The organism is Kitasatospora sp. NPDC101801, from assembly GCF_044766665.1.
In the GTDB taxonomy this organism is placed as follows: domain Bacteria; phylum Actinomycetota; class Actinomycetes; order Streptomycetales; family Streptomycetaceae; genus Kitasatospora.
The window spans coordinates 56,923-113,470 of the sequence record NZ_JBIWML010000003.1; the positions used below are offsets into that span (position 1 = coordinate 56,923).

A 56,548-nucleotide genomic window follows, 5' to 3' on the forward strand; every position below is an offset into this window, starting at 1 on the left:
AGGTCCCGCCCGATCCGCTCATCGCGAGTCCCCCTGCGGTTGGGTGACCGGCCACCCTGGTGGCCTCCGGAACCCGAGGTCCTCAGAGCGGCCGCCCGGCCATGACGACAACGCCCGGCCCGGTGTGCTCGTCCGCAGGGAGCCGGAGTTCGGCGACCGGGTGCAGCCCGGCCTGCTCGATCAGCTCCACGAGCTGCTCCGGCCGCCACTTGTGGGTGGTCCACCGGACCGGTACTCCCCCGTAGGCCTCGGTACGCACCACGTCCTCGTCGCCGACGTGCGTGGCGGCGATGAAGTGCCCACCCGGCTTCAGCGCCTGCGCGAAGTGGGCGAGGACCTGGGGAAGGACGTCGCGGGGAAGGTTGAACAGCGACCACCACCCGAGCACGCCGCCGAGGGAGGCTTCCCCGAGGTCGAGCTCGGTGGCGGAGGCGACGCTGAAGCGGCAGTGCGGATGAAGCCGGCGGGCGTTCTCGATCATGCGAGGAGAGAGGTCCACCCCGGATACGTCGAGCCCGCGCCCGGCGAGGTAGCCGGTCACCGTGCCGGGACCGCAGCCGACATCGAGAACGGGCCCGAGGCCGCCCACGGTGTCGGCGAAGGCGTCGATCGACGCCTTCAGCCAGGGGTGGCGACGGATGTCACCGATGCCCGTCGTCGCCACCATGTGGGCGTAGTTGTCGGCCACTTGGTCATAGGACTCCCGAACGACGTCGAGGTCGGCCGGGCGGTCGATACGGTGTGCGCGCATCAGCCAACCATAGGACGGTGGCGCTGTGCGGTCCGGGGTCCTGGCCCGACCGGCCGGCTACGCGTTCGGTAGTCGGTGGTGCCGATCCGCCGCGGCCCGTAAGACCGACCGGCCCATGGTGGGCGGATGAAGCAACACCCGCCGCGTCAGCGTCGGCGCGGCCACGTGTCCGGCTCGATCGGGAGCGGCGCGTCCACCCCCACATCCGGCCGGCCCCCTGCGCACCGGCTGATCCGCCCCTTCGTCCGCCGTTCGCTCCGCTCCGGCCCGAACTCCTCGCCGGGCGATTTCGAACCAGCACACGGAAATCCCGACGCGCACTGCTCCGGGGTGCTACCGTGGCCGGAGGCGGAACGTGGACGCCTTGCCTGGCAACTCGGCAAGTGCAGCAGTGGCCCACCGTCCGGTCGGCCCTCGAAGCCCGGCACAACGCCTGGAACACACGGGGCCAGGCCCCGGATGCCACGCTGTCCCACCGGCACTCATCGCAGCGCCACCGCGTACCGACCGACGTCGAGCGCACCCCGGCACGTCCGGCGAGCCTCAGGCCCGGACACGGCCCCATCTCGGCCGGCCTCCTCAGGACACGCCGCACACGCGCCGTCTCCCATGACGGCAGCCGTACCCACACGCACCACACCACATCGGAGTACCTCCTGTGACCACAGCAACCGAATCCTCAACCACCCCCCGCACCACCACACGTCCCGCCGGCCTGGCGCCCACCGCCCGGACCCGCCCCGCCGCACCGGCGCAGCGGACCCGCAGCCGGGTGAAGCCACCCGTCGCGGACGGCGATCTCGTCACCGTCGCCGGTGTCCTGGACATCCGCGACGGCCACGCCGTACTGCGCACCTCCGGATACCTGCCCGGCCCCACTGACCTGCACGTCTCAGCCGCCCAGGTCCAGGCCCACGACCTGCGGGTCGGCGACGTGCTGACGGGTGGTACCCGCCCCCAGTCCGGACCCGACCGCCGCCGGACCCTGGCCCGCATCGACACCGTCAACAGCCACCCGGCCGACACGCCCCGACTCCGGCCCCGGTTCGGCGATCTGACGCCGCTGTACCCGCAACAGCAGCTGCACCTGGCGACCGACCCGAAGGAGCTGACCGGCCGGACCATCGACCTCGTCGCACCCATCGGCAAGGGCCAGCGCGGACTGCTCGTCGCTCCGCCGAAGACCGGCAAGACAATGGTCATGCAGGCGATCGCCGCAGCGATCACCCGCAACCACCCCGAGGCGCACCTGATGGTCGTACTGATCGACGAGCGCCCCGAGGAGGTCACCGACATGCGGCGCTCGGTCGACGGCGAGGTCATCTCCTCCACCTTCGACCGGCCGGCCCGCGAGCACATCGCCCTCGCCGAACTCGCCATCGAGCGCGCGAAGCGCCTGGTCGAACTCGGCCACGACGTCGTCGTCCTGCTCGACTCGATCACCCGGCTCGCCCGCGCCTACAACGCGGCCGCCCCCACGAACGGCCGAACCCTCAGCGGTGGCGTCGACGCCGCCGCGATCCACCACCCGAAGAAGCTGTTCGGCGCGGCCCGCAACGTCGAGAACGGCGGCTCGCTGACCATCCTGGCGACCGCCCTCGTCGACACCGGCTCCCGGATGGACGACCTGGTGTTCGAGGAGTTCAAGAGCACCGGGAACATGGAACTGCGCCTGGACCGCCGCCTCGCCGACAAGCGCATCTTCCCGGCCGTCGACGTCCGCGCCTCGGGCACCCGCCGCGAGGAACTCCTCCTCGGCCCCGCCCGCACCTCCGCCACCTGGACGCTGCGCCGGGTGTTGGGCGGTCTGGACACCCAGCAGGCCACCGAACTGCTCATCGACCGCCTGAAGCGGACCGACAGCAACTCCGACCTGCTGCGCCAGGTCCTCACCAACTCCCCCCTCAGCACGGCGTGAGGGGAAGCCGAGCGGCCGCAGGAGGTCAGACCGCTCGGACGACCACCACCACGTCCTCGCTCGCCGCCGTGAGCGGGCCCCGTGCCCAATCGCCGTACCAGTTCTCGACCTTGAAGCCCGCCGCACCGAGGAAGGCGTCGATCCCGGCCACCTCCAGGAAGCGCAGGCTCGCCCGGTCGGTGCGCAGCGGCTCGCCCTCGCGGGTCGCCGTGGTCTCGGTGAGGGTCACCACGCCGTCGACGACGGACTCGACCTGGTAGCTCATCCGCAACGGGCGGCCGGTGTGGTCGACGACCTCGAAGGGGTCCGACGAGTTCCAGTCCTCCCACGCTCGCGCCTGCGGGTTGCGGGTGCCGAACACGAACCGCCCACCGTCGGTCAGCGCCGCGCGGATCGCGGCCGGCGACGCGCGCAGCTCGTCGTCGGTGACGAACACCTGGAAGGCGTTGCCCGCCATGACCGCGAGCTCGAACTCCGCCGTCCAAGGCGCGTCCGCAGCCTTGCCCTCGACCCACTCGACGTCGTTGCGCCGGCGGGCCCGGGCGAGCGACGCGATGTCCGGGTCCAGCCCGCACAGCCGGCCGGTATGGCCGCCCTCGCGCGCACGGCGCAGCAGGACGCCGGTTCCGCAGCCGACGTCCAGGACGGACGAGGCGCCCATCACGAAGGGCAGGTAGAAGTCGTCGCTCGGCCCCCAGGGGTTGAGGCGGTCGTAGAGCTCGGCGGCATCGGCATCGGAGTCCACCCGCAGCATTGTGCGGCGCCGGCACCGTACGGCGCCATCAATTTGGCCGCCCGCACACGGGCCCGGCTCGCGGTCACCACCGGTCCGACGGGCGCCGCGACGTACGGAACTGACCTGACGTCAGTCCTCGGGTGTCGCTTGAACCTCTCGGCTCCGGCCGTGCACCGCGCCGGTGTCGGCATGATCGGCCGCACCCCGACCGGGTTCGACGGGGCCCTGACGCCCCCAGCCCGGGGAACGGACCTCCAGGCTGACGTCCGGGCTGTGCACCTCCGCGCCGCAGGTGCGGCAGGTCCAGGCCGCGTCCAACGGGTGGGCGGGGTGCTCGGGGTGGTCCGGGTGGTGCTGCAGTACGACCGGCGGCTCGGCCGACAGCCAGCGGTCGCCCCAGGCGAGCAGCGCCTGGGTGAGCGGGGCGAGGTCCCGGCCGGCCTCGGTCAGGTGGTACTCGTAGCGCAGCGGGTGCTCGCTGTAGGCGCGGCGTTCGACCACGCCCGCTTCCTCCAGGGCCCGCAGCCGGGCGGTGAGCCGGTCACGCGGCGCGCCGGTGTTGCGGACGATCCGGTCGAATCGGTGGTTGCCGTAGAAGAGCTCGCGCACGGCGAGCAGCGCCCACTTCTCACCGAGGACCTGGAGTGCGGCGGCGATGGAACAGGGGCGGCCCGGCAGAGCGGCAGCAGCGGAACGGGTGGCTGTCGGCAGGGCGTCGGTGTGCGGGGTCACCACACCAGCCTGCCATAGCGGGTTGCGTATTCAAACCCACTACCGCTAGCGTTCCCGGCCATGCAGAGAGTTGGAATATCAAACCCACCGGTTGCGCCGACCGGTTCGAGCCGCCCCCACCGCCGGGCCGCGTTCCTGGTGGTCGCCGCCGCGGTCTTCGTCTCGAACCTCGACCTGTTCATCGTCAACGTCGCCCTCCCGGCGATGCAGCAGCACTTCCACGGCGCCGGCCTGGCCACCCTGTCCTGGGTACTGAACGGCTACGCCATCGTCTTCGCCGCCCTGCTGGTGCCCGCCGGACGGCTGGCTGACCGGATAAGCCACCGCACGGTGTTCCTCGCCGGACTGGGCGTCTTCACCGCCGCCTCCGCACTCTGCGCACTCGCCCCGGCCGTCGGCTGGCTCGACGCGGCCCGGGTGCTCCAGGCGGCGGGCGCGGCCGCGCTGATGCCGACCTCACTGGCGCTGCTCCTGGACGCCACTCCCCCGGCCGAGCGCCCCGGCGCCATCCGCGCCTGGGCCTCGATCGGCGGGATCGCCGCCGGGCTCGGACCGGTTCTCGGCGGACTGCTGGTCGAAGCCGACTGGCGCTGGGTGTTCATCGTCAACGTCCCGATCGGCATCGCCGCCTTCGCCGTGGGAGCGCGCGTACTGCCCAGGCTGCGCGGCACGGAGAACGGACCGCTGCCGGACCTGTTCGGCGCGGGACTGCTCACCGCCGCCATCGCCACCCTCACCGTGGCCCTGGTCAAGGGCGACGACTGGGGCTGGGGCTCGCCCCGAGTCCTGGGCAGCCTGCTCGCGGGCGCCCTGCTGACCGGCTGGTTCCTACGCCGCTCGGCGCACCACCGCGCCCCCATCGTCGAACTTCCGCTGCTGCGGGTGCCCAGCTTCGCCGCCGCCAACACCGCAGCGCTGCTGTTCACCCTCGCCTTCGCCGGCATGCTGCTGACCTCGGTCCTGTGGTGCCAGCAGGTCTGGGAGTACTCGGCGCTGCGCACCGGACTCGCCATCGCCCCCGGGCCGCTGCTGGTGCCGCCGGTCGCACTGGGCAGCGCCGCACTGGTGCGCAGGCTCGGCCCCGGACGGACGGCCGCGCTCGGCACCCTGCTGTTCGCCGCCGGCATCGGCTGGTGGGCCGCCGCCATCGGGGTCGAGCCCGGCTACGCCGCAGAACTGCTGCCCGGGCTGCTGCTCACCGGCCTGGGCGTGGGACTGACGCTGCCCACCCTGATCGGGTCCGCCGCGGCGGCGCTGCCTCCCACACGCTTCGCCACCGGTTCGGCGATCACCACGATGGCCCGGCAGATCGGCGCAGTGGTGGGCGTCGCGCTGACCGTCAGCCTGATCGGCACCCCGCAGGGACCGCAGGCCGCGCTGGACGGCTTCCGGCGCGGCTGGACCGCGGTGATCGTGGCAGCACTGCTGGCCTGCGCGGCAGCCCTGGTGCTCGCCGCCGCCCAGCGCCGGGCCGCCGCGAAGTAGGCCCGCCCGCACCGCCCGTCGGACCGGCAGCACCCGTCCGGTCCCGGTCCGGCCGGTCACCGCCTGTTCGCACCAGGCGCGGAGACCGGCCGGCCCCGGGACCGTCAGTCTGCGGAGAGGGCAGGATTCGAACCTGCGCGGACCCCGAGAGGCCCTGCTCGACCGTCACCGGCCAGGCACCCGATCAGCCACTCCGGGCACCTCTCCCAACCCCAGGAGCGGTACCCGCCCCTTCGGCATGCCACCACTGTGCCCGCCGGCACTGACCCACCCCTGACACCCGCCTGACCCGGCCCGCGATGCACCGCGTTCCGACCTCGGGCCCATGGCCGAGCCGGCTGGCTTCGTCGGGACCGCCGTCCACTGGACGGCGGTCCCTCCCCCCATGCTCCTGATGCTCCTGGGCGAGGGCTGACACCACACCCGGGCCCGCCAGCGGACGGGCGTGGCGGGCAGCCGTGGCGGCCTGAGGGGTGGTCAGGCGCACTTCATGGTGCGGTTGGCCAGCGCCACCGAGGCGACCTTCTCCCCGGTCACCGTGAACTCGTACTGCCAGCCGGGCTTGCCCTCGACCGGCAGCTCGAACGTGCCGCCCTTGGCCGGCTTGAGGCCCTTGGCGTCGTACGCCTGCTTGAGCGCCTCCACGGTCGAGCCGACGCCGATGCCCTCGGCGGTGCGCGCGTCCGCCGGGGCGACCAGCTCACGCAGCCCGTCGACGCCGAAGGAGACCCGTCCGGCGGTCAGGAACGCGGCGTCGCGGGCCTCGCGGGCCGCCATCAGCTGGGCGAGGGCCATCGTCGCGTCGGCGATCGCCTTGGCACCGGCCGCAGAGTTCTTGGCCGACTCCAGTGCCGCTGCGGCGAACTCGGCGGATTCCTTCGCGGAGGCGCCCGGCCGCAGGGTCGGGGTGGCGGCAGGCTTCTCGAGCGCGTCCGCCTTGGCGTTGAGGTCCTTGTAGCCGGCCTCGGCAGCCGCTTCGGCAGCCATCCGGGCGGCGTCCGGCGCGGGGCCGCCCTTGTAGGTGAAGTCGGTGCAGCCGTCGAGCAGGGACACCGGTACCGACTCCAGTGCGCCGCTCGCCAGTGCCGCGTCCTTCGCCATCCCCGGGACCAGCCCGCGGTAGTCGGCCGCACCGAACGGCGTCGGTTTCGCGGCGGCCGCACCCGCACCCTTCGAGCCGCCGTCCTCGGCACAGGCCGAGACACCGGCGACGACCAGAGCCACCGTCAGACCGGCGCCCGCCAGGCGTCGCATTGCTGGGATCTTCCCCAAGTCGATCTCCCCCTTCGTTTCGAACCACACCGTAACCAGGCCAGGAGAGCGGTCCCACCGGATATCCGGTTCCGTCCCAGGTGAGCGGCGTGCACGGACTCGTCCGGTCGTCAACTCGGTTCCCGATGACCGGACTTGTCCCGCTGCCTCGAACGACCGCCCCGGACACCGGTGAGGGAGATCACATCCGGCACGGCCCCGTGGTCGCGCGGGACGGTGACCAGGACTCAGGCGGTGAGGCCCCCGGGGTCGCGGCTGTCGAGGTAGTCGACCAGCGCGGCCTCGCTCCGGCGCAACCGGTCCCGGTCGTCGGCGGCCAGCGACGCCAGGGCGTCGACGAGGACCCGCTTGCGATGAACGTGGACCATGGCACCCGAGTAGATCCGGCACCCCGAGCACCAGGCGAACCCGATGCACCGCTCGAAACTCGAGGACTCGGGTGGGTGGTAGCGGTACTGGTAGGTCCGGACCGGCTCGTGACACACGAGGCAGAACCACCGGTCACCCTCGCGGACGGTCCAGTCGTTTCCGCGCTTCCGCCAGGACTTCCGGCCCTGGGGTGCTCTTCAAGTCGTCATGCTGTCATTCTGCCCCGGGAGCGGCGTCAGGTGACACTCGATTACCTGCGGAGCCCCGACGCCGGTCCCGGCGCTCGCGACCGGCGCGCCCGCCCTCTGGTTCTGCCGGCTGCGGTGCGGCCACCGCGCGGAGGTCGGATGCTGATCCGGTGGCCGCCCGCCCAGGTTCGCCGGGTTGGCCGGTCTAACCTGGCTCCGTGACGGAGCAATTGAGCACGGTGGTGCTGATGTGCGGTCTTCCCGGGGCGGGCAAGACCACCTATGCGATGGACCTGGTGCGACGTGGTTTCGCCCGGTTGTCGATCGACGAAGTGGTCTGGCAACGACTCGGACAGCGTGACGCCGGCCTGGTGCTGGAGGCCGGGGCGTTCGACCGGCTCAAGGAAGTGATCCGCCGCGAGCAACGGCAGGAACTGGTCGAGCTGATGCGGGCCGGGCGAGACGTGGTGGTGGACTACAGCTTCTGGAGCCGCACCGCCCGCGACGACTACAAGGCGCTGATCGAAAGCCACGGGTGCCGCTGGGAACTGATCCACCTCAAGGCTGACCGGACGACGCTGGAGCGCCGCCTCGAAGCACGGAGCGGCGTGGCGGGCGCCAACGCCGTCACCGTGGACGAGACCCTGTTCAACCGCTACCTGGCCAACTTCGAGGAACCGGAGGGCGAGGGTGAGCAGGTCGTCATGCAGTCCTCGACTTGAGGATCCGCTCGTCGATCGGCCGACGGTCGCTGCCCGGCAGGGCGAGGTCGGCGCCCTATCCGACCCACCCGCCCCACCGCCGGACGGAACGCCGAACCCCACCACCCGCCTTCACGGGCAGTGGGGCCAGGCGCATCACACGTCGATCCCCGAGCGGGCCACCAAGCCGCGGTACAGCGACGGCCCCTGACCGTACGTCAGCTGCGGACCGCGGCCTTCCGCCGCCGGTCCACCACGGCTGCCGCGCCCAGCACGACCGCCGCCGCCACCAGCGACAGGTACATCTGGGTCCGCCCGTCGGCGTCCGTGAACATGTAGACCATCACGAACCCGATCAGCCCGATGGTCGCCCAGGTCAGGTAGGGGTACAGCCACATCCGGACCAGGAGCCGATCGGGCGACTCGCGCTCGATGATCTTCCGCATCCGCAGCTGCGAGAAGCAGATCACCAGCCAGACGAAGAGCGCGACCGCGCCCGAGGAGTTGATCAGGAACTTGAAGACGGTGTCCGGCGAGGTGTAGTTGAAGAACACCGCGAGGAAGCCGAAGACCACCGAGGACAGGATCGCCGTCCGGGGCACCCCGCGCGCGCTGACCCGGGCGAACGCCCGGGGTGCGTCGCCGCGTTGGCCGAGCGAGAACGCCATCCGAGAGGCCGTGTACAGGCCGGAGTTGAGGCAGGAGAGCACGGCCGTCAGCACGATCACGTCCATCACCCGGCCGGCGCCGGGGATGCCCACGTGCTCCAGCACCGCGACGTAGGGGCTGCCCTTCACCGAAGCGTCGTTCCACGGAAGCAGGGTGACCACGATCGCGATCGAGCCGAGGTAGAAGACACCGATCCGCCAGATCACGCTGTTGGTGGCCCGGCTGACGGCCTTCTCCGGGTCGGCGGACTCGCCCGCCGCGAGGGTGACGATCTCGCTGCCCATGAAGGCGAAGACCACGGTCAGCATGCCGGTGAACACCGCACCCACCCCGTGCGGCAGGAAGCCGCCGTTGCCGGTCAGGTTGGCCGTGCCGACCGCGTCGGTGCCGGGCAGCAGGCCGAACACGGCCAGGCCGCCGACCACGATGAAGGCGACGATCGCCACCACCTTGATGCCCGCGAACCAGAACTCGAACTCGCCGTACGAGGCGACCGAGAACAGGTTGGTCGCCGTCAGTACGGCCATCACCGCCAGGGCGAACGCCCACTGCGGTACCCCGGGCACCCAGCTGTTGAGGATCTTGGCACCTGCGGTGGCCTCCACCGCCAGCACCACGACCCAGAAGAACCAGTAGAGCCAGCCGATGGTGAATCCGGCCCACCGGCCGAGCGCCCGGTCCGCGTAGGCGGAGAACGACCCGCTCTGCGGGTCGGCGGCGGCCATCTCGCCGAGCATCCGCATGACCATCACGACCAGCACGCCGGCCAGTGCGTACGAGAGCAGGATGCCCGGGCCGGTGGAGGCGATCCCCGCGCCGGAGCCGACGAACAGGCCGGCCCCGATCACGCCGCCGATCGCGATCATGGACAGATGGCGGTTCTTGAGCCCGGCGTTCAGCCGGCCGCCGTCCGGTCCGCCGTCGCCCGGGGTCTCCGGGGGTGCGGCGGCCTGGGTGGTGTTCGCACTCATGGTTGGGTGCCTGTGCCTTTCCCGCGCGGCTGACCCCTTCGGCCTTTGCCGCCGAAGGGAGGGGGGACAGCTCCGCGCATTGCGAGGCAACCTAACTTCTCCGGCCGGACATCGGAACCAACCGTCGCAAAATGCCCCCGCAATCTCCACATCACAGCAGGTCAGGGGCGGTCCCCCGAATCCCGGCGAAGCTCAGATCTGACTCACCGTCAGGCCGGACGGGTGGCCGCAGACCCGAGCGGCAGCGCCGACCACCCCGGCCGGGAGCTCCGGTCGGGGTGGTCGGTCGGGCTACCTGGCCGGTGCCAGGGCGTAGCCCGTGGCCCGGGTGGTGAAGGTGCCCCGGCCCTGCGTACGGCTGCGCAACTGGGTCGCGTAGCCGAACAGTTCGGCCAGCGGTACGGTCGCGGTGACCACGGCCGTGCCGACCCGGGCGGTCGAGCCGGTGACCCGGCCACGTCGGGCGGCGAGGTCGCCGAGCACTCCGCCCACGGCGTCCTCGGGCACGGTGACCGTGACCTCGACCACCGGTTCGAGCAGCGCCGTCGTCCCGGTCCGGAGCGCCTCGCGGAGCGCGAGCCGGCCGGCCGTGCGGAACGCCGGCTCCGAGGAGTCCTTGGGGTGGGTGGCCCCGTCGGTCAGGGTGACCCGCAGGCCGGTGACCTGGTGGCCGGCCAGCGGGCCCTCGGCGAGCGCGTCCCGGCAGCCGGCCTCGACCGCCCGGACGAACTCGGCCGGTACCCGGCCACCGGTGACGGTCGAGCGGAACTCGAAGCCCAGCGGCCGCCCGGCCCCGCCCGCCACCGGCTCCAGCGGAGCCGTGTCGAGCACCACCTGGGCGAACTGCCCGGCCCCGCCGTCCTGTTTGGCGTGCCGGAAGACCAGACCGGTCACCCCTCGGAGCACCGTCTCGCGGTAGGCCACCTGCGGGCGGCCGACCTGGATCTCCAGACTGTGGGTGCGCCGGATCTTCTCCACCGCCACCTCCAGGTGCAGTTCGCCCATCCCGGACAGCACCGTCTGCCCGGTCTCGGGGTCGGTGCGGACCAGCAACGACGGGTCCTCCTCGGTCAGTCGGGCCAGCGCGGTGGCGAGCCGGTCGGTGTCGCCACCGGTCCGGGCCTCCACCGCCACCGAGACCACCGGTTCGGCGGTGCTCGGCGGTTCGAGGACCAACGGCGCCGTCGGCGCGCACAGCGTGCTGCCCGCCCGGACGCCCTTGAGCCCGATGACGGCCACGATGTCCCCGGCCACCGCCCGGTCCACGTCCGCGTGCCGGTCGGCCTGCACCCGCAGGATGCGCCCGATCCGTTCGGACCGGCCGGTGCCCGCGTCCAGCACCGTCGTCCCCTTCCCGATCGTCCCCGAGTAGACCCGCAGGTAGGACAGCCGCCCGGTGGCGGCCGCACTCACCTTGAACACCAGCCCGACGAACGGCACTTCGGGATCGGCCGACCGCTCCTGCACCGTGCCGTCCAGCGTGCCGCGCACCGGCGGTACGTCCAGCGGCGAGGGCAGGTAGGCCGTCACCGCGTGGAGCAGCGGTTCGATCCCCCGGTTCCGGTAGGCCGATCCGCACAGCACCACCACGGCCTCCCCGGTGCGGGTGAGGTCGCGCAGCGCGGCGGCCAGGGTCGGTGCGGAGACCGCCGTGGTCGCGCAGAACTCCTCCAGCGCGCCGGGGTGCAGCTCGGCCACCGCCTCCTCGAGGAGGTGGCGTCGGCGCTGCGCCTCCGCCAGCAGTTCCGCCGGTACGTCGGTCTCCCGACCGGCTTCCGCGCCGTCGTCCCAGAGCAGTGCCCGCATCGTCAACAGGTCGACCACGCCGGTGAACCGGTCCTCCGTGCCGACCGGCAGCTGCACCACCAGCGGGACCACGTGCAGCCGTTGCCGGATCGACTCGACGGCGGCGTCCAGGTCCGCCCCGACCCGGTCGAGCTTGTTCACGAAGGCGATCCGGGGCACCCCGTGCCGGTCGGCCTGCCGCCAGACCGACTCGCTCTGCGGCTCCACGCCGGCCACCGCGTCGAACACCGCGATCGCCCCGTCGAGCACCCGGAGCGAGCGCTCCACCTCGTCGGCGAAGTCGACGTGGCCGGGGGTGTCGATCAGGTTGATCCGGTGACCGTCCCAGGCGCAGCTGACGGCCGCCGCGAAGATGGTGATGCCCCGGTCCCGTTCCTGCGGGTCGAAGTCGGTGACGGTGGTGCCGTCGTGGACCTCGCCGCGCTTGTGGACGGCGCCGGTGAGGTAGAGGATCCGCTCGGTCACGGTGGTCTTGCCGGCGTCCACGTGGGCGAGGATGCCCAGGTTGCGGACGGTGGCGAGCGGGTCGGTGTGCTGCAGGTGCGGGTTGGTACGCACGGCCGTTGGCCTTTCGGGGTGATCCGGAGAAGGGCGGCGCGATCTGCGGACGACGGGCCCGGGCGACCCTCCTCATGAACCCCGGAAGTCCCGTGGGTACGGGGACGGGGGTGGAGGAGGAGCGGGTCAGACGGTCGTCGCAGCCTTCCGGTGCCGGGCGCGCAGCGGGCACCGGGCACCGCGAGACACCAGGATCACCTCGTACCGCGACGGCGGGACGACGACAGCGGTGCGGTAGCGCACGGCCGGTCTCCCCTCACTCGCCACGGTCCGCGCCGTCCGGTCGGACGGCGCTCGATGTGCGGCGAGTCTAGGGACCTCGGCCCGGCGAGCGCACGGGGTTATTCACCGTGCGGATCCGCCGGGGCGTCCGCGAGTTGGCGGACCAAGTGCTTGGCCCAGCTGAGCGGGTACCCCTGCTCCGGGGTCGGGATCTCGATCGAGGTGCGCAGCCTGCCGGCCCGTCGATCGGCCACGACGGAGAGGTTGCCCGGGGGCTCGTCGACCCGGATCTCCGCGTGCAGGCGTCCGTCCGAGCACAGTCCGTCGGCCGACGCGGCCCGTCGGACCCGGGGGTCCTCGCCCCGGCGGGCCCGCTGCACCGGCAGCACAGCGGATTAATGACCTGCGCCCGGGACAGAGCAGGGCGTACGGTCATGAACCCCCTGAAGGTGGAAGGAGATTCACCCAACATGGGCCTGTTCAAGGACGCACCGCCCCGAGAGCATCCGGACTACACCCACCTACGTTTCATGGCGGCCGGTTCACCGTCGTGGTGGAAGAGCAACCGCCACAAGCTCCTCGCCGTCGTCGGCCTCCTGGCCGGATTCTGGCTCGCCGACCACCACGACCCCGCCCCTGCCACCTGCCCCGCTCCCCCACCGGCCGCCACCACCCGCTGACCCCACCCCGCGCTCCGGCCGGACCTCGCCGGCCGGAGCGCGCGGGCACCGCCCGGATCTGGCGCTACAACGGGTCCGGTACCGGTTCGAGGAGCTGCGGGCCGTTGCTGCGGACGGAGTTGACCGCGGTGGACACCGCCCGGACGGCGAGTTCGGCGCCGCCGGGGGTGTGCAGCAGGTGGCGGGCCTCGGTGGGGTCGGTCAGCTCCGGGTCCAGCCAGGCGTCGAGGTCGGCGAGGTCGACGGTCAGTGGCATCCGGTCGTGCACCCGGCCCGCCGCGTCGGTGGCGTCGGTGGTGATGACGGTGGCGGTCGCCAGCCAGGCGGCCGGGTCGTCGTCCGGGACCGAGTGGTCGCGCCAGAACTCGTACAGCCCGGCCATCAGCATCGGCCCGTCCGAGGCCGGGTGCAGGTAGTACGGCTGCTTGAACGCCTTGCCGTCGGCGACGGCGGGTACCGGCACCCACTCGAAGTACCCGTCTGCGGGCAGGACGCAGCGGCGGGTGCCGAACGCCTTCCGGAACGCGGGCTTCGTGTGCACGGTCTCGGCCCGGGCGTTGATCAGCCGGGCGGCGCCCTTGGCGTCCTTCGACCAGGAGGGCACCAATCCCCAGCGCAGCACCCGGAGTTGTCGGGTCAGCTCACCGGTCTCCCGGTCGACCCGCTCCAGCACCGCCGGGACCGGATCGGTCGGGGCGACGTTCCAGCTCGGTGCCAGCTCCTCCGGCGGCGCGCCACCGGTCACCCTGAGCAGGTCGACCAGGTCCTGGGGCGTGGTGGTGGAGACATATCTTCCGCACATGGCACATCACCTTGCCACCATCCAACGCCGAAGCCGTCGCTTTCGCGACCGACACCCTGCCCGCGCCGCCCGCCGCCCGCCGCTCGCCGCCCGCCGCCCGGTGCGGTGCAGCCGTCAGTCCTGCGGGATGTGGGCGAGCATCCGCTCCATACCGCCGACCCAGTTCGCCCTGAGGGCCGCGATGGCGCCGGGCAGGTCCTCGTCGAGCAGCCGGCGGGCGATCTCGCAGTGCTCCTCGGACTCCCGGGCCACCGGCTCGTCCTCCGCGACCACCAGATTCTCGTAGCGGCGCATGCCGGCCTTGACGCCGGCCAGCAGGTCCAGCAGGCGTTCGTTCGGGCAGCCGCTGAGCAGCAGGCCGTGCCACTCGTCGTCCCTGCGGTCGACCACGGCGTGCGCGGCCACCGGGTCGGGGAAGCCCTGCGCCAGCCGGAGCAGGTCGGGCGCGATCCTCAGCAGGTGCACGGGGTCGGAGGACTCCAGCGCCAGCGACTCCAACGCCGCGACGATGGCGACCAGTTCGCGGAACTCCTTGCGGCTGACCGGCGCGAACCGGAAACCCCGGCCCTGACTGCTCTCCAGTACACCCTCGCCCGCGAGGGTGATCAGGGCCTCCCGCAGCGGCGTCCGGCTGACGCCCAACTCGGCTGCCAGCACTGCTTCGTTGACGTCCGTCCCAGCGGCGAACTCACCGCGGGTGAGCCGCTCCATCAGTTCGTCGCGGATCTGCTCGCGCAGCGGTCGGCGCTCGATCACCATCTGGGGCCTCTCCTTCGGAATCACGTCGACTGTGACAGCTGCGGCTCCGCCGAGGGGCGGGCAGTGCCGGGGTGCGTGGATCGGGGCCGAGAGCGGAGCATCAGTGACCGACGGACGACCGGCGAGGTACGCACCCCGGCACGATCCGAACGGGAAGCCCCAACCTCCGTTCTCAGCATAGCTCTTGACCGAATGCAGAGTACTGCACTAAGTATTCTGAATACAAAATGCCGATGGCACGGAGGGGTGGCGATTCCATGGGTCTGACCCGGGTGCCGGGCTTGCTGTACGGCGGCGACTACAACCCCGAGCAGTGGCCCGAGCAGGTCTGGCAGCAGGACGTCCGGCTGATGGCCGAGGCGGGGGTGAACATCGTGACGGTGGCCGTCTTCTCCTGGTCACGGCTCGAACCGGCGCCTGGCGTCTACGAGTTCGACTGGCTCGACCGAATCCTCGACCTGCTGCACGGGCACGGGATCGCCGTCGACCTCGCCACCGCGACGGCCACCCCACCGCCTTGGCTGGTCCGGCAGCACCCCGAGGTCCAGCCGGTCGACGCGAACGGGACCAGGCTGGAGTTCGGCTCCCGCCAGGGGTACTGCCCCTCCTCACCCGTGTTCCGGGACAGCACCGTGCGGCTGGCCCGGGCCATGGCGGAGCGGTACCGGGACCACCCCGCCCTGGTCATGTGGCACGTCGGCAACGAGTACGGCGACCACACGGTGGAGTGCTTCTGCGAGGAGTCGGCCCGGCACTTCCGGCGCTGGCTGGGTGACCGGTACGGCACCCTGGACAAACTCAACGCGGCCTGGGGGACGTCCTGTTGGGGCCAGCACTACACCGACTGGACGCAGCTCAGCCCGCCCCGGAAAGCCCCGGGCCCGGTCAACCCCACCCAGGTGCTGGACTGGCGCCGGTTCTGCAGCGACGCGCTGCTGGCCTGCTTCGAGGCCGAGCGCGAGGTGCTCAAGGAGGTCACCCCGGACCTCCCGGTGACCACCAACTTCATGAGCATCCTGCACCACCTGGACTACTGGAAGTGGGCCGCCGCCGAGGACTTCGTCAGCGACGACGCCTACCCCGACCCCGCCGACCCGGCGTCCTACCTGAAGGCCGCACTCAGCTACGACCTGATGCGCTCCCTGAAGCAACAGCCCTGGCTGCTGCTGGAGTCGGCGCCCGGCGCGGTGAGCTGGCGCGAGGTGAACGTCCCCAAGGAACCCGGCGCGATGCGGCTGCACGGTCTGCAGGCGCTCGCCCACGGCTCGGACGGGGTGATGTTCTTCCAGTGGCGGCAGGCCAGGTACGGCCCGGAGAAGTTCCACTCGGCGATGCTGCCGCACGGCGGGACGGACACCCGCCAGTGGCGCGAGACGCTCGCCCTCGGCGCCGACCTGCGCCGACTGGCCGAGGTCGCGGGCACCGGCACCCGGGCGGACGTCGCCCTGGTCCTGGACTGGGACAGCTGGTGGGGTCTCGAAGCACCCGAGTCGCTGCCCTCGAACCGGCTCCGGCTGCACCAGCTGCTGCTCTCCTGGTACGCCCCGCTGCACGCCCGCGGCCTCGCCGTCGACCTGACGCCGCCGGGCCGCGACCTCTCCGCCTACCGCGTGGTGATCGCGCCGAACCTCTACCTCTGCACCGCCGGACAGGCCGCCGGGCTGGCCGCCTTCCCGGGGCAGCTCGTGGTCGGCCCGTTCAGCGGCGTGGTGGACGCCGCCGACCAGGTCCACGACGGCGGTCCGCCGGGGCCGCTGCGCGGACAACTCGGCTTGCGGGTCGAGGAGTTCTGGCCGATCCCGGACGGCGTCGACCAGCAGTTGGTGACCGGTGACGGCACCGTCCTCACCACCCGGACCTGGAGCGAGTGGCTGACGGTCGACGACGCCGAGGTGCTGGCCCGCTACCGGGGCGGCCCGCTGGACGGCCGCCCGGCCGTCACCCGGCGCGGCCGCGCCACCTACCTCGGCTGCCTGCCCGAGGACCTCACGCCGGTGCTGGACGAGGTGCTCGCCGCCGCCGGCCTGACCGGGACCGACCTGCCCCCCGGCGTCGAGCTCTGCCGCCGCGGCGACCTGCTGTTCCTGCTCAACCACGGGACCGCGCCGGCCACTGTACAGCTGCCCACCACCGGGACCGACCTGCTGACCGGCCGTCACCTGCACGGCTCGGTCCACCTCGCACCGCGCGACGCCGTGGTCCTGAAGCCCTGACCCCCGGCCCCACCCCACTGCCCCACCGCCCCGACCCGGAGCACCGAGGAGTGCCGTGAACCATCCCTACATACCCAACGCGGGGCCCGAGACCAGGGCCGCGATGCTCGCCGAGATCGGCGCCCGGAGCGTCGACGAGTTCTACGCCGACATCCCCGCCGACCTCCGGCTGGACCGCCCGCTCGACCTGCCCGCGCCGTTCCCGGACGAGCAGGGCCTGGTCCGGCACCTGCACGGAATGCTGGCCCGGAACACCGCCACCACCGAGACGCTGAGCTTCCTCGGCCACGGCTGCTACCCGCACCACGTACCGGCCGTCTGCGACGAGGTGAACGGGCGGGGCGAGTTCCTCACCGCCTACGCGGGCGAGCCGTACGAGGACCACGGCCGGTTCCAGGCGCTCTTCGAGTACGTCTCGATGATGGGCGAGCTGCTGGAGATGGACGTCGTCAACGTGCCCACCTACGACGGCTTCCAGGCGGCGGGGACGGCGCTGCGGATGGCCGCCCGCTACACCGGGCGCCGCCGGGTGCTGGTCAGCGGCGCAGTCGCCGCCGACAAGCTGAGCAAGATCCGCGACTACCTCACGCCCGACATCGAGGTCCTGCTCGCCCCGGTGGCCGAGACCGGGGAAATCGGCGAGGTGGTCCTCGACGGGACCTTCGCCGCGCTCTACCTGGAGACCCCCACCGTCCACGGCGTGATCGAGACCCGGGGGGCCGAACTCGCCGAACTGGCCCACCGGGTGGGCGCCCTGCTGGTGGTCGGGACGGACCCGATCTCGCTCGGCGTGCTCGCGCCGCCCGCCGCCTACGGCGCCGACCTGGTGTGCGGGGACATCCAGTCGCTCGGCATGCACCAGCAGTACGGCGGCGGCCAGGCCGGCTTCATCGCGAGCCGGGACGAGGAGCGGCTGGTGGCGGAGTTCCCGTCCCGACTGTTCGGCATCGCCCCGACCGCCGTCCCGGGCGAGTACGGCTTCGGCGACGTCTCCTACGACCGCACCTCCTTCGCCCTGCGCGAGGAGGGCCGGGAGTGGGTCGGCACCGCCGCCGCCCTGTGGGGCATCACCGCCGGGGTCTACCTCGCGCTGATGGGCCCGCAGGGGATGCGGGAGATCGGCGAGACGATCCTGGCCCGGACCAGGTACGCGATGCGGGCCCTCGCCTCGGCCGGCGCCCTGGTGCGCCACCAGGAGGCTGTCCACTTCCGGGAGTTCGCGATCGAGGTGCCGGACGCCGACGCGCTACTGGCGGCCCTGCGGCTGCGCGACATCTTCGGCGGCGTCCGGCTCGGGCCCCGGGAGGTCCTGGTCTGCGTCACCGAGCGGCACTCGATCGCCGACCTCGACACCCTCGCGGCGGCCGTCAAGGACGCCCTCTCGGCCACCGGAGGCACCCAGTGAGTTCGCACGGAGAGCCGTTCGCCACCCTGCCGGTCGCGCCCAAGCCCGCGCTGCGCCGCTTCCACCAGGCCCGCTGGGACGAGGAGATCATCTTCGAGCTCTCCCGGCCGGGGCGGCGCGGCATCGGCGTCCCCGCCCCGGACGCCCCGCTGGTCGAACTGCCGGCCGGGGTGGGCCGGTCCACTCCCCCTGCGCTGCCCGAGCTGTCGCAGAACCAGGTGGTCCGGCACTACTTCCGGCTCTCCCAGGAGACCCTCGGCGCGGACTTCAACATCGACGTCGGCCAGGGCACCTGCACCATGAAGTACAGCCCCAAGGTGAACGACACCTTCGTCCGCGACCCGCGGATCGCCGAGCTGCACCCGCTCCAGCCGGAGGACTCCGTGCAGGGCGTGCTGGAGATCTACTGGCGGCTGGAGCAGATCCTCAAGGAGATCTCCGGGATGGCCCGGGTCTCCCTCCAGCCCGGCGCGGGCTCGGCCGCGATCTACGCCAACCTCGCGATGATCCGGGCCTACCACGCCTCCCGGGGCGACGGCGGGCAGCGCGACCAGGTGATCACCACGATCTTCTCGCACCCCTCCAACGCGGCCTGCGCGAAGGTGGCCGGGTACGAGGTGATCACCCTGCTGCCGGACGCCGACGGCTGTCCGGACGCCGAGGCGCTCCGCGCGGCGGTCGGGCCGCGCACCGCCGCTCTGCTGATCACCAACCCGGAGGACACCGGGATCTTCAACCCGAGGATCCGGGAGTTCGTCGAACTGGTCCACGCCGCAGGCGGGTTGGCCTGCTACGACCAGGCCAACGCGAACGGCGTCCTCGGCATCACCCGGGCCCGTGACGCCGGGTTCGACCTGTGCCACTTCAACCTGCACAAGACCTTCTCCACGCCGCACGCCTGCGGCGGCCCGGCGGCCGGTGCGTGCGGCGTCTCCGAGGCCCTGGTCCCGTTCCTGCCGGGCCCGGTGGTGGACCGCGCCGGGGAGTCGTACACGCTGGGCTCGCCCGCCCGGTCGGTCGGGAAGATCCGGCCGTTCCTCGGCGTCACGCCCAACGTGGTCCGGGCCTACGCCTGGGTGATGGCGCTCGGCGCGGAGGGTCTGCGCGAGGTCGCGGAGACCGCCGTGCTGAACAACAACTACCTGATGCACAAGGTGGTGCGGATCCCCGGCGCCTCGGTGCCGTGGGCGGACCGGCGACGGGTCGAGCAGGTCCGCTACTCCTGGCAGGAGCTGACCGAGCAGACCGGGGTGCACTCGGAGGAGATCGGTGTCCGGGCCGCCGACTTCGGGGTGCACTACTGGACCAGCCACCACCCCTACCTGGTGCCCGAGCCGTTCACCCTGGAGCCGACCGAGTCGTACTCCCGCGAGGACCTGGACGAGTACGCCGCGATCCTCGCCCGGGTCGCCGACGAGGCCAGGAAGGACCCCGAGTTCGTCCGGAACGCGCCCTACCGGCAGACCGTCCACCGGATCGACCCGAGCTCCCTGGACGACCCGGCGCAGTGGTCCCCCACCTGGCGGGCCTACTGCCGGAAGCACCGGCCGTGATCGTCGGACTGGTCGTCAACCCGGTTGCGGGGCTGGGCGGTCCGGTCGCACTCAAGGGCAGCGACGGCCCCGCCGTCCAGGCCAGGGCGCTCGCGCTCGGCTCGGTACCCCGGGCGGCCGACCGCGCCACGGCCGCGCTCCGGGCCCTGCACGCCCGCCGCCCCGGGTTCGAACTGCGCACCGTCGCAGGCGGGATGGGCGAACACAGCGCCCGCGCCGCCGGCGTCCCGTACCGGATCGTCCACCGCCCGGCGCTGCTCACCGGCCCGCTGGACACCCGGGCGGCGGTGCCGGCGCTCGCCGGGGTGGACCTGCTGCTGTTCGTCGGCGGGGACGGGACGGCGCGGGACGTGCTGGACGCCGGCCCGACCGGGGCGGTGCTCGGGGTGCCGGCCGGGGTGAAGGTCTACTCCGGGTGCTTCGCGATCAGCCCGTTCGCGGCCGGGGCGACGGCGGCCGGGTTCGACGGGACCACCCTGGACGCCGAGGTGGTCGACCTGGACGAGGACGCCCACCGGGCGGGCCGGGTCGGTGCCCGGCTGTACGGCACCCTGCGGGTGCCGGCGGCCAGGGCGCGGTTGAGCGGCCGCAAGACCGGGTCGTCCACAGCCGGGCCCGGGACGGTGGAGTCGATCGCGCGCGCGGTGGTGGCCGCCATGCGGCCGGGCACCGCCTACGCCCTGGGGCCGGGTGCCACCACCCTCGCGGTGGGGCGTGAACTCGGGCTGGAACTGACGCCGTTGGGGGTGGACGTGGTCCGGGACGGCGCCTTGCTCGCCTCGGACGTCACCGAGCAGACCTTGCTCACCCTTGCCATGTCACAGGTGACGCATGCCATTCTCTCGGTCATCGGCGGCCAGGGCTTCGTGATCGGCCGGGGGAACCAGCAGTTCAGCCCCCGGGTGCTGGCGCGGCTGGCCGGGATCACCGTGCTCGCCACCCAGCAGAAGCTGGCCGCGCTCGGCGGCCGTCCGCTGCTCGTCGACAGCGGGGACACCGCCACCGACGCGGCCCTCAGCGGGCCCGCCCGGGTGGTCACCGGGTACCGCGAATCAGTGATGTACCGCATCCAGTCAGCGAGCGAGGACACATGAACACCCTGCAGAACAAGGTCGCCATCGTCACCGGCGGAGCCTCCGGCATCGGCCGGGCCACCGCCCGGCTGTTCGCCGCCGAGGGCGCCGCCGTGGTGATCGCCGACCTGGCGGACGCGACCGGACTGGTCCACGAGATCGAGGCGGCCGGCGGCCGGGCCGTCGCGGTGCGGGCCGACGTCTCCTCGGAGACCGACTGCGAGCGGACCGTCCGGATCGCGGTCGGGATCTACGGCGGGCTGCACGTCCTGTTCAACAACGCCGGGATCATCCGCCGCAAGACTGCGCTCGAGATCGCCGTCGACGAGTGGGACCTGGTGATGGCGGTCAACGTCCGCTCGGTCTACCTGATGTGCCGCTTCGCCGTCCCGGCGATGACCGAGGGCGGCTCGATCGTCAACACCGGCTCGGGCTGGGGTCTCAAGGGCGGCGGCAACGCGCTGTCCTACTGCGCCTCCAAGGCCGCCGTGGTCAACATGACCCGCGCGCTGGCCATCGACCACGCCGCGGCCGGCATCCGGGTCAACTCGGTCAACCCCGGCGACACCATGACACCGATGCTGCGCGACGAGGCACGCCAACTCGCCGAGGACTGGGCGGTGTTCGAGAAGGACGCCGCCGACCGCCCGATGGGCCGGGCCGGCTCCCCGGAGGAGATCGCCGCCGCCGTGCTGTTCCTGGCCGGCGATGCCAGCAGCTTCGTCACCGGCTCCGCCCTGGTCGTCGACGGCGGCGGCCTCGCCTGACCCTGCTCCACCCACCCCCACCCCACCTCTCGGAGGCACCCGGTGTCCGGCTTCAAGAAGAGAACAGCCCTGCTCGCGCTCGCGCTCACCGTGTCCGCGTCCGCCTGCAGCGGGAGCAGCGGCGGCCTCGGCGGCAGCGAGGCCAAGGACGGCAAGGTCACCCTGCGCTGGTCCACCTGGGGATCGGCCGAGGACATGGCCGTCTTCAAGGCCTTCACCGACGAGTTCACCAAGAAGTACCCGAACATCACGCTGAAGCTCGAACCGGTCGCCTCCTACGAGGACTACCACCCCAAGCTGCTCACCCAGCTCACCTCGAAGACCGCCCCCGACGTCTTCTACGTCGGCGACGACTACATCGGCAAGCTGGTCGCCGACGGTGTACTCGCCCCGCTCGACCAGCAGTTGGCCGGGCCGGACAGCAAGAGCAAGCCCGCGGACTTCTTCGAGGGCATCTACGGCGGCGCCAAGAAGAGCGGCGTCACCTACGGCGTCCCCAACGACACCAACCCCGAGGTGCTCTGGTTCGACCGGAAGGCGCTGGCCGAGGCCGGGATCACCGAGGACCCGGCCGCGCTGAACGAGGCCGGCCGCTGGACCATGGCCACCTACCTGGAGATGAACGCCAGGCTGAAGGCCGCCGGCAAGTACGGCTCGATCTTCTGGAACTGGTACGGCGCCAACTACAGCATGGTGAACGGCTTCGGCGGCAAGGTCTGGGACGGCGGCAAGTACGTCGCCACCATCGATCCGAAGGCCCGTCAGGCGCTCCGGACGCTGGCCGACGGGTACCGGGACAGGACCTTCGCCTCCGCCGACCTGCTGCCCGAGGGCAACAGCGCGGGCACCCAGTTCATCAAGCACAAGGCGGGCTTCTACGCCGGCGGCCGCTGGGTCATCGAGAGCATCCGGAAGGGCGGCGAGCTCGCGAACTACGACATCGTGCCGTTCCCGTCCGAGTCCGGGCAGCCGATCCAGGGCGCGGTCGCCGCGTCCTACCTGACCGTCAACAAGGACACCAGGCACCCGAAGGAGGCGTTCACCTTCCTGACCGAGTTCGTCAGCAAGGAAGGCCAGCAGCTCCGGCTCAAGGGCGGCAGCGCGGTGCCCTCGGTCAAGGGCGCCGAGAACCTGGTGACGGACGGCGGCTACCCCGCCCACGCCCGGACCTTCCTGGACGTCCGGGACAAGGGCTTCGCCAACTACCCCGACGAGGTCGCCGTCCCCGGCCTGACCAAGGCCGTCAACGACCAGCTGATGAAGATCTGGGAGGGGAAGGTCGGCTTCGACGAGGGCATGACCCAGTTGCAGACCCTGGTCGACGGCATGAAGGGCAAGCAGAGTTGAGTGCCGTCGCCCAGGCACCGGCCACCGAGCGGTCCCGCCCCGCCGAGCGGATGCGCGAGCCGCGCTGGCGGCGGCGGGACCGCTGGTGGGGCGTGTTCTTCCTGGCTCCCCAACTGCTCGGCCTGCTGGTCTTCCTGGTCGGACCGCTCGGCTTCGCCGTGGTGCTCTCCTTCATGCGCTGGGACGGCCTCGGCGACGCCGACTGGGTGGGCTTCGCCAACTTCCGGACCCTGCTGACCGATCCGTCCTTCGGCCGGGCGGTCTGGAACACCGTCAAGATCGGCCTGATCACCGTGCCGGGCGGCCTGGTGCCGGCGCTGCTGCTGGCCCTCGCCCTGCACGGCGTCCGGGGCCGGACCGCCTACCGGGTGATCTACTTCCTGCCGGTGGTGACCAGCTCGGTCGCGGTCTCGGTGATCTGGCAGATGATCCTCGGCGGCGGCGCGGACGGCATCCTGAACGGCACGGTGCAGGACCTGTTCGGGGTCACCCTGCCGAGCTGGCTGGAGGATCCGACCTGGGTCGTCCCCGCCATCGCCGTGGTGACCGTCTGGTCCTCACTCGGCCTCAACGTGGTGATCTTCCTGGCCGGGCTGTCCACCATCCCGCCGAGCCTGCTCGAAGCCGCCCGGATCGACGGCGCCGGGCCCTGGCAGCTGCTCCGCTCGATCATCCTGCCGATGCTCTCCCCGACCGTCTTCTTCACCCTGGTGGTGTCGGTGATCAGCTCGTTCCAGGCGTTCGACCTGATCTACGTCCTGGTCAACCCCAACCACAACGAGGGCGCCCAGACCATCGTCTACAAGGTCTACCAGCAGGGTTTCCGGGAGTTCCGGTTCGGCCTGTCGAGCGCCGCCGCGCTGATCCTGCTGCTGCTGACGCTGGTCGTCACGGCGGTCCAGTTCAAGGCGCAGAAGCGCTTCGTCCACTACGAGTCGTGAGGCCCGGCATGACCCACCGGAGACAGATCCTGCTGCACGTCGGGCTCGGCCTCGGCGGCCTGATCATGCTGTTCCCGTTCGTCTGGATGCTGCTGACCTCCTTCAAGGGCGTCAGCCAGATGATCAACGAGCCGCTGGCCTGGCTGCCCGCCCCCTGGCGCTCGCAGAACTACCCCGACGTGCTCGGCAGCGTGCCGCTCGGGCAGGCGTACTGGAACAGCATGTACATCGCGGCGGTCACCGTCGCGGCCACCCTGTTCACCGGCTCGATGGCCGCGTACGCCTTCGCCCGGATCCCGTTCCGTGGCTCGGGGCCGCTGTTCGGGCTGTTCCTGGCCACCCAGATGGTGCCCGCCCAGGTCACCGTCGTGCCGCTGTACATCCTGCTGGCCAAGCTCCAACTCATCGACTCGCACCTGTCGTTGATCCTGCCGGCCATCGCCAATCCGTTCGCGGTCTTCCTGCTGCGCCAGTTCGTCCGGGCCGTCCCGGTCGAGCTGGAGGACGCGGCCCGGATCGACGGCGCCGGCCGCTGGACCATCTTCTGGCGGATCATCCTGCCGAACATCAGGCCGGGCCTGTGGACGCTGGGCATCATCGTCTTCCTGGCCAGCTGGAACAGCTACTTCTTCCCGCTGGTGTTCCTGAACACCCCGGACCTGTTCACCATCCCGCTGCTGCTGGACTCCTTCAACTCCCAACGCGGCGGCGTGGACTACGGGTTGACCGCCGCACTGTCCGCGATGACGGTGCTGCCGATGCTGATCGCCTTCCTGGTCGGGCAGCGCAAGATCCTCAACAGCATGGCCTCATCGGGCCTGGGAGGGCGCTGATGTCCACCGTGCAACTCGACCTGGTGGAGCGCCCGTTCACCGAGCGGGGCTCGCGCCTGCTGGTCACGGCGGCCCCGGACGGCCTCCGGGTCGCCCGGGCGGAGTACGAGACCCCGCTCGACGCGACCACCGAGCTCACCGCGCTGGCCGTCCGCGACCCCGACGGCCGCCCGGTACCCGTCGCCTCGGCGACGCCCTCGGAGGTGCGGTTCGCGAACGGCGCCTCGCTGATGTTCGCCGACCCGACCACGCTGGTGCTCTCCGGGCGGCGGGCCCACGCCTCCTGGCGACGGCCGGACGGGACGGCGCGGACCCTGGCCCTGACCGACTGTCACGTCCTGACCGGTCCGCCGGGTACCTGGTCGGAGCAGACCGTCCGGGCGGCCGCCGAGCACCGCTGGCAGCGGTGGTTCGCCCACTTGCCACCCGTCCGACCGGACTTGGCGGAGCGGGCCCGGATGGCCTGGTGGACGCTGGCGGTCAACCTGCTGCCGATCGCCGGCCGCGAGGGGCTGGTGCCGTCCAAGTACGGCTACCTGGGCGTCTGGAACTGGGACGCGCTCTTCCACGCCGTCGCCCTGCGGCACGCCTCACCCGCGCTGGCCCGCGACCAGATCATGCTGCTGCTGGACCACCAGCTCCCGGACGGCCAACTCCCGGACGTGGTGCACGAGCACGGGGTGCTGGCCGAGACCACCGACCTGCCCCGTTCCGACCTCGCCCGGCTGAGCGAGCACGTCGGCCGGGCGAACGGCGTGCTGCCCTCCGCAGAGCCGGTACCGGTCACCAAGCCGCCCCTGGCCGCCTGGGCGGTGTGGAAGATCCACCGGACCGACCCGGACCTCCCGTTCCTCGCCGCGGTCTACCCGAAGCTGGTCCGCGCGCACACCTGGTGGTTCACCGCCTCCGACCCGGACGGCGACGGCCTCCCGGAGTACCTGCACCCCTACTCCTCCGGCCTGGACGACAGCCCGGTCTGGGACCACGGCCCGCGCGCCGAGCCCCCAGACCTCAACTCCTACCTGATCCTCCAGGCCGACCGGCTGGCCGACATCGCGCACGCCTTGGGCCTCCCGGCCGACGCCGCCCGGTGGCGCGCCCGCGCCGCCGCCCACACCGAGCTGCTGCTCACCCGGCGGTGGGACGGCACCCGCTTCCGGACGCTGGTGGGCGGCGCGCCCGTCGACGTCCGCACGGTGCTGGACCTCATGCCGCTGCTGACCGGCCGGCTGCCCGCCGAAGTGGCCGGTGCCCTGGAGCGGGAGCTCCGCTCGGCCCGCTTCTGGGGCGAACACCCGGTGCCCACCGTGGCGTTCGACGATCCCGCTTTCGACCCGGACGCGATGTGGCGCGGCCCGGTCTGGCTGAACGTCAACTACCTCCTGATCGAGGGCCTGCGCCGCTCCGGCTTCACCGCCACCGCGGACGAGCTCCGGCTGCGCACCCTGGCGATGGTCCGCGACGCCGGAGGTCTCTACGAGTACTGGAACCCGCTGACCGGCGCCCGGGCGCCCCGCGCCACCTCCGGTTTCGGCTGGTCGGCCGCCCTGTTCGTCGATCTCGCGGCCGACCTGCCGGAGCCTGCGGACGATCGCCTGGACGCCGGGACGATCACCCCCTAGAGTCCTGATCTTGTTGCCGAGGACCGCCGGGGGAAGCTTTGAACATCAGCACGTCGTACCGGATGTCCTTCGAGGAACTGCTCCGGGCCACCCGGGTCGGCAACCGGCGGCGCCGGCGGCTGGCCCTGCTGGCTGTGGTCCTGCTGCCCACCGACGCGGTGCTGCTCTTCCCACTGGGGAACTACCCGGTCGGGCTGGTCGCCCTGGTCGCGGCCGGCATCCTGCTCTACCAGCTGACCCTGGGGACCCACCGGGCCGCCCGCAAGGCCATGGCCAAGATCACCGGCGCGGTCGAGGTGACGCTCACCGACGAGACGGTGACGATCCGTCGGCCGGGTGTGCACACCGAGATCGCCTGGCAGCAGTACCACCGGGTGCTCGACACCCCGGAGTTCCTCCTCTGCTACCTCAATCCGTTCACCTTCCACCCGGTGCTCAAGCGCGGCTTCGACACCGCGCAGCTCGACCGACTGGCCGCCTTCGTGGCGGACCTGACCGGCACCCCCGCCACGCCCATCCCGCCCGCGCTGTCGCGGTCCGTCCCCGTCCGGGAGCGCGCCGGGGGCCGCTGAGACGACGCCCGGGTGCCGACCCGCCGCGCCCGGCGCACCACGGCGGGACATGCGGGCAGGGCGGCCGGCTCGGCGAACACGTTGCACGCGACCGGGCCGAACGGCGGCCCACCTCGCCCCGGTCGGTGGCCCTCCCGCGCCCCCGCCGGTCCGGGGCCCTGACCCCCCTGACGGCGTATCGGGACCGGCCCCGGCCCGGCCCCGTCAGTACGGTTGCCACATGACCGAGAGCACCCGGCTGACCGCACTGATCGAGGGCCACGTCCAGGGCGTCGGCTTCCGCTGGTCCGTCAGCGCCCGGGCGGCCGGGATCGGCCCGCTGACCGGCTACGCCCGCAACCTCCCGGACGGCCGGGTCGAGGTGCTGGCCGAAGGCTCGCGGGCGGACTGCGCACGGCTGCTGGACTGGCTGCGCACGGGCGACACCCCGGGCCGCGTCGACACGGTGACGGAGCACTGGGGCCCCGCCACCGGTGACCATCCCGATTTCCGCATCCGCTGACTCCCCGACAGCGACGGGAACCCGGTTGCCAGGACGGTCCGCGTCGGGCACCATCCCCGTCATGACCACACGAAAGGGCGACCGGCCCTCCGCTCGGTGACCGGCTCGTGGTGGGGACGCGACGGCTCTGCCGGTGGCGGAAGTCCCACCCTTCTCGACCATGCCCGAACCCTGCGTGCCCAGCACGGCCCCGGCCCGTGGCCCTGGTCCGGCGACCCGCTTCCCGATGCCGACCCGGACGGCGCTCGCCCGGTCCTCGTCGGCGGCGGTGCGGACGCCCTGCTGCACCGCACCCCGGACCACGGCGCCGTCCCGCCCACCGGCGTCGAACTCGCCGAACGGCTCGAACTCCTGCTGTCCGCTCCGGTGCCCACCTCGGGGGACGAGATGGGACTCCTGCACGACCTCCTGGCCACCTGCCGGGCGATCGAGGTCGCCGACGCGCTGAGCACCGAGGTCCGCTGCCGGGCCCTGCCGTCCGAGGGCCTGCGACGACTGGGGCGGCAGTTGGCCGAGCACGGTACCCACCGGGAGCCGGTCAAGATCGGCCTGGTGCTCCTGGGACTGGGCGGGGACGCGCGCGACCGCGAGCTGCTGCTCCTGCTCGGCAGCCTCGACGAGCTCACCCTCTACGCCGCCGTCGCGCTCCGCCGCTCGCAGCCCGACGGGGATCTCGCCGTCCACGCCCTCGCCCGACGGGTGGCGGGGTGGGGGCGCATCCAGGCGGTGCGGTTGCTGCGCGGCACCACCGTCCCCGGCATCAGGGCCGGGCTGCTGCGCGAGGGCTTCCGCAACACCGTCATGAACGAGTACCTGGCCCATCTCGCGGCGACCACGGGCAATTTGCACGGCGCCCTTCGCCGTCCCCACGTCGACACCCCGCTGCTGGCGGGCGCCGGCGGCATGCTGGCCGCGATGGCGGCCACTCAGGGAGGTCCCGCACCCGGCCTGGCCGACTACCCGCACGCCGTCCCCGTCCTGCATCGCTACGCCGACCTGGTCCAGCTCCGGACCCCCACCCTCGCCATGCTGCGCAACCTGATCGACATCACCGTGTTCCTCCGCCACCCGCCCGAGGACCTGCCCTGGACGCCCGCCGACACCGGGCACCTGACGACATGTCACGAGCAGCTGCTCCGCGAGCCCCGGTGGCCGGCGCTCGTGCTGGACCACCTCGCCGATCCCCGGCGCCCCGACTTCCACCGGGCCCTCGGGCCGGCCGAGTTCCTGCGACTGAGTACCACACCCCAGCTCCTGGCACGTCTGGAAACCGGGCCCGCCCTGCTCGACCCGGTCTGGGCCCACGCGCTGCGCACCGGCCACCGCCGGCACGCCGCCCACATCCTCGACCTGGCCGGACGACGCCTGGCCGACACCCCCTCCCCCCGGAAGCCGCCGCCCACCTGCGCACCCACCGCCCACCCGAGCCGCCTCGCCGGCGGTGACACCCGTGCACGAGGTTCGCGCCATCCTCGCGCCGTGAGCGAGGTCACTGCGATCGGGGGATCCGGGCGTGGCGGAAGAGGATCTTCGGCGGGCCGACTGCACAGAGTGAAGATCCTTGGTTTTCCGATGGCCTTTCAGTGAAGACGGTGAAGATCTCACTGTTCGTCCCGAGGCGTGGGCACGGTCGGATGGCCTGTTTCAGCCACACCTCTTCGTACCCCCGCCGATCGGCAGTTCCCTAGGTCATCAAGGATTGACAGCATCGAAACAGCGGAGGGGATCATGAGATCCCCTCCGATTAACGTTTCAGTACGGGTTCATGAACGGCGCCCCAACATCACCGGGGCGCCCAAGGGGGGTACCACCATGTCCGAAGTCACCCATGCCTCGGAGCTGACCCGGCGGCGGATGCTGCAGGGAGCGGCCGTCGCGCTCACCGTTGCGGCCGGCACCGCCGTGCTCGGCGTCGTCGGCCCGGCCGGCGGTTCCGCGACGGCGGCCGATCCGGGCGCGTCCGACACCTTCGACGAGGTCTTCCACGGCCGTCGGATCCAGGGTCGGCCGGTCGCCGACGGGGGCGGCCACCACCACGGCACCACCGGGGCCGGCGGCACCGGGTACGCCGTGCACATCGACGGCGAGGAGCTGCACATGATGCGCAACGCCGACGGCACCTGGATCAGCGTCGTCAACCACTACCAGACCTTCCCGACACCGCGCGCGCTCGCCCGCGCCGCCGTCACCGACCTGCAGGGCGCCACGCTCGTCCCGGTCGCCGTCGCCTGAACCGGCTGACACCCGCTCACCTCACCACTCGTACAAGGGGGGACTCATGGCAGTCCGCAAGAACCAGGCCACTCTGACGGCCCAGGAGAAGCGCGCCTTCGTCAACGCCGTGCTCGCGCTCAAGCGCAACGGCGGCTACGACGCGTTCGTCAGCACGCACAACTCGTTCATCGTCAGCGACACCGACAGCGGCGAGCGGGTCGGCCACCGCTCGCCGTCCTTCCTGCCCTGGCACCGCAGGTTCCTGCTCCAGTTCGAGGGGGCGCTCCAGGCGATAGACCCGAGCGTCACCCTGCCCTACTGGGACTGGACCGCCGACCGGACCACCGGCGCCACCATCTGGGGCGCCGACTTCATGGGCGGCAACGGCCGCAGCAGCGACGGCCAGGTGACCACCGGCCCGTTCGCCTACTCCAGCGGCAACTGGACCCTCGGGATCCGGCCCGACAGCCGCAACTACCTGCGGCGCCAGCTCGGCGCCGGGGTCGCCCAACTGCCCACCCGCAGCGAGGCGGACGGCGTGCTGGCGATCGCCGAGTACGACGCCGCCCCGTGGAACAGCACCTCGGCGGGCTTCCGCAACAACCTGGAGGGCTGGCGCGGCGTCAACCTGCACAACCGGGTGCACGTCTGGGTCGGCGGCATGATGAGTACCGGCATGTCGCCCAACGACCCGGTCTTCTGGCTGCACCACTGCTTCATCGACAAGCTGTGGTCGGAGTGGCAGAAGCGCCACCCCTCGGTCGGCTACCTGCCGACCGCCGGCACCCCCAACGTGGTCGACCTCAACGAGACCATGAAGCCCTGGAACGACGTCACCCCGGCGGACATGCTCGACCACAGCGCCCGGTACACCTACGACACCGGCTTCTGATCCCCAGGCGGCCGTCCGACTGACTCCGGCGCAGGGCACCGTTCCACAAGAACTGAGGTGCCCTGCGCCGGAGTTCGTCCGGGCTAGGGGGCGGTGTGGTCATCGGGTGTCTCCCGCTCGTAGCTCGGTGGTGATCTGCCGACGGGCGGTGACGGCGGCTTCGGCCAGCACCGCGAGGGAGGCCAGCAGTGCCAGCCCGAGGGTCTGTTCGAGGATGGGTGCGGCGGTGAGCCGGAGTCCGGTGGGGACTTCGGCGCCGACCAGGGGGGAGAGGTCGACGGCCGGGCCGAGCAGCAGGATGCAGCCGACCGCGGTCAGGGCTCCGCCGAGGGCGGCGAACAGTGCCTGGGGCAGTGCCTCGGCGAGGATCAGTGCCAGGCCCTGCCGGGGTCGCAGGCCCATGGTGCGCAGGCGGGCCAGCATCGCGGCGCGTTCGGGCCCGGCCCGGTACAGCGTCAGCAGGACGCAGAGCAGGGCGAACAGCGCCGTGGCGCCGACCGTGACCCAGAACAGCCGCTCGGCCGAGTTCTGCAGCGGGTCGCTGCCGAGCCCCGTGACCGTCCCGGCGCTGGTCCGCACCAGGTGACGCGTCTCCTCGCCGACGGCGGGCTGGCCGAGGAACTCCTCGGCCAGCGCGCGCAGTCGGGCGTCGTCGACGGCCCCGGTGGCCAGCCACCTGTTGGGGCCGACGAGCCGGGGCAGGGCGGCGGTACCGGGGCCTGCGGGCAGCACGACGGCGCTGCCCGCCGCCCCGAACAGGGCAGGAGTGCCGTCCGCGCTGCCGACGGCACGGATCACGGCCGGCTCGCCGCCGTTGTCCAGCTGGATCCGGTACTCGCCCGGCGACAGATCGCTGGTGACCAGGGCGGGCAGCGGCGAGCCCGGGACCGCCGAGAGCAGGGTCGGGTCGAACCGGCCCCGCCCGGCGACCTCGGCCAGCTTCGCGTACTCGACCGGGTCGGCCATCACCACTCTGATCCGGATCGGGTTGTCGGACGTGCTCCACAGCTTGGCCTCGTTCTCGACCCAGACCGGCACGGAGGTCCGTACCCCCGGCAACCGCTCGGCGGCCGCGACGAGGGCCTCCGGCAGTGCGCCGGGCACGACGGTGCTGATCAACGCGTCGCCACCGATGGTGTACCGGGCGGCCACCATCCGGTTGGCACTGACGGAGCTCAGGACGGTGGAGCCGACCGCGCCGCAGGTCACCGCGAGCACCAGGGCGAGCAGGGGCAGCACCGAGGGCCGCGAGCGCGGGCCGCTGCCCCGGGCGGCCCTGGCCAGGCCGAGGAAGGCGATCGCGCCGGGCCTGGGCCGGGCCCGCCGGGCCAGCAGCCCGATCAGGACGGGCTGGAGCCGGGCCAGCAGCAGCGCACCGGTCAGCGCCATCAGCAGCGGAGCTGCCACCAGCAGCGGGTCCACCCCTTCGCCGAGCGGGGCCACCCCGCGTCGGACGACCTGGGTCGCAGCCGCCACGGTGGCGGCCAGCACGGCGAGTTCGCCCATCAGGCGAGGCCGTCCCGACCGGGTGCGGCCGGTCTCGCGGAGCAGCAGGGCGGTGCGGACCGGGAAGGCCAGCAGCGCGAGCAGCGCGACCGAACCGGCCGCGACGGCGGCGGCCGGCCAGCGCGGGGTGGGCAGCAGGGTGAAGGCGAGCAGTGCGCCGAGCCCGGCGGCGGGCAGCACCGTCAGCGCCCCCTCCCCGAGCAGTCGTCGGCAGATCCCGCCGGTCCCGGCGCCACGCGCCCGGAGCAGCCGCAGCTCCGCCGTCCGCCGTTCGGCGGTCAGCGCCGCCGCCAGGCAGAGCAGCACGGCGGCCACCCCGGCGGCGCCGGCCGGGCCGACCCCGGCGAGTGAGTCGATCGCGGACTGCCGCTTCCGGGCGGAGTCGATCTCGCTCCGCAGGCGGGAGGTGATCCGGGTCTTGGGTCGGCCGCTGTCGGTGATCATCCGGGCGCCGATCGGTCCTGCGGTGACCGAGGCGAGGGCGAAGGAGGTCTGCCGCAGCTGGTCCGCCCGCAGCACACCCACGTCCACCGGCAGCCGCCAGAAGTCCTCGTCCCCGTTGCCCCAGCCGGCCAGGCGGGACAGCACCTCCGGACCGACCAGCGCCGTGGCCGTCCAGAAGATCTCCCGTGAGTCGGTCACGCCTCTGCAGACCTTGGTGGCACACTCCTGACCGGCCCAGAACGGATCGGACGGGTCGTCAGCGGTGTACAGGCCGACCACCCGGGCCTGTTGGCCGTCGCCGCCGTCGAGCACCTGGCCGAGCCGGACGCCGATGGTCTTTCCGGCACCCACCGACACCGCGACCGGGATCGGCTCCCCCGGCGCTGCGGCACCCGGCCACTGACCGGCCGTCAGCCCGACGTGCTCCCGCGCCCGGTGTTGGTACAGCAGGGTGAGATGGGGTGAGATGCCGTCCGGTCGGTCCAGGCCGGGATTCTCCAGCGAACGCGACCTGACGCCCTGGCGGCCGTACACCGGACCACTCGGTGCGAGCGGGAGCACCGCGCCGACCGCGCCGGTGAGTTGGGCCCGGGTGGTGTCCAGCATCTCGGCCGGGTCACCGCTCGGAGCCGGGCCCGAGGTGACCCGTACGCTGGTGGGAATCGGGCCGAGGGTGCGCAGATACGTGTGGAGTGCGTCGTTCGCGCCCCGGTCCAGCGCCCGGGGCAGTGCGGCGGCCAGGAAGACCACGGTCAGCGCGAGGGCGGCGGTGAGCAGGGCGGCCAGCGGCGCGGTGCGCAGCCGGGTACGGACCCACGGGGCCGCGTCCCGGTCGCGTCCGCCGGCCAGGAGGGCGGACGGTAGCGGTAGTTGATCGCGCAGTCGACGCAGCACAGAGCCGGACATGTTCCCGTTCCCCCCGGTACCGGCAGCCGTGTACCGGACAGCGGACGACTCTGTCAGATTCGATCAAGATGGGGAAGGGCCTTGCGCGAACCATGTCCGAGGCGAACGGAATCGACCACCTTCTCCTCGGATCGCCCACGATCGACGAACCGCACCCGGCCGACCCGACGTGCCGTCAGGAAACCGGGACCGGGTCCCGCCAGATGTCCATCGGGACGGCGCGGACCGCGCGTCCGTCCGCGTCGAGGATCCGGCCCATCCGTTTCACGGTGCGCAGCGACACCCGGCGCTCGGCCACCCGCAGGTCGGGGAACCTGCGGGCGAGCGCGGTCTCCAGGCGCTGGACGCCGGCGAGCGAGCGTTCCCAGACGGCGAGGACGAGGTTGTGCGGGCCGGTGACGGAGACGCAGAGCCGGGCCTCGGGAAGTCTGGCCAGCTGGGGGCCGATCTCGTCCAGCCGGTCCGGGGGAAGGTCGGCCAGGAAGGTCGCCAACACCGGCCGGCCGGCGTCGCAGGCGGCGATCTCACAACGGAGGCGGATCGCGTCGGAGGCGGCCAGCCGATCGAGGCGGCGGCGCAGCGTGGACGGGCTGAGCCCGGTGGCGGCGGCCAGCTCGGTCTGGTCGAGTCTGCCGTCGACGCCCAGCCGGATGAGCAACTCGCGGTCTCCCTCCCGGACTTCGGCCGACGAATGGGCGAACGAGGGAGAGTCGTCGTGCAGTTCCAGACGCTGGGCCCGGTCGAGCGAGTCCAGCCGCCAGCGTTTGCCCTCGGCGTAGAACCCGGTCGCCAGATGGACACGTACGGCGGTGATCCCGGACATCCGGCCGAGCCGTTCGGTGCTGTACCGGGAGACCGTCGCCAGGTCGGTGAAGGCCACGGTGAGGACGAGATCGCAGCCCCCGGAGACGTGTTCGACACTCAGCACGTGCGGCTCCTGGGCCAGTTCGTCCGCGATCCTCCCGAGCCGGGCGGGAGCGCAGTCGAGGTCGAAGAAGGTCATGCACCCGCGATCCTCCGGGCCCGGCAGGCCGTAGGCGGTCACCCAGGCGATCCCGGACTCCGAGAGCCGGCGCCAGCGGCGGGCCGCGGTGACCGGGCTGATGCCAAGGGTCTGGCCGAGCAGCGACCAGGGCGCCCGGGGCTGCAGCTGCATCGCGTTCACCAGTGCGAGGTCCAGCTCGTCCACCGTCACCTCGGCGCCCGCCATCGGCCTCCTGTCGGTGTCGGTGGAATCGTTCATCAAAGGACCCTCTCGTGACGTGATCCTGCGAAATCGCGGGAGACTCACACCCCCGGAGCCAGAATCACCGAACAAGATCGCTCTGCGCAAGTTCCCGCAGCACGCGGGGTTCGACGGAGGTACCTGTGTCCCTGTACGACGACGCCCGAGCTCTGGCCCCGGACCTGGTCCGACTCCGCCACGACCTGCACCGCTTCCCGGAGTTGGGCCTTGCTCTCCCGCGCACCCAGGAGCGGGTGCTGCAGGCGCTCGACGGACTGCCGCTGGAGGTGAGCCTGGGCTCCGGGCTGAGTTCGGTCACGGCGGTGCTGCGCGGTGGCCGGCCGGGGCCGGTGGTGCTGCTGCGCGGCGACATGGACGGCCTGCCGGTGGTGGAGAAGTCGCCGGTGCCGTTCGCCGCGACCAACGGTGCCATGCACGCCTGTGGACACGACCTGCACACCGCCATGCTCGCGGGCGCCGCGCACCTGCTGGCCGGACGGCGGGAGCAGCTCCACGGCGACGTGGTCTTCATGTTCCAGCCCGGCGAGGAACGCGACGACGGCGCCGGTGCGATGCTGGCCGAGGGTGTGCTGGACGCGGCGGGCCGGCGCCCGGTCGCCGCCTACGCGCTGCATGTGGCCTCGGCCATGCCACACGGGGAGTTCAGCTCCCGGCGCGGACCGGTCCTGGCCGCCTCCGGCGCGCTGAACGTCACCGTCCACGGCGCCGGCGGTCACGGTTCGACGCCGTACCGGGCCAAGGACCCCGTTCCGGCCGCCTGCGAGATGGTCACCGCCCTGCAGACCATGGTGACCCGTCGCTTCGACGTGTTCGACCCGGTGGTGATCACTGTCGGACTCCTCCGGGCCGGCACCCAGCTCAACGTGATCCCCGAGACCGCCCACTTCGAGGCGACCGTGCGGACCTTCTCCACCCAGGCGCAGTCGAGGGTCGCCGACCTCGCGGTGGAGCTGGTCAAGGCCATCGCCGCCGCCCACGGCCTGCGGGCCGAGGCCGCGTACGTTCCCGGGTACCCGCTGACCGTGACCGACGGAGCCGAGACCGACTTCCTCGCCGACACCGTCCGGGAGGTCTTCGGCGAGGAGCGCTTCCAGCTGATGCCGAACCCGATCGCCGGGTCGGAGGACTTCTCCCGGGTCCTCGACGCCGTTCCGGGCTCGTTCGCGTGGCTCGGCGCCGCTCCGAAGGGAGTCGACACCGAGGACCTCCCGCTGAACCACTCTCCCTACGCGGAGTTCGACGACGCCGTGCTCCCCCAGGGCGCCGCGCTCTACGCCGAACTCGCCGCCCGCCGTCTGGCCGCCTGAACCCGTCCACCCCCGTCAGGAGATCGAGCACATGACCGACCCGCGTGAGGTGGTCGAGCGGCAGCTCACCGCCTACAACAACCACGACCTCGACGCCTTCGTCGCCACCTACGCCGAGGACGTCACGGTCCACCGGGCGGACGGCAACCGGCTGGAGGGCCGGCAAGCCCTGCGGGACCGGTACGCCGGACAGTTCGCAGTAGGCCGCTGCCGGGCCGAGATCGCGGGACGGTTCAGCGAAGGAAACCGGGTGGTCGACCACGAGATCGCCCACGGCCTGGCCGACCAGCCGGTCCGCCTCCTGGTGGTCTACCGGGTGCGCGACGGGCTGATCGACCGCGTCGACTTCCTCAACTGAACGACCCGGGCCGCCGCACGGGAAGGAGATCCCGGCACGGGGACGAGGCGGGAGACGGCGGCGGCCCGGCACCTCCGAATGAAACACTGGGAGGCATGCGATTCACTCTTGAGATCGACCTGACCGACCCGGCCGACGACCACGCCGCCGAGCTCGGCCGGATCCTGCGCTACTGGGCGGGCAATCTGAAGCACTACTCCCTGGAGCCCGGCACCGGCGAGGACGTCCACGACTCCGCCTACCGGAAGGTCGGCCGCTGGTCCGTCACCCCGCCGCCGGCTCAGTAGCGGTAGGACGCCGCCACCGCGCGGTGGTCGCTGCCGTCGGTGGGCAGCAGCCAGGAGTCGGCCGGGGTCAGCCGGCCCTTGCTGAGGATGTGGTCGATCCGCACCGCCGGGAAGTCGGCCGGCCAGGTGAAGCCGAAGCCGGACCCGACGGCCTGGTGGGCGGAGGTCATCTGCTCGGTGATCGGGTCGAAGGCGCGGTCCGCCAGACTGCCGTTCAGGTCACCCATCAGCAGCACCCGGTCCAGCGGCTCGGCCCGGAGCGCCGCGCTCACCGCGGCGATGCTGTCGTCCCGGAAGCCCGCGCCGAACCCGTTGCCGAAGGTGACCCGGACCGAGTCCAGGTGCCCGACGTAGACCGCGACCTGACCCTTCGGGGTGGTCACCACCGAGCGGAACACCGTGGCGGTGAACTCTCCGCCCGGGCCCTTCGCCATCGCACCGCCGGTGACCGGGTACTTCGACCAGAGCCCGTCGGAGCCGACCCCGTCCACCCGGTACGGGTATGCGGCGGCCAGGCCCCGTTCGTACTCGGGCCGCAGGCTCGGCTCCAGCTCCTCCAGCGCGACCAGGTCGGCGCCGGAGTCGATCAGCATCTTCACCGTGCCCGCGACGTCGGTGTTGGCGGCGGCCACGTTGTGGGTCACCACGGTGAGCTCCCCCGTCCCGTCGCTCCGGTCGCCGAGCGTCCCGCCGAACATCGCCAGCCAGACCGCCGTGGGTATCAGGAGGGCGACCAGTGCGGTGGCCGAGCGACGCAGCAACGCGGCCACCAGCAGCACCGGAACGGCCAGGCCCAGCCAGGGCAGGAAGGTCTCCAGCAGCCCGGCCAGGTTGCCCGGGTTGGGCAGCAGGCGGTGCAGTGCGAGCGGGACGGCCGCGAGCACCGCGACCACCGCGATGATCCGGCCGCGCCGCCAGACCCCCTGCCGCCAGGACGTCCGCCGCGCCGACACCGGCGCCGATTCCCCGGCCGTCACCCGCACTGCCTCGTCCGTCTGCGCCATAAGAGTTCACCCCTATGTCGATCCGTCAGCCTACGGAGGACCAGACGCGACCAGGCCGGTAGAGGTTCCTGACCGCTGCCGGCCGCCTGTCCGGAGGTCGGATCCGGTCGTCCGCGATCGACCGGACGGCAGCATCTCGGCGCGGGGCGGGAATTCGGTGCCGGGGAGGTGACGGGCAGATCACGAGGTGATCAATATGAGGGTTTGATGATAGCCATATGCAGTGAACGTGAACATCGTCCGGCTCTCCGGTCGCCTCCTCCCCGCTGCCCTGGCGGCCGCCCTGCTCGCCGGGTGCTCCGGCTCCACCACCCCCGAGGCGGCCGCCCCGAGCGGCCCCGCCGCGAGCCCCAGCCCGACCGCGAAGCCCACCGGCGAGGCCGATCCGGCGCTGGCGCCGTTCTACGGCCAGCAACTCGCCTGGGCCGCCTGCGCGGACGATCCGAAGACCGAGAAGCAGGACGAGTCCGCCCTCCAGTGCGCCCGGCTCCGGGTCCCGTTGGACTACACCGCGCCGGCCGGCGAGAGCATCGAGCTCGCGCTGGCCCGCCGCGCCACCACCAAGGCCGACCAGCGGATCGGGTCGCTGCTGCTCAACCCGGGCGGCCCCGGCGGTTCCGGCGTCGAGTTCGTCCAAGGCGCCGCCGAGTTGGGCAAGAACGGCCTGCGCGACCGCTACGACCTGGTCGGCTTCGACCCGCGCGGGGTCGGGGCGAGCACCGCCGTGCACTGCCTGGACGGCAAGGCCCGGGACAGCTGGGACATCAGCGACACCCGGGACGGCAGCCGGGGCAAGACCCTGGCCGACGCCTGCGTGGCCAACTCCGGCAAGCTGCTCGCCCACGTCGGCACCCGGGACGCCGCCCGCGACCTGGACGTGCTGCGCGGCGCCCTCGGCGACCCGAAGCTCAACTACCTCGGCTTCTCCTACGGCACCTACCTCGGCACCCGCTACGCCGAGCAGTTCCCGGCCAAGGTCGGCCGGGTGGTGCTGGACGGCGCCGTGGACCCGACGCTCACCCAGCTCGACCTGGCCGTGCAGCAGAACATCAGCTTCGAGAAGTCGCTGCGCGCCTTCGCCACCGACTGCGCCCGGCAGGAGCAGTGCAGCCTCGGCAAGGACCCGGAGCAGGCCGCCGAGAAGCTGGCGAAGTTCCTGGACGGCCTCAAGGACCACCCGCTCGACGTGCCCGGCGGCCGGAAGCTGACCGCCACCGCCGCCTGGACCGGCACCCTGAGCGTGCTCTACGCCGACAAGTCGGCCTGGGAGTACCTGCGCAACGCGATCGGCTGGGCGATGGTCCGCGACAAGGGCGACTACCTGATGGCGCTGGCCGACGACTACTACGGCCGGTCCGAGGACGGCAGCCACAGCAACATGTTCGACGCCTACACCGCCATCCACTGCGCCGACCCGGGCGCGAGCGCCCCGACCGACGCCCAACTCGCGGCAGCCAAGCAGCAGTTGCACGACCAGGCGCCGCTGATCTCGGCCCGCTACACCGACGAGGACCTGTTCGACCCGGACTGCCGGAGCTGGCCGTACCTGACCACCGAGCAGCCCGGCCCAGTCCGGACGCCGGGCGCCGCCCCGATCCTGGTGGTCGGCTCCACCGGCGACCCGGCCACCCCGTACGCCTGGGCCGAGAAGCTGGCCGAGGGCCTGGGCAACGCCACCCTGCTGACCCGCGAGGGCGAGGGCCACACCGGCTACGGCAAGAACGACTGCACCACCAACGCGGTGGACACCTTCCTCACCGCCGGCACCCTCCCCGCTCCCGGCACCCGCTGCCAGTAGGGCGCGGCGCGGCCCTCACCTCAGGGTCGCGGACCGCCGGGTGGGCGTCGGGCAGGGTGCCCACCCGGCGGTGCCGAGTGCTTGGTCAGTGGCAGAACTCGGCCTCGGCGAGCTGGAGTTCACCCTCGAACCAGTCAGCGTTGCTGCTGAACGCGACCGCGTGGTGGCCGTCCCGGGTGGCCAGTGCCACGGTCGAGAAGCCGTGGATGCTGCCCTCGTGGCCCCAGACGGTGATCCCGCAGGAGAGGGTGGCGTGGCCGATGCCGAGCCCGTAGCCGGTCGGTGTGCCGAGCATTTCCGTCAACTGGGCCTCGGGGAGCAGCCGGCCGCGCAGCAGCGCGGCGAGGAACCGGGTCAGGTCGTCGGTCGTGGAGATCATCTCGCCCGCCGCCCCGCCCCAGGAGGGGTTCAGCTCGGTGGTGTCCACCAGGTCCGTCGAGCCGCCGTAGAGGGTCGAGTACCCGCGTGCGTGCGGCCGGGGCAGGTCGGATGCGGTGCCGGGCAGGCTGGTCCCGGTCAGGCCGAGCGGCCGGATGATCCGGCGTTCGATCTCCTCGGCGTACGAGTGCCCGGTCACCTTGCCGATCACCAGGCCGGCCAGGATGAAGTTGGTGTTGGAGTACGCACGCTTGGCGCCCGGGACGAACACCGGCGGGTGTGACATCGCCACCCGGACCAACTCCCTCGCGGGATAGGTGTCATAGCGGTGGGTCAGGAACTCGGCGGTGAACAGCAGCCTGGCCAGCTCCGGGTCCTCGTCGTAGGAGTACACCCCGCTGGTGTGGGAGAGCAGCTGGCGGACGGTGATCGCCGCGCCGTCGTTGCCGTTGCCGTGCACCACCCCCGGCAGCCACTTCTCCACCGGGTCGTCCAGGTCGAGCCGTCCCTCGCCCTGGAGCTGGAGCAGCACGGTGGCGACGAAGGTCTTGGTCACGCTCCCGATCCGGAACCGCTCCCGGGCCGACCGCGGCTGCCCGGTCCGGAGGTCGGCCACCCCGACCGCCGCCGACCAACTCCGCTGCCCTTCCCGGGCGGTGACTGTCATCCCCGGCAGCTTGTCGGTCCGTACGGCTGCCGCCATCGCCTCCCTGGTCGCTCCGTGCCCGCCGCTTGCGCCACCGGCCGCCGCCGGGAGTGCCGTCCCCAGCACCACCGCCGAGGCCACCGTCACTGCCGCCACCCCGCGCCGGAGCGCGCCGTTCCGAGTCATTCGCATCTCCTGAGATCCGGATGGCTCGTCCCCCGCGCACGACGACGGACCGCCGGGGCGGCCCGGTTCCGGCGGGTGGCCGGTCCGGGCCGAAACCGTCCGGCAGGATGACCGGGCCCGCAGGCGGTCATCCTCCAGGCGTACCGGCCCGCACCTGACTACGGCTCAGCTCGCCGCCCCCACGGTAAGGGGACCAACGGCGGGGGGTCGAGGTCGGTCGCGCGCACCCGCCCGGTCGGCCCGACCCGCCGGTTGTCGAGGAGGTGGCTCCGGGGCGGAGCCGCCACCGGAATCACCTCAGGTCCGGGCACCCAGTGCTGGCGGGCGGCCGGACCTGCGTCGAGGGGATCCGCTCACCAGCGGTACCAGCGCCGACGGCCGCCACCGGACGGGGTACCGCCCAGGACGAAGCCCAGCAGCCAGAGCACCAGCACCACCAACGCGATCCACCACAGCACGTGCCAGGCGAAGCCTGCACCTCCCAGGATCAGCGCGATCAGCAGCACAAGGATCAACAGGGCCATGACATCCACCTACGGTCCCACCGTCTGCCCGATATTCCGGCGATCTCATTCCCCGTGAGCTGCTCCGTTTGAGCCGGGCCGGGCGGGCCAGACGCTCGGTATGGACAGAATCACCGCACCGACGCCGGCCGGCTGGCTCGACGCACCCGCCGGTTGGACCGACCTCGACCCGACCTCGGAGCGGCTCCGGCGGCTGGTGGCCGGGCTGCCGCTGGGCCCCGTACGGGACGTCCTGCGCGGGGCCCAGCTCGGGCATCCGCTGCACCCGGCGCTCACCCAACTCCCGATCGGCTGCTGGTTCTCGGCCACCGCCCTGGACCTCACCGGCGGTCAGCCGGTGGCGGCCCGCCGCCTCACCGCCCTCGGGCTGCTGGCCGTCCCCCCGACCCTCTGGGCCGGCTGGGTGGACTGGGCCGACCTCTCCGCCGAGCGCCGTCGCACCGGCCTGGTCCACGCGGCTTCGGCGGTCACCGCCACCGTTCTGCAGCTCGGCTCCTACCGAGCCCGGCGGCGCGGCCGGACCACCGCCGGAGTGGTGCTCGGTCTGGCGGGCTGTACCGTGCTGGGCGTCGCCGCCGCCCTCGGCGGACACCTGGCGCACCCTCGGTCGGCTGCCGCCACCGCCACCGACCCCGCCGCCACCCCCGACGAACCCGTGCCGTCCGAGACGCCCGGGGCCCGGATGACCGACGAGGGCGCACCGCCCCCACCCGACGAGAGCCGGCCGTCGGCCTGAGCCGCCCACCGGTCGGCGGTCAGCGGTCGGCGGTCGGCGGTCGGCGGTCGGCGGTCGGCGGTCGGCGGTCGGCGGGACCACCATGAGTGTCGACCGCCGGGTGCCCCGCCGCACGGCGGTGGCGGCGTACCTGCACGAGCGCGACGGCGACCTGACGGCGGCGGCCCAGCTCTACGCCGAGGCGGCCCGGCAGGCTTCCCACCTCGCCGAGCGGGGCCACCTGATGCGGCAGGCCGCCCGTCTCAGCTCCGGCCGCTCCCGCTGGCACTGCCCGGCCCCTCACCCTTCGGCCAGGCGGGTGAGGAGCGGCATGGGTGGTCCGGTGACGGGTACTCAAGTGCTTCCGACGATTCATCGCAGAGGACGGAGTCCCATGGGCAGCCAGGACCAGCACCGCACCCACGAGCGCACCGAGAGCACCACCGCCGACCCGCCGGGTCGACCCCCGGAGCAGGGCCCGGACCTGGCCGCACGGCTCCCCGGCCCGGCCCGGGAGGCGGTCCTCACCCCGCGCACCGGGTCCGGCAGCTGACGCCTGGTCACCTCCGGCCCTCGGTAGGCCCGCGCCGATCCACCCAGGGCCTGTCGTCGAACCCCCCTCGTCGCCCGGAGGGCGGCCCTGCGGCGTCCGGTGCGTGCTCTCGGCGTGCCGGACGGGAGCCCTCGTACCGGGTCGCCCGGTGCGGCGCGAGTGCGTGCCAGGCGCCGTGGAGCAGACGGGAGTCTGACGACCGGCCCTGGCGGCGGCGTGCCGACCACAACGAGCGGGACCGGCACCCGGTGTACCCGGGTGCCGGTCCCGAAGCTCGTGCCTAGGACTCCTCGGACTCGTCCAGGTTGACGTAGGCGTAGAAGACGCCGAGGTCGTAGCCGTCCTGGTCGGTGTCGAACTTGACCGTGATGTCCGTGTCACCGGCCCGCAGGTAGTCGGAGATGTCCCAGCGGTTCGAGTCGTAGCCGAAGTTGTTCCGGATGTACGGCGTCCGGTTGAACTTGTCGGCGGGGGTCAGCTCCTCGATGGTGGAGTTGAAGGCGTCGTCGGGCGTGTGGTTCGGGTCCGAGAACTTCGCCAGCGGCCCGTGGGTGGACTGCACGGCGAGGGTGTCACCGGTCCACTTCAGGTCACCGTCGTACACCACGAAGCCCAGCTTTCCGACGACCTTCTCGTCGACCGCCGCCGTCTTCAGGCCGGTCAGCTTCAGCTCGTGCGGCGGGCTGTCCGGCAGCTCCACCTGGAAGCCGTCCCAGAGGTGGATGTGCCGCAGCGGCTTGCAGGGGTTCTCGTAGGCGACCACGATCGTCCAGCCGCCCCAGCTGTGCGGCTTCACCACCGAGTCCATGTTGGCGACCGTGTAGGTGCCGTTGCCCTTCGCCTTCACCAGGTCGGTGATGTCGGCGGACGCCTGGTAGCTGCTCTCCGCGTCGGTGGTGATGTAGCCGATGCTCGGCTGCTGGTTGGCGATGTTGGTGTACTGCGTGTCGCCCGGCAGCTTCAGGTAGACCTCGTCGATCCGGCTCTCGGGCAGCACCACGTCGTCGATACCCCGGGTGCCGCCCCAGTACAGCCGGGCGTGCTTGACCGTCGAACCGTCGATCAGACCCAGGTCGGCCGAGCTCGCGGAGTAGATCTCGTCGCCGAACGGGCCGATGCTGCCCGGGTCGATGTTGACGTACTTCATCTCGTAGTTGTTGTTGATCGGCCGCGAGCCCGCACCCGTCCGGGCGTCCTCGCAGCGCGGCTGCGCCGGATCCAGCGGCGGCTTGGTCTCGTCGCAGGTCATCAGGGTGTTGCTGATCCGGGTGATCGAACCGTGGAAGTCACCCTCGAACCGGGTGGTGAACGGAAGCGGGTTCGAGGCGAGCGTGTCAGCGGCGTGGCGCAGCTGGGTGCCGACGGGATCGGTGCCCCGCGCCTGGGCACCGGTACCGGTCAGCCACTGCGCGGCAATGGCGGCCAGGGCAACACTCGCAGCACCGACGCGGCGCGCGAGGCGGGGGCTTCCCGCCGAGTGATTTCCGAACGAAGACATGTGGACCTCTCCATGCGTACGGCGCCCCTGGCCTCCTTGCCGGGACGTGCCCACACCACCACAACATTCCGTGTCAGGCTGGGTACAGAGGGTTATCTTGGGCTGTTCGGGGCACACACGGCGGCCATTGAGGTGAACGGGGCACCGGGATCCGGCCCCGCGACGGCGTGGCACGGCGGCCGCCTGCGGAGGTGCGCGACACTCGCTGCTCGACGCCCCCGGCGGGTGACCTCCCACCGGCAGGCCGGGAGCACGCAAGGCCGCGCGCCCGCACGGAAGTTGTCGCCCTGGCGCACGGGTGACGCGGCTAGCGTGCCAGTACCGCGCGAAGGGTGCGCTCGCCGATGCCGTGCATCAGCGGGTTGTCGGCCGAGTGCGTCAGGAACGCCAGGGACAGGGCGAGCGCCCACCCCCGGGCGCGTTCCCAGGTCGCCTCGTCCGCACGGCCGTAGGCGAGCCGGAGGGCCGATCGGCGTTCCGCCGTGAACAGCATCCAGGCCACGGAGAGGTCGGCGGCGGGATCACCGGCGGTGAGGTCACCGAAGTCGATCACGGCGCTGATCCGGCCCCGGTCGACCAGGATGTTGGCCGGGTGCAGGTCCCCGTGCAGCCACAGCGGCGGCCCTCCCCAGGCAGGGACGGCGGTGACGGCCTCCCAGGCCCGGAGTGCGGCGGCGCGGTCGGCCGGGCCGAGATGCGGCAGCGCGGTCAGGACGCCCTCGGTGCGTCCGGCCAGCGGAATCCCCCGGTACGGATTGGCGGGCGCATCCGGCGGCGCCGGGGTGTGCAGGGCGCTCAGGAAGCTGCCGAGGGCGGCCGCGGCCGCCCGGGGATCCTCGAACTCCTCCCCCGCCGCGATCCGGCCCCGGAGGAACGGGACGACGCTCCAGGACCACGGGTACTGCGCCGTCGGCCGCCCGATCCGCACGGGCAGCGGCACCGGTAGCGGCAGCCGACCCGCCAACTCCGGCAGCCAGCGCTGCTCGTGCGCCACCAGCTCGGCGGCCAGGGCCCGGCGCGGCAGCCGGACCAGCAACTCCGCACCGAGACGGCACACGAGGTTGTCCCAGCCGTTGGTCAGCACCGAGACCGGCAGGGCCGCGAGGTCCGGGTGCTGCTCCTCCAGCAGCCGGCGCACCAGCCCGACCGGGATCGGGACCTCCGCCGCGGGCATCCGATGCACTGTCACAGCGAGGACCCTACCGCCGCGCCCCGAGCGCAAGTGGCCCCGTCGAACCGGCACCTGATGGACCCTCAGGACACCGGCGCGGTTCGCCCCGGTCAGTCCGCCCCGGCGACCACCCGCAGCACCGCGACGTCCGAACTCCGCACCAGCTCCCACCCGTACAGGCGGTACTCCCGCTCCGGCTCCCCCGCCGGGTGGTGGTCCCGCAGCGCGGCGAGCAGCAGGCCGTCCTCCCCGGCCCGTAGCGGCCAGCCCTCGGGGACTCCTGCTCCGGTCGCGTGGAAGGGGTTCCGGGCGACCACCCCGACCACCCACCCCCGGCCGGCCGGGCTCTCCCCGTCCTGCACGATCGACCCCACCACCTCCAGCACGGCGCCGGGCCGCCAGGTCCCGTACCGCTCGACGGGCTGCTCGGTGAGCGGTCGGAACCAGCCGCGCCCCCGCGCCCCGAACCGCGTGTGCAGGTGCTGGAACGGCGTCGGGTCGAGCGGCACCCCGATCAGCCGGAACGAGATGCCGCACCAGGTCACCCGCCGTTGGTCGCCGAGCGACACGTCCGCGCCGATCGTGTAGAAGCCGCCGTCGCACCGGTCGTACCAGACGATGCTCTCGGTCTCGGAGTCCGCGCCCTTCGGCCGGCCGGTCAGCGCCGCCTCGAACTCGGCCGCCCCCGCGCCGTGCCAGGTCCGGCCGCCGCGCCCGATCGCCCAGCCGGCCCCCGGGGTGACCCAGCCGAGGCCGTCCAACTCGTCGAGTAGATCCAGCAGTTGGGACTCGTCGCGCAGCGGCAGCGACAGGTCGAGCGCCACCCCTGCCCCGGTGGCGGGCAGGTCGAGGGTGAACACCTGCTGGGCGTAGGAACCGGCGGCCACCACGAACGGCACCGTGCCACCGCTCGGGTCGTGCAGCGTGGTGTCCGATCCCGGCAGTTCCTCCGCCGGTCGACTGCCGACGGCCGGCTCCGGCGCCTCCGGCTCCGCCCGGCCCAGGTGGACCGTGTCGTGCGCCTCCAGCTGCTCGCGTTTCTGCTCCAGCAGCCGGCCGAGCCTGCCGGGATCGGTGAGCACCCTCCGCAGGTCGGCGTCGTCCAGGACCAGCACCGGGCCCATCCGCCGGTTCTGGAGCACCTGCGCGGCGAGGTCGGGCGCGAGGCCGGCGACCGTCACCAGTACGCCCACCAGCCCCTGCCCGGCCCTCCGCAGCCTCGACCAGAGCCCGTCGACGGTGCCGACGTCGACCGGGTGGCGCACCGGCACCACCTCGACCAGGTACTGACGGCCCGCCAGCCCCGCCACCAGGTCGTCCCGCCCGGGCGTCCCGGCCACCGGATTCCGGTCGACCCGGAAGTGCGCCTGGTGGAACACCCGCTCCACCAGCTGCTCCAGCCTCCGCCCGCGCCGCCGTGCGTCCCTCTCGGCGGCCAGCTCCTCGAACTCCCGCAGCAGTTCCGGCAACGGGGCCCGCGCGGCGCGGCCGGTGCCGCCCTCGGCCCGCCGCACCGGCGTGTCCTCATCCGTCATGGCACCCGATCATGGCCTACCCACAAGGGTGCCCGGGAGCTTTTTCGATCCGGCGTCCACCGGGCCGGACGGATCACCGGTTGCCCGGGTTGTCGGGGCGGCGCAGAGTCGAGGGCATGGACTCACCTGCGTACCGAGGAGCTGCGGCCCTGCTGGTCGACGGCCGGGAGATCGAGGTGGAGGCCGAACTGCTCGGCGACGTGCCCCGGATCGGGCTGCCGGGCTGGACCGGGGTGGTCCACACCACCGACGTCGGTCTCACCCGGGGGGAGATCCGCACCGGCCGGATCCGGCTGCCGGGCGGCTGGGAGGGCGGCTTCGCCGTCATCCGGACCGTGCTGGGGATGTCCACGGTGTGGGTCCGTGGGAACGACCAGGAGGCATCGCCGGTCCACTGGCCGCACTGACCGGTGGCGCCCGCCGGTCAGCCGCCGAGCTGCCAGAGCGTGCCGTGGCCGCTGGCCAGGGTGGCGGCCAGCACGATCAGGTCGGCGGCGCCGAGGGTCAGGCCGAGCAGGGCGCGGCCCCGGCGCCGGGTGCCACGGGCCAGCGCGAGGCCGGCCAGCACGAGGGCGCACGGGCCGAGCACCAGGTTGAAGAAGAGCAGGCCCAGCAGGCCCAGGACGAACGAGGCGACGGCCATGCCGTCGGCGTCGCCGCGCGTGGTGGCGGTGGCGCGCACGGGGGCGGTGGTGGTGTTCACGGTGGTGGCTCCGCTCGGGTCGGTGGGCTTCAGCGCTGCCGGGTGCGGGCCAACTGCTCGCGGACGGCGAAGACGGCCAGCCAGGCGGCGATGGCGCAGCAGCCGACCGTGAACACGGGCCCGGAGGCGTGTACGGCGGCACCGCCCAGCACGGCCACGGCGACGAGCACGGCGAGGAGGGACATCGGTGGAACCTCTCATCGGGTCGGATCAGGTCGGCGCCTGATCAGGTCGGCGTCATTCGGGCGAACAGTTGGGATGACAACTGTTCGCTGAGTTCTCACTCTACGCTCGCCAAAGTCGGCAAACAGTTGTTTACTGAATGACGTGAGTCACACCATCGGGGTCAGACAGGCCCAGAAGCAGCAGACCCGGCGGGCCCTCCTCGACGCGGGGCTGCACCTGTTGGAGGGTCAGAACCTCAGCAGCCTCGGCGTCCGGGAGGTCACCCGCGAGGCCGGGATGTCCCCGGCCGGTTTCTACCGGCACTTCCGCGACCTGGCCGACCTGGGCGTGACGCTGGTCGAGGAGTCGCTGGCCAGCCTGCACGGCATGGTGCTCGCGGTGCTGGCCGGGCCCGACGACGCCGAGGAGCTGATCGACCGCGCGGTGGACGTCGTCGCCGAGCACGTCCGCGCGCACCGCGCCCACGTCCGCTTCCTGGCCCGCGAGCGGCACGGCGGCGTCCGGCCGGTGCGGGAGGCGATCCGGGCCGAGCTGACCCGGTTCGCCGACGAGGTCGCCGCCGCGCTGGCCGCGCAGCCGGTCTCCGCCGGCTGGAGCCCGGACGACCTGCTGATGCTCGCCGAGCTCTACGTCGAGCACCTGGTGTCGACGGCCACCGCCCTGCTGGACGTCCCTGCGGACCGACCGGACCTCGAGCAGCGGATCGGCCAGGTGGCGCGCCGTCAACTGCGCCTGATCAGCGTCGGTCGCCGCCACTGGCACGACTCCTGACCCACCGCACCCACCGCTTTCGGCCACGGCTCGGCCGGAGCGGCTCGCGCTTCGGTACGCGCGATCTCTGGCCTCGCGGGGCCGGCCAGGGTAGACATGGCGTATGGCCCGCAATTCCGGTCTGTCCCGGGCCCCGTCGGCCCCCGAGTCCGCCGGCCGGCGCCCGCACGGCGAACGTGACCGCCCCGGTCCGGCGAAGTGGCGTGGGCAGCCGACGCCCGGCAGGCTGCGCGCCGCGCTCAGCACCCGCAGTGTCGCCGGCCAGGTCTTCGTCCTGCAGGTCCTGATCGTGCTGCTGCTGGTGGTGGCGGCCGGGACCCAGACCGTGCTCCAGGCCGGCCAGGACTCACTGACCGAGGCCCGGAACCGCTCGCTGGCGGTGGCCGAGACCTTCGCGGCCTCGCCCGGCCTGGTCGAAGCCCTGCGCGCGCCCGACCCGACCGCGCTGCTCCAGCCGCGCGCCGAGGCGGCCCGGATCAAGTCCGGCGTCGACTTCGTCGTGGTGCTGAACACCGACGCGATCCGCTACACCCACCCCATGCCCGACCGGATCGGCAAGAAGTTCGTCGGCACCACCGCGCCCGTGCTGGCCGGCCAGTCGATCACCGAGCAGGTGACCGGCACCATCGGCCCCTTGGTGCAGGCCGTGGTCCCGGTCACCGACGGCGGCGGCCAGGTGGTCGGCATGGTCTCGGCGGGTATCCGGACCAGCCGGGTCAGCGACAGCGCGATGAAGCACCTGCCGATCCTGCTCGGCAGCGCGGCGGCGGCCCTCGCGCTCGCGCTGGCCGGCTCGGCGCTGGTCAGCCGCCGGCTGCGACGGCAGACCCACGGCCTCGACCCGGCCGAGATGACCCGGATGTACGAGCACCACGACGCGGTGCTGCACGCCGTCCGGGAGGGCGTGCTGATCATCGGCGGGGACGGCCGGCTGCTGCTCGCCAACGACGAGGCCGGGCGCCTGCTCGGCCTGCCCGCCGACGCCGAGGGCCGGCACGTCCCAGCGCTGGGCCTGGACCGCCCGGTGGCCGACATGCTGCTAGCCGGGCAGCCCGTCACCGACGAACTGGTCGCCGCCGGGGACCGGTTGCTGGCCGTCAACGTCCGCCCCACCGACCGCGACGGCGGCCCGCCCGGTCTGGTGGTGACCCTGCGCGACTCCACCGAGCTGCAGACCCTCGCGGGCCGGGCCGACCTGGCCCAGCAGCGGCTCAAGCTGCTCTACGACGCGGGGCTGGCGGTCGGAACCACGCTGGACGTGCTCCGGACCGCCCAGCAGCTGGCCGAGGCCGCCGTGCCCGGCTTCGCCGACTACACCACGGTCGACCTCGCCGAGGCCGTCCTGCACGGCGACGAACCCGAGCCGGGCGGGCCGATGCGCCGCACCGGCTTGAGCGGCATCGGCGCCGAGACCCCGTTCTACCCGGTCGGCGAGAGCGTCCCGATGGTGCCGGGCACCCCGCGCGCCCGCAGCCTGGAGAGCGGCCTGCCGGTGATCGAGCACGATCTCACCGACGCCCTCACCGCCTGGCAGGAGTACGACGCCGACCGCGTGTCCCGGATCCGGGACCACCGGGTGCACGCACTGCTCGCGGTACCGCTGCGGGCCCGGGGCGTGGTGCTCGGCATCGCCACCTTCTGGCGCGGCGGCGGGCGGGACCCGTTCGACCAGGAGGACCGCTCGCTCGCCGAGGAGCTGGTCGCCCGCGCCGCCGTCTCGGTCGACAACGCCCGCCGCTACACCCGCGAGCACACCATGGCGGTCACCCTGCAGCGCAGCCTGCTGCCGGGCAGCCTGCCGGAGCAGAACGCCCTCGACGTGGCCTACCGCTACCTGCCCGCCAACGCCGGGGTCGGCGGCGACTGGTTCGACGTCATCCCGCTGCCCGGCGCCCGGGTGGCCCTGGTGGTCGGCGACGTGGTCGGCCACGGTCTGCACGCCGCCGCCACCATGGGCCGGCTGCGCACGGCGGTGCACAACTTCTCCTCCCTCGACCTGCCGCCCGACGAACTCCTCGGCCACCTGGACGAGTTGGTCAACCGGATCGACCAGGAGCAGTCCGACACCGGCGACCTGGCACCGATCACCGGGGCCACCTGCCTGTACGCGGTCTACGACCCGGTCTCCCGGCGCTGCACGATGGCCCGGGCCGGCCACCTGCCGCCCGCCGTCGTCCACCCGGACGGGACGGTGCGGATCGTCGACTTCGTGGCCGGCCCCCCGCTCGGTCTGGTCGGCATGCCGTTCGAGACGGCCGAGCTGGAACTGCCGGAGGGCAGCAGCCTGGTGCTCTACACCGACGGCCTGGTCGAGCAGCGCGACCGGGACATCGACCTCGGCCTGGACCTGCTGCGCTCCTCCCTCGCCCGTCCCGGCCGCAGCCCCGAGCAGATCTGCGACGAGGTGCTCACCGCCCTGCTGCCCGCCAACCCCACCGACGACATCGCCCTGCTGGTGGCCCGCACCCACCCGCTGGCGGCGGACCGGGTCGCGGTCTGGGACGTGCCGTCCGACCCGGCCGCGGTCCGTGACGTCCGGGCCCAGGTGGCCGGGCGGCTGGCCGACTGGGGGCTGGACGAGCTGGCGTTCACCACCGAGCTGATCCTCAGTGAGCTGATCACCAACGCCATCCGCTACGGCCAGGCCCCGATCCAGGTCCGCCTGCTGCACGACCGCACGCTGATCTGCGAGGTCTCCGACCGGAGCAGCACCTCGCCCCACCTGCGCTACGCGGCCAGCACCGACGAGGGCGGGCGCGGACTCTTCCTGGTCGCCCAGTTCGCCGAACGCTGGGGCACCCGGTACACCGGCGGTGGCAAGGTCATCTGGGCCGAGCAGCACCTGCCCTGACCGCGCCGGCCCCCGTCGGCCCATGGCGGCCACCCGCCCGCGCATAACAAGAATTCGACCGTGGGATTCCACCAGATCTCCTGGAAACTCATAGGTTCCCCCGGGGGGCGATCGGTGATAGGAATTATTCGACCCGGTCGACTGCGAGAGCACCGACGGCTGCCCTGACGGAGAGCTCGCAGCACCCCATCTCAGCACGCGAGATGACATCGGGCCAGGTCGGCGAATCGTTGACAGGTCATCGTCAGTGTGCTTGCATGCGTCATGTCGATCTTGCTCCGCGCAATGGTCGGCGCGGAAAGTCGCCTTTCCGTGCAATTCTTCGTTCTTTTCTTATTCTCTTTGCAGATTGTTGGGCTCATCCATGGACCTGGAACTTTCGGGGCGTACCGCCCTCGTGTGCTCGTCCACTGGCGGGCTGGGGGAGGCAATCGCCCGGGCACTCGCGGCCGAGGGCGCCAGTACGGTGGTGTGCGGGCGGCGCGGGGAGCGCGCCCGGCAGATCGCCGCCGAGTTGCCCACCGCCGTCGGTGTCGAGGTGGACCTGCTGGCCGAGGACGGCCCGGCCAGGCTGTGGGAAGCGACCGTCGCCGCGTTCGGCCCGCCGGACGTGCTGGTGCTGAACGGGCCCGGGCCCAAGCCCGGTCCGGCAAGCGGCGTCGGGCCGGCCGAGGTGGACGCCGCGCTCCACTCGCTGCTGCGTCAGCAGGTCCGGCTGCTCGGAATGGCGCTGCCGGCCATGCGGGAGCGGGGCTGGGGGCGGATCCTCGCGGTCGGTTCCAGCGGGGTGGTCGCGCCGATCCCGAACCTGGCCCTGTCCAACCTGGGCCGCGCGGCACTGGCCGGCTACCTGAAGACGCTGGCCGCCGAGGTCGCGGCGGACGGCGTGACGGTGAACCTGCTGCTGCCCGGCCGGATCGAGACCGAGCGCACCACGGCGATCGACACCGCCAACGCCGAGCGCGCCGGCCGCACCCTCGACGAGGTGCGGCGGGCCTCGCTGGAGGCCATCCCGGCGGGCCGCTACGGCCGGCCGGCGGAGTTCGCCGCCACCGCCGCCTTCCTCTGCGGCGGCCCCGCCTCGTACCTCACCGGGAGCGCGGTGCGCTGCGACGGTGGCTATCTGCGCGGCCTGTGAGCGCAATTCCAGGAACGGTCAGCACATGCCCACGGTAACGAAACCGGAGGTCGTCGCCTGGCGGCCGCCCGTATGCGGCATCAGGGAAGTCTTCCATGCGCGCATCACCGACCACGTCTATCCCATGCACACGCACGATTCGTGGACCCTGCTCATCATCGACGAGGGAATGGTCCGATTTGACGTGGACCGTCATGAGTACGGCGCTCTGGAACACCTCGTCACGATTCTTCCGCCGCACGTTCCGCACAACGGTGACGCGGTCTCCTCGGACGGGTTCCGCAAACGGGTGCTCTATCTCGACCCGTCCCAGCTCGACGACGACCTGGTCGGGGCGGCCGCGGACCGGCCGGTGATCGCCGACCCGGCGCTGCGCCGGCGGATCCACCTGCTGCACACCGCCCTGAACGGGTCCGACGATCCGCTGGAGGCGGAGAGCCGGCTCGGGTTCATCGTCGAGCGGCTGTCCGGGCACCTGACCGGCACGGTGCGGGAGTCGCCGCCGCAGACCCCGCCCGGGGTGGCCGGCCGGCTGCGCGACCTGCTCGACGCCCGGCTGGTGGAGGGCCTGACCCTGGCGGAGGCCTCGGAGCTGCTGCAGACCCATCCCACGCAGCTGGTCCGGGCGTTCACCAAGGAGTTCGGGGTGGCCCCCCACCGGTACCTGACGGGCCGTCGGGTGGACAAGGCACGTGCGCTGCTGCTCCAGGGGATGGCGCCGGGGCTGGTCGCGGCGGCCACCGGCTTCTACGACCAGGCGCATTTCACCCGGCACTTCAAGAACATCCTCGGGACCAGCCCGGGCCGCTACGCCCGGTCCGGCGCCGTCTCCGCAGCCGCAGCCGGCGCCGACTCCGGCCCCGACTCCGCCTCGCGGGCGGCAACGGGCCCGGGCATCTCCTGAAGGCGGGTCAGCGGGGACAGCAGCACTCCGCAGACCACGAACACCGCCGATCCCACCGTGGAGACCCACAGCGCCTGGTGCGCCCCGACCTGCGCGGCGAGCAGCCCGCCCAGCAGGCCGCCGAGCGCACCCAGCCCGAACATCACCGCGCGCACCGCCGCGTTCATCCGTCCGAGGAAGGCGGGCGGGGTGACGTTCTGCCGGACGCTGATGATCAGGATGTTGACGGTCGTCAGCCCGAGCGGTCCGAGGAACCAGGCGACCGTGAACAGCGCCTGCACCAGCAGGTCCGGGCCGGCCGCGGCCGGCAGCAGCAGCATCGGGACGTACGCGGTGGCCAGGGCCAGGGCGTACAGGCGGCCGAGCGGCAGCCGCCGGGTCAGCCGGCGGCAGAGGATGCCGCCGACCACCCCGCCGCAGGCACCGATCGAGAAGATCAGGCCCAGCACCGAGGCCGGCACCTCCCGGTCGCGGACCGCGTACAGGATGAACATCGGCTGGGTGGCGGAGAGGAAGAAGTTCGCCAGGCCGCCGACCAGCGCGATCCACCGCACCAGCCGGTTGCCCGCGACGAAGCGCAGCCCCTCGGCCAGTTCGGTGCGGAGCCGCCGCCCGGGCACCACCTCGGGCCGCGGCTCCTCGGTGCGGATCAGCAGCAGCGAGACCACCGAGCCCAGGTACGTCGCGGCGTTGGCGGCCATCGCGATCGGTGCCGTCAGCAGGTTGACCAGCGCCCCGGCCAGGCCGGGTCCGGCCGCGTCGGCGGTCGCCGAGGTGGTGGCCAGCTTGGAGTTGGCCTCGACCAGGTACTCCGGGTCGCGGATCAGCGTCGGGACGTACGACATCCAGCTGATGTCGAACAGCACCGCGCCGATGCCCACCCCGAAGGTGATCATCATCAGCCAGACCATGTTCAGCTGGTCGAACCAGCCCAGCAGCGGGATCAGCCCGATCAGCGCCAGCCGCAGGGTGTTCGCCCCGATCATCGCCGTACGCCGACGGTGCCGGTCCACCCAGACGCCGAACAGCGGGCCGAACAGCAGGTACGGGATCATCTGCAGGAACCGCAGCAGACCGAGCTCGTCGGCCTGCGCGTCCAGCGTGAGCACCGCCGTCAGCGGCAGCGCCAGCACGGTGATCTGGGTGCCGAACAGCGAGAGGGTCTCCCCGGACCAGAAGGTGAGGAAGTCCCGGTTGCGCCACAGGGACGGCCTGGCGGCGGCCGGCTCGGGGGCGACTGCTCCGACGGTCATGCCGGTGCTCCTTCCGGTCGGGGGGCGGACGCCTCGCGCAGCGCGTCCCGGACGGCAGCGCCCAGCGCGGTGAGGCCCGGGCCGCGCCAGATCGAGAAGTGGTCGCCGGGCACGGTGACGGTGCGCACGTCGTGGGCCACGTCGGTCCAGCGCAGGGTGCCGGGTGCGGACTCCGAGGCTTCGACCACCAGCACCCGTCCCGGGTAACCCGGCTCGGGCCGGTTGGCGTGCAGGGCCGTCACGTTCCGCCGGAACACCTCGAACCGGCGGTCCAGGGTCCCGGCGTCCAGCTCCTCGGGGAGCAGGCCGGCCCGGTGGAACAGCGGCCAGGCGGTCACCGTCGGCGCCTCCGGCGGCAGGTCGCCGAGCACCCCGGCCGCCAGCTCGGCGGGGCGTGCCAGTCCTGCCTCGGTCAGCAGGTCGGTGGCGAACCGCGCCAGCACCCGGGACGCCGGCGGAACCGGGCCGCCGTCCTGCGCCTGGGCGTCGACCAGGACCAGCAGCGGCACCCGGTACCCCCGGGCCCGCAGCCGCTGGGCCATCGCGAAGGCGACCGAGCCGCCCATCGACCAGCCCAGCAGGCACAACTCCCGCTCCGGGCAGTCCTCTTCGACCGTCCGAACGTACTCGTCGGCGAGCTCGCGCAGGTCGGCGGGCGGCAGGCCGTCCCCGTCGTACCCGGGGGCCTCGACACCGACCACCGGCCGGCCGTCGAGCAGGCCGGCCAGCGGCAGGTACGGGTAGGCGGAGCCGGACGCGGAGTGCACGCAGTACAGCGGGGGCAGTGCGGCGTCCGACCCGCCGAACGGCAGCAGCAGGTCAGCCGGCACGACCGGGCCCCGGGTTCGCGGGCACCGTACGGGCCGCCACCAGCCGGTCGACCTCCGCCGAGATCGACCGGGTGGTCGCGTCGGCGAACATCGTCCGCAGCCTGAGCTTCACGCCGAACTCCTTGCCGAGGCGGCTGACCACCCGCATCGCCTGCAGCGAGTTGCCGCCGGCCGCGAAGAACGCCACGGCCGCGCTGACCCGTTCGACCTCGAGGACCTCGGCGTAGATCCGCGCGACGGCCTGCTCGGTCGGCCCCTGGGGGGCGACGTAGTCCTCCTCGGGGTCGGCCTCCACCGGCTCGGGCAGGGCCTTGCGGTCGACCTTGCGCGCGGTGGTCAGCGGCAGCTCGGCCAGCACCACCCAGGCGGTCGGGATCATGTACTCGGGCAGCCGCTCGGCCAGGTGGGCCCGCAGGTCGGCCGGGTCGGGGAGCCGGTCGGCGGCCGGTGAGGCATAGCCGACCAGGCGGTTCTCACCGCGCCGGTCGGGCCGCAGCACGACCGCTCCGACACCCACGTCCGGGTGGGACATCAGTGCCGACTCGATCTCCTCCAGCTCGATCCGCAGGCCGCGGAGCTTGACCTGACCGTCGCCGCGGCCGAGGAACTCCAGCTGCCCGTCCCGGTTCCAGCGGACCAGGTCGCCGCTGCGGTACACCCGGCCGCCCGGGTGGAAGGGGTCCTCGGTGAACGCCGCGGCCGTCAGGTCGGGCCGGTTGAGGTAGCCGCGGGCGAGTCCCTCCGGACCGCCGATCAGCAGCTCGCCGGCGACGCCGGCCGGGACCAGCCGGTCGTGCTTGTCGACCACGTACATCCGGCGGTCGGTGAACGGGGCGCCGATCGGCGGGGCGCTGCGGGCCGGCTCGTGCGGGCACTCGTAGGAGGTGCAGCCAACCGCGGCCTCGGTGGGGCCGTAGCAGTTGACCATCCGGCGGCCGGGCAGGTTCCACTTGGCCACCATCTCGGCCGGTACCGCCTCGCCGCCCGCCATGATCTTCCGCAGGTGCGGGTAAGGGCCGCCCTCGACCAGCGCCAGCATCGCCGGCGACATGCAGATGTAGCTGACCTCCCGGCTGCGCATCAGCGCGGCGAGCGCGTCGGGCGAGGTGCCGGCCTCCTTGTCGACCAGGACCAGGCTCGCCCCGACGGTGAGGCCGGCGAAGATCTCGCCCTGCGACATGTCGAAGGCCAGCGCGGCGAGTTGGAGCATCCGGTCGTCCGGTCCGAGATCGAACACCCGCCGGTAGGAGGCGACGAAGGACTGGAGTGCCCGGTGCTCCAGCAGGACGCCCTTGGG

The 56,548-nt window shown here is 72.6% G+C and carries 50 protein-coding genes, 1 tRNA gene and 2 pseudogenes (1 of these 53 cut by a window edge); 29 read left to right on the forward strand and 24 right to left on the reverse strand.

What is annotated here, in order from left to right; all coding sequences use genetic code 11:
* Positions 1-82 precede the first annotated feature (82 nt).
* The gene (locus ACIRPK_RS06525) at positions 83-751 is read right to left on the reverse strand and encodes a methyltransferase domain-containing protein (protein ID WP_403033882.1); all 669 of its coding nucleotides are present in this window, start codon (positions 749-751) and stop codon (positions 83-85) included.
* Positions 752-1,409: 658 nt separating this feature from the next.
* On the opposite strand from ACIRPK_RS06525, the gene rho reads away from it, so the two are divergent.
* The gene (gene rho, locus ACIRPK_RS06530) at positions 1,410-2,669 is read left to right on the forward strand and encodes a transcription termination factor Rho (RefSeq protein ID WP_403033884.1); all 1,260 of its coding nucleotides are present in this window, start codon (positions 1,410-1,412) and stop codon (positions 2,667-2,669) included.
* A gap of 25 nt (positions 2,670-2,694) precedes the next feature.
* Here rho and ACIRPK_RS06535 read toward each other — a convergent pair whose 3' ends face one another.
* Entirely contained in the window at positions 2,695-3,423 is a 729-nt protein-coding gene (locus ACIRPK_RS06535) for a class I SAM-dependent methyltransferase (RefSeq protein WP_403033886.1), read from the reverse strand.
* 111 nt (positions 3,424-3,534) lie between these two features.
* Positions 3,535-4,137 (reverse strand): winged helix-turn-helix transcriptional regulator, encoded by a 603-nt coding sequence (locus ACIRPK_RS06540; RefSeq protein ID WP_403033889.1) that lies wholly within the window; start codon positions 4,135-4,137, stop codon positions 3,535-3,537.
* Positions 4,138-4,197: 60 nt separating this feature from the next.
* Here ACIRPK_RS06540 and ACIRPK_RS06545 point away from each other — a divergent pair, with 60 nt between their 5' ends.
* Positions 4,198-5,622, forward strand: a complete 1,425-nt coding sequence (locus ACIRPK_RS06545; protein ID WP_403033891.1) for an MFS transporter — start codon at positions 4,198-4,200, stop codon at positions 5,620-5,622.
* A gap of 112 nt (positions 5,623-5,734) precedes the next feature.
* Here the strand turns inward: ACIRPK_RS06545 and ACIRPK_RS06550 are convergent.
* The 3 genes from ACIRPK_RS06550 to ACIRPK_RS06560 all read right to left on the reverse strand — a co-directional run bounded on the left by ACIRPK_RS06550 (position 5,735) and on the right by ACIRPK_RS06560 (position 7,262).
* A tRNA-OTHER gene (locus tag ACIRPK_RS06550) sits at positions 5,735-5,829 on the reverse strand.
* Positions 5,830-6,099: 270 nt separating this feature from the next.
* On the reverse strand, positions 6,100-6,876 hold the full coding sequence (locus tag ACIRPK_RS06555) for a hypothetical protein (RefSeq protein ID WP_403033894.1): 777 nt from the start codon (positions 6,874-6,876) through the stop codon (positions 6,100-6,102).
* A 245-nt stretch (positions 6,877-7,121) separates the two neighbouring features.
* On the reverse strand, positions 7,122-7,262 hold the full coding sequence (locus ACIRPK_RS06560; RefSeq protein ID WP_403033896.1) for a hypothetical protein: 141 nt from the start codon (positions 7,260-7,262) through the stop codon (positions 7,122-7,124).
* A 428-nt stretch (positions 7,263-7,690) separates the two neighbouring features.
* Here ACIRPK_RS06560 and ACIRPK_RS06565 point away from each other — a divergent pair, with 428 nt between their 5' ends.
* Positions 7,691-8,173, forward strand: a complete 483-nt coding sequence (locus ACIRPK_RS06565) for an AAA family ATPase (RefSeq protein WP_403034493.1) — start codon at positions 7,691-7,693, stop codon at positions 8,171-8,173.
* A 197-nt stretch (positions 8,174-8,370) separates the two neighbouring features.
* Here the strand turns inward: ACIRPK_RS06565 and ACIRPK_RS06570 are convergent, their stop codons facing one another.
* From ACIRPK_RS06570 to ACIRPK_RS06580, 3 genes and pseudogenes are all read right to left on the reverse strand, one after another.
* Entirely contained in the window at positions 8,371-9,792 is a 1,422-nt protein-coding gene (locus ACIRPK_RS06570; protein WP_403033899.1) for an amino acid permease, read from the reverse strand.
* 291 nt (positions 9,793-10,083) lie between these two features.
* Entirely contained in the window at positions 10,084-12,156 is a 2,073-nt protein-coding gene (fusA, locus tag ACIRPK_RS06575; protein WP_403033901.1) for an elongation factor G, read from the reverse strand.
* A 344-nt stretch (positions 12,157-12,500) separates the two neighbouring features.
* Positions 12,501-12,767 (reverse strand): annotated as a pseudogene (locus ACIRPK_RS06580) (TerD family protein); the annotation flags it as partial.
* Between the two features lie 81 nt (positions 12,768-12,848).
* Between ACIRPK_RS06580 and ACIRPK_RS06585 the strand changes: the two are divergent.
* Complete coding sequence (locus tag ACIRPK_RS06585) at positions 12,849-13,058, forward strand: hypothetical protein (protein WP_403033904.1); 210 nt, start codon at positions 12,849-12,851, stop codon at positions 13,056-13,058.
* A gap of 64 nt (positions 13,059-13,122) precedes the next feature.
* Here the strand turns inward: ACIRPK_RS06585 and ACIRPK_RS06590 are convergent, their stop codons facing one another.
* Positions 13,123-13,860, reverse strand: a complete 738-nt coding sequence (locus tag ACIRPK_RS06590; RefSeq protein ID WP_403033906.1) for an SOS response-associated peptidase — start codon at positions 13,858-13,860, stop codon at positions 13,123-13,125.
* Positions 13,861-13,974: 114 nt separating this feature from the next.
* Complete coding sequence (locus tag ACIRPK_RS06595) at positions 13,975-14,619, reverse strand: GntR family transcriptional regulator (RefSeq protein ID WP_403033909.1); 645 nt, start codon at positions 14,617-14,619, stop codon at positions 13,975-13,977.
* Between the two features lie 257 nt (positions 14,620-14,876).
* On the opposite strand from ACIRPK_RS06595, the gene ACIRPK_RS06600 reads away from it, so the two are divergent.
* The 14 genes from ACIRPK_RS06600 (at position 14,877) to ACIRPK_RS06665 (ending at position 30,553) form a co-directional block, all read left to right on the forward strand.
* The gene (locus ACIRPK_RS06600) at positions 14,877-16,832 is read left to right on the forward strand and encodes a beta-galactosidase (RefSeq protein ID WP_403033912.1); all 1,956 of its coding nucleotides are present in this window, start codon (positions 14,877-14,879) and stop codon (positions 16,830-16,832) included.
* Positions 16,833-16,887: 55 nt separating this feature from the next.
* Complete coding sequence (gene gcvPA / locus ACIRPK_RS06605; protein WP_403033914.1) at positions 16,888-18,237, forward strand: aminomethyl-transferring glycine dehydrogenase subunit GcvPA; 1,350 nt, start codon at positions 16,888-16,890, stop codon at positions 18,235-18,237.
* Complete coding sequence (gene gcvPB, locus ACIRPK_RS06610; protein ID WP_403033917.1) at positions 18,234-19,790, forward strand: aminomethyl-transferring glycine dehydrogenase subunit GcvPB; 1,557 nt, start codon at positions 18,234-18,236, stop codon at positions 19,788-19,790. The genes gcvPA and gcvPB overlap by 4 nt, the downstream gene beginning before the upstream one ends.
* Positions 19,787-20,884: an ATP-NAD kinase family protein gene (locus ACIRPK_RS06615; protein WP_403033920.1), complete on the forward strand. Its 1,098-nt coding sequence runs from the start codon at positions 19,787-19,789 to the stop codon at positions 20,882-20,884. The genes gcvPB and ACIRPK_RS06615 overlap by 4 nt, the downstream gene beginning before the upstream one ends.
* Positions 20,881-21,630, forward strand: coding sequence for an SDR family NAD(P)-dependent oxidoreductase (locus ACIRPK_RS06620; RefSeq protein WP_403033922.1), 750 nt, complete (start codon positions 20,881-20,883; stop codon positions 21,628-21,630). Before ACIRPK_RS06615 ends, ACIRPK_RS06620 begins: the two co-directional genes overlap by 4 nt.
* Positions 21,631-21,672: 42 nt before the next feature.
* The gene (locus tag ACIRPK_RS06625) at positions 21,673-22,977 is read left to right on the forward strand and encodes an ABC transporter substrate-binding protein (RefSeq protein ID WP_403033924.1); all 1,305 of its coding nucleotides are present in this window, start codon (positions 21,673-21,675) and stop codon (positions 22,975-22,977) included.
* Positions 22,974-23,918, forward strand: coding sequence for a carbohydrate ABC transporter permease (locus tag ACIRPK_RS06630; protein WP_403033926.1), 945 nt, complete (start codon positions 22,974-22,976; stop codon positions 23,916-23,918). The genes ACIRPK_RS06625 and ACIRPK_RS06630 overlap by 4 nt, the downstream gene beginning before the upstream one ends.
* 8 nt (positions 23,919-23,926) lie before the next feature.
* The gene (locus tag ACIRPK_RS06635; RefSeq protein WP_403033928.1) at positions 23,927-24,751 is read left to right on the forward strand and encodes a carbohydrate ABC transporter permease; all 825 of its coding nucleotides are present in this window, start codon (positions 23,927-23,929) and stop codon (positions 24,749-24,751) included.
* Positions 24,751-26,373: an amylo-alpha-1,6-glucosidase gene (locus ACIRPK_RS06640; RefSeq protein ID WP_403033931.1), complete on the forward strand. Its 1,623-nt coding sequence runs from the start codon at positions 24,751-24,753 to the stop codon at positions 26,371-26,373. The genes ACIRPK_RS06635 and ACIRPK_RS06640 overlap by 1 nt, the downstream gene beginning before the upstream one ends.
* Positions 26,374-26,411: 38 nt before the next feature.
* The gene (locus ACIRPK_RS06645; protein WP_403033933.1) at positions 26,412-26,945 is read left to right on the forward strand and encodes a YcxB family protein; all 534 of its coding nucleotides are present in this window, start codon (positions 26,412-26,414) and stop codon (positions 26,943-26,945) included.
* Positions 26,946-27,165: 220 nt separating this feature from the next.
* A complete protein-coding gene (locus ACIRPK_RS06650) occupies positions 27,166-27,447 on the forward strand; it encodes an acylphosphatase (protein ID WP_403033936.1) in 282 nt (93 codons plus the stop codon).
* Between the two features lie 96 nt (positions 27,448-27,543).
* Positions 27,544-29,034, forward strand: coding sequence for a hypothetical protein (locus ACIRPK_RS06655; protein WP_403033939.1), 1,491 nt, complete (start codon positions 27,544-27,546; stop codon positions 29,032-29,034).
* A gap of 225 nt (positions 29,035-29,259) precedes the next feature.
* Positions 29,260-29,679 (forward strand): tyrosinase cofactor, encoded by a 420-nt coding sequence (locus ACIRPK_RS06660; protein ID WP_403033942.1) that lies wholly within the window; start codon positions 29,260-29,262, stop codon positions 29,677-29,679.
* Between the two features lie 46 nt (positions 29,680-29,725).
* Complete coding sequence (locus ACIRPK_RS06665; protein WP_403033945.1) at positions 29,726-30,553, forward strand: tyrosinase family protein; 828 nt, start codon at positions 29,726-29,728, stop codon at positions 30,551-30,553.
* Between the two features lie 99 nt (positions 30,554-30,652).
* On the opposite strand, the gene ACIRPK_RS06670 is transcribed toward ACIRPK_RS06665, so the two are convergent.
* Together ACIRPK_RS06670 and ACIRPK_RS06675 are read right to left on the reverse strand one after the other, a co-directional pair.
* Positions 30,653-33,409, reverse strand: a complete 2,757-nt coding sequence (locus ACIRPK_RS06670) for a hypothetical protein (RefSeq protein WP_403033947.1) — start codon at positions 33,407-33,409, stop codon at positions 30,653-30,655.
* Between the two features lie 175 nt (positions 33,410-33,584).
* Positions 33,585-34,652: an Lrp/AsnC family transcriptional regulator gene (locus tag ACIRPK_RS06675; protein WP_403033950.1), complete on the reverse strand. Its 1,068-nt coding sequence runs from the start codon at positions 34,650-34,652 to the stop codon at positions 33,585-33,587.
* Positions 34,653-34,777: 125 nt separating this feature from the next.
* Here ACIRPK_RS06675 and ACIRPK_RS06680 point away from each other — a divergent pair, with 125 nt between their 5' ends.
* From ACIRPK_RS06680 to ACIRPK_RS06690, 3 genes are all read left to right on the forward strand, one after another.
* Positions 34,778-35,962, forward strand: coding sequence for a M20 family metallopeptidase (locus ACIRPK_RS06680; RefSeq protein WP_403033953.1), 1,185 nt, complete (start codon positions 34,778-34,780; stop codon positions 35,960-35,962).
* A gap of 31 nt (positions 35,963-35,993) precedes the next feature.
* Positions 35,994-36,320 (forward strand): nuclear transport factor 2 family protein, encoded by a 327-nt coding sequence (locus ACIRPK_RS06685; protein ID WP_403033956.1) that lies wholly within the window; start codon positions 35,994-35,996, stop codon positions 36,318-36,320.
* A gap of 95 nt (positions 36,321-36,415) precedes the next feature.
* Positions 36,416-36,607 carry a hypothetical protein gene (locus tag ACIRPK_RS06690; protein WP_403033959.1) on the forward strand — a complete coding sequence of 64 codons (192 nt, stop codon included), beginning with the start codon at positions 36,416-36,418 and terminating at the stop codon, positions 36,605-36,607.
* Here the strand turns inward: ACIRPK_RS06690 and ACIRPK_RS06695 are convergent.
* Positions 36,601-37,611 (reverse strand): endonuclease/exonuclease/phosphatase family protein, encoded by a 1,011-nt coding sequence (locus ACIRPK_RS06695; protein WP_403033962.1) that lies wholly within the window; start codon positions 37,609-37,611, stop codon positions 36,601-36,603. The two genes, ACIRPK_RS06690 and ACIRPK_RS06695, sit on opposite strands and share 7 nt — an antisense overlap.
* 223 nt (positions 37,612-37,834) lie before the next feature.
* Between ACIRPK_RS06695 and ACIRPK_RS06700 the strand changes: the two genes are divergently transcribed.
* Complete coding sequence (locus ACIRPK_RS06700) at positions 37,835-39,409, forward strand: alpha/beta hydrolase (protein WP_403033965.1); 1,575 nt, start codon at positions 37,835-37,837, stop codon at positions 39,407-39,409.
* Between the two features lie 85 nt (positions 39,410-39,494).
* On the opposite strand, the gene ACIRPK_RS06705 is transcribed toward ACIRPK_RS06700, so the two are convergent.
* The gene (locus ACIRPK_RS06705) at positions 39,495-40,619 is read right to left on the reverse strand and encodes a serine hydrolase domain-containing protein (RefSeq protein WP_403033968.1); all 1,125 of its coding nucleotides are present in this window, start codon (positions 40,617-40,619) and stop codon (positions 39,495-39,497) included.
* A gap of 353 nt (positions 40,620-40,972) precedes the next feature.
* Positions 40,973-41,143: a hydrophobic protein gene (locus ACIRPK_RS06710; RefSeq protein ID WP_403033971.1), complete on the reverse strand. Its 171-nt coding sequence runs from the start codon at positions 41,141-41,143 to the stop codon at positions 40,973-40,975.
* 100 nt (positions 41,144-41,243) lie between these two features.
* Here ACIRPK_RS06710 and ACIRPK_RS06715 point away from each other — a divergent pair, with 100 nt between their 5' ends.
* Both ACIRPK_RS06715 and ACIRPK_RS06720 read left to right on the forward strand, forming a co-directional pair.
* The gene (locus tag ACIRPK_RS06715; protein ID WP_403033974.1) at positions 41,244-41,879 is read left to right on the forward strand and encodes a DUF2231 domain-containing protein; all 636 of its coding nucleotides are present in this window, start codon (positions 41,244-41,246) and stop codon (positions 41,877-41,879) included.
* A 97-nt stretch (positions 41,880-41,976) separates the two neighbouring features.
* Positions 41,977-42,141: pseudogene (locus tag ACIRPK_RS06720) on the forward strand (RNA polymerase subunit sigma-24); the annotation flags it as partial.
* Positions 42,142-42,691: 550 nt separating this feature from the next.
* On the opposite strand, the gene ACIRPK_RS06725 reads toward ACIRPK_RS06720, so the two are convergent.
* From ACIRPK_RS06725 to ACIRPK_RS06735, 3 genes are all read right to left on the reverse strand, one after another.
* Positions 42,692-43,909: a hypothetical protein gene (locus ACIRPK_RS06725; RefSeq protein ID WP_403033977.1), complete on the reverse strand. Its 1,218-nt coding sequence runs from the start codon at positions 43,907-43,909 to the stop codon at positions 42,692-42,694.
* A 307-nt stretch (positions 43,910-44,216) separates the two neighbouring features.
* Positions 44,217-45,083 (reverse strand): aminoglycoside phosphotransferase family protein, encoded by an 867-nt coding sequence (locus tag ACIRPK_RS06730; protein WP_403033980.1) that lies wholly within the window; start codon positions 45,081-45,083, stop codon positions 44,217-44,219.
* A 107-nt stretch (positions 45,084-45,190) separates the two neighbouring features.
* On the reverse strand, positions 45,191-46,615 hold the full coding sequence (locus ACIRPK_RS06735) for a hypothetical protein (protein ID WP_403033982.1): 1,425 nt from the start codon (positions 46,613-46,615) through the stop codon (positions 45,191-45,193).
* A gap of 116 nt (positions 46,616-46,731) precedes the next feature.
* On the opposite strand from ACIRPK_RS06735, the gene ACIRPK_RS06740 reads away from it, so the two are divergent.
* On the forward strand, positions 46,732-47,022 hold the full coding sequence (locus tag ACIRPK_RS06740; RefSeq protein WP_403033985.1) for a hypothetical protein: 291 nt from the start codon (positions 46,732-46,734) through the stop codon (positions 47,020-47,022).
* Positions 47,023-47,039: 17 nt separating this feature from the next.
* Here ACIRPK_RS06740 and ACIRPK_RS06745 read toward each other — a convergent pair whose 3' ends face one another.
* Positions 47,040-47,318: a DUF4190 domain-containing protein gene (locus tag ACIRPK_RS06745; protein WP_403033988.1), complete on the reverse strand. Its 279-nt coding sequence runs from the start codon at positions 47,316-47,318 to the stop codon at positions 47,040-47,042.
* 29 nt (positions 47,319-47,347) lie between these two features.
* Positions 47,348-47,503: a hypothetical protein gene (locus tag ACIRPK_RS06750; protein ID WP_403033990.1), complete on the reverse strand. Its 156-nt coding sequence runs from the start codon at positions 47,501-47,503 to the stop codon at positions 47,348-47,350.
* Between the two features lie 142 nt (positions 47,504-47,645).
* On the opposite strand from ACIRPK_RS06750, the gene ACIRPK_RS06755 reads away from it, so the two are divergent.
* The 4 genes from ACIRPK_RS06755 (at position 47,646) to ACIRPK_RS06770 (ending at position 53,168) form a co-directional block, all read left to right on the forward strand.
* Positions 47,646-48,275, forward strand: a complete 630-nt coding sequence (locus ACIRPK_RS06755) for a TetR family transcriptional regulator (protein WP_403033992.1) — start codon at positions 47,646-47,648, stop codon at positions 48,273-48,275.
* Positions 48,276-48,378: 103 nt separating this feature from the next.
* Positions 48,379-51,126, forward strand: a complete 2,748-nt coding sequence (locus ACIRPK_RS06760) for a SpoIIE family protein phosphatase (RefSeq protein ID WP_403033995.1) — start codon at positions 48,379-48,381, stop codon at positions 51,124-51,126.
* A 397-nt stretch (positions 51,127-51,523) separates the two neighbouring features.
* Positions 51,524-52,264, forward strand: coding sequence for an SDR family oxidoreductase (locus ACIRPK_RS06765; protein ID WP_403033998.1), 741 nt, complete (start codon positions 51,524-51,526; stop codon positions 52,262-52,264).
* Between the two features lie 25 nt (positions 52,265-52,289).
* Positions 52,290-53,168, forward strand: coding sequence for a helix-turn-helix domain-containing protein (locus ACIRPK_RS06770; protein ID WP_403034001.1), 879 nt, complete (start codon positions 52,290-52,292; stop codon positions 53,166-53,168).
* Here ACIRPK_RS06770 and ACIRPK_RS06775 read toward each other — a convergent pair.
* The 3 genes in view from ACIRPK_RS06775 to ACIRPK_RS06785 are tightly spaced (each overlapping or abutting the next) and all read right to left on the reverse strand, a layout consistent with a single transcriptional unit that may run on beyond the window.
* Positions 53,072-54,421, reverse strand: coding sequence for an MFS transporter (locus ACIRPK_RS06775; RefSeq protein ID WP_403034004.1), 1,350 nt, complete (start codon positions 54,419-54,421; stop codon positions 53,072-53,074). The genes ACIRPK_RS06770 and ACIRPK_RS06775 overlap by 97 nt on opposite strands.
* On the reverse strand, positions 54,418-55,251 hold the full coding sequence (locus ACIRPK_RS06780) for an alpha/beta fold hydrolase (RefSeq protein ID WP_403034007.1): 834 nt from the start codon (positions 55,249-55,251) through the stop codon (positions 54,418-54,420). Before ACIRPK_RS06780 ends, ACIRPK_RS06775 begins: the two co-directional genes overlap by 4 nt.
* A protein-coding gene (locus tag ACIRPK_RS06785) for an amino acid adenylation domain-containing protein (protein ID WP_403034010.1) crosses the window boundary here: on the reverse strand, positions 55,241-56,548 show its 3' end. It continues 1,896 nt past the right edge of the window; the window shows 1,308 of its 3,204 coding nt (coding positions 1,897-3,204); its start codon lies off the right edge, out of view — the gene reads right to left on this strand; the stop codon is at positions 55,241-55,243. The genes ACIRPK_RS06780 and ACIRPK_RS06785 overlap by 11 nt, the downstream gene beginning before the upstream one ends.

Excerpts from the sequence above, each read along its gene's own strand:
- ACIRPK_RS06635 (WP_403033928.1), top strand. The coding sequence starts at position 23,927 with ATGACCCACCGGAGACAGATCCTGCTGCACGTCGGGCTCGGCCTCGGC.
- ACIRPK_RS06690 (WP_403033959.1), top strand. The coding sequence starts at position 36,416 with ATGCGATTCACTCTTGAGATCGACCTGACCGACCCGGCCGACGACCAC.
- ACIRPK_RS06570 (WP_403033899.1), bottom strand. The coding sequence starts at position 9,792 with ATGAGTGCGAACACCACCCAGGCCGCCGCACCCCCGGAGACCCCGGGC.
- ACIRPK_RS06730 (WP_403033980.1), bottom strand. The coding sequence starts at position 45,083 with ATGCCCGCGGCGGAGGTCCCGATCCCGGTCGGGCTGGTGCGCCGGCTG.
- ACIRPK_RS06710 (WP_403033971.1), bottom strand. The coding sequence starts at position 41,143 with ATGGCCCTGTTGATCCTTGTGCTGCTGATCGCGCTGATCCTGGGAGGT.
- ACIRPK_RS06770 (WP_403034001.1), top strand. The coding sequence starts at position 52,290 with ATGCCCACGGTAACGAAACCGGAGGTCGTCGCCTGGCGGCCGCCCGTA.
- ACIRPK_RS06670 (WP_403033947.1), bottom strand. The coding sequence starts at position 33,409 with ATGTCCGGCTCTGTGCTGCGTCGACTGCGCGATCAACTACCGCTACCG.
- ACIRPK_RS06725 (WP_403033977.1), bottom strand. The coding sequence starts at position 43,909 with ATGTCTTCGTTCGGAAATCACTCGGCGGGAAGCCCCCGCCTCGCGCGC.
- ACIRPK_RS06750 (WP_403033990.1), bottom strand. The coding sequence starts at position 47,503 with ATGTCCCTCCTCGCCGTGCTCGTCGCCGTGGCCGTGCTGGGCGGTGCC.
- ACIRPK_RS06640 (WP_403033931.1), top strand. The coding sequence starts at position 24,751 with ATGTCCACCGTGCAACTCGACCTGGTGGAGCGCCCGTTCACCGAGCGG.
- ACIRPK_RS06600 (WP_403033912.1), top strand. The coding sequence starts at position 14,877 with ATGGGTCTGACCCGGGTGCCGGGCTTGCTGTACGGCGGCGACTACAAC.
- ACIRPK_RS06535 (WP_403033886.1), bottom strand. The coding sequence starts at position 3,423 with ATGCTGCGGGTGGACTCCGATGCCGATGCCGCCGAGCTCTACGACCGC.
- ACIRPK_RS06735 (WP_403033982.1), bottom strand. The coding sequence starts at position 46,615 with ATGACGGATGAGGACACGCCGGTGCGGCGGGCCGAGGGCGGCACCGGC.
- ACIRPK_RS06685 (WP_403033956.1), top strand. The coding sequence starts at position 35,994 with ATGACCGACCCGCGTGAGGTGGTCGAGCGGCAGCTCACCGCCTACAAC.
- ACIRPK_RS06585 (WP_403033904.1), top strand. The coding sequence starts at position 12,849 with ATGGGCCTGTTCAAGGACGCACCGCCCCGAGAGCATCCGGACTACACC.
- ACIRPK_RS06715 (WP_403033974.1), top strand. The coding sequence starts at position 41,244 with ATGGACAGAATCACCGCACCGACGCCGGCCGGCTGGCTCGACGCACCC.
- ACIRPK_RS06740 (WP_403033985.1), top strand. The coding sequence starts at position 46,732 with ATGGACTCACCTGCGTACCGAGGAGCTGCGGCCCTGCTGGTCGACGGC.
- ACIRPK_RS06695 (WP_403033962.1), bottom strand. The coding sequence starts at position 37,611 with ATGGCGCAGACGGACGAGGCAGTGCGGGTGACGGCCGGGGAATCGGCG.
- ACIRPK_RS06705 (WP_403033968.1), bottom strand. The coding sequence starts at position 40,619 with ATGACTCGGAACGGCGCGCTCCGGCGCGGGGTGGCGGCAGTGACGGTG.
- ACIRPK_RS06665 (WP_403033945.1), top strand. The coding sequence starts at position 29,726 with ATGGCAGTCCGCAAGAACCAGGCCACTCTGACGGCCCAGGAGAAGCGC.
- ACIRPK_RS06555 (WP_403033894.1), bottom strand. The coding sequence starts at position 6,876 with ATGCGACGCCTGGCGGGCGCCGGTCTGACGGTGGCTCTGGTCGTCGCC.
- ACIRPK_RS06590 (WP_403033906.1), bottom strand. The coding sequence starts at position 13,860 with ATGTGCGGAAGATATGTCTCCACCACCACGCCCCAGGACCTGGTCGAC.
- ACIRPK_RS06760 (WP_403033995.1), top strand. The coding sequence starts at position 48,379 with ATGGCCCGCAATTCCGGTCTGTCCCGGGCCCCGTCGGCCCCCGAGTCC.
- ACIRPK_RS06675 (WP_403033950.1), bottom strand. The coding sequence starts at position 34,652 with ATGAACGATTCCACCGACACCGACAGGAGGCCGATGGCGGGCGCCGAG.
- ACIRPK_RS06525 (WP_403033882.1), bottom strand. The coding sequence starts at position 751 with ATGCGCGCACACCGTATCGACCGCCCGGCCGACCTCGACGTCGTTCGG.
- ACIRPK_RS06660 (WP_403033942.1), top strand. The coding sequence starts at position 29,260 with ATGTCCGAAGTCACCCATGCCTCGGAGCTGACCCGGCGGCGGATGCTG.
- ACIRPK_RS06620 (WP_403033922.1), top strand. The coding sequence starts at position 20,881 with ATGAACACCCTGCAGAACAAGGTCGCCATCGTCACCGGCGGAGCCTCC.
- ACIRPK_RS06560 (WP_403033896.1), bottom strand. The coding sequence starts at position 7,262 with ATGGTCCACGTTCATCGCAAGCGGGTCCTCGTCGACGCCCTGGCGTCG.
- ACIRPK_RS06545 (WP_403033891.1), top strand. The coding sequence starts at position 4,198 with ATGCAGAGAGTTGGAATATCAAACCCACCGGTTGCGCCGACCGGTTCG.
- ACIRPK_RS06650 (WP_403033936.1), top strand. The coding sequence starts at position 27,166 with ATGACCGAGAGCACCCGGCTGACCGCACTGATCGAGGGCCACGTCCAG.
- ACIRPK_RS06595 (WP_403033909.1), bottom strand. The coding sequence starts at position 14,619 with ATGGTGATCGAGCGCCGACCGCTGCGCGAGCAGATCCGCGACGAACTG.
- ACIRPK_RS06775 (WP_403034004.1), bottom strand. The coding sequence starts at position 54,421 with ATGACCGTCGGAGCAGTCGCCCCCGAGCCGGCCGCCGCCAGGCCGTCC.